The following is a 55,670-nucleotide window of genomic DNA, read 5'->3' on the forward strand; positions in this document are numbered from 1 at the left end:
ACCCCACCGACCAAATCCGACGGCCTTCCGACCTCGCTGCTACTGCTCGCCGGCGCCGTCGTCGGGCTCATCGTCGGACTTCTCGCCGCCTTCGCCCACCGCCGTCTCGACGGCCGCGTGTATCGGGTCGCAGAGTTGGAATCGTCTCTGTCGCACGATGTTCCCGTCGTCGCCGTCGGGGTACGAGGCGGAGATGCACAGGACGAATTCCGCAGGCTCGCCACACAAGTCGAGCACTTCACCGACTCGTCGGATCCGGCGGACACTTCGACAGCGGGGCAGGGACGGTCGGTCGCCCTCGTCGAGGTCCACAAGAGCGGCCTGTCAGGAACAATCGCTCGCGGCCTCGCGGACTCGTTGCGTGCGCGCGGATTCCGCGTGTCGGTGACCGGGGCTCCGGGTACCACCGACGCTGGTACCAGCGGCGAGGTGAATCCGCCGGCAGACACGTCCGCGACCAACACGCCGGTGGACCATGCCGTGCCGGACGATGCCGTTCCGGAGGATCCCACGGATGCCGTCACCGCGGACGAAACCAAGGCTGCGGACGACGACACCGCGGACGTCGACACCTCAGACGCCTCTGCGGACGACACGCCGCAGGACGATCACGACGAGATCCCGGACACCCCAGCCGATTCCGATGACGCAGGGACTCCGGTCAGCTCCGCCGTGGCAGAGTTGAGTGTGGCGGCCTTCCGAGAGGAGCTGACGGGGCTGGCAGCGGAGAACGACTTCGTCCTGATCGACGGCGGTGTCCATGACACCGATTTCGCCGACATCGCGGCGGGTGTAGTGCAGTCGGTGGTGCTCGTGGTGGCACCGGGTGAGCGTAAGCGTCGTATCGCCGAAGCGGCGCGCGTGATCGAATTGGCCGGTGGCTCACCGGCATTCTCGGTGCTGTGTACATCGGGTGAGGGCTGAGTCATGACTCGCATCCTGTCGGTGGTGACCCTGGTGACGCCGAGCGGTGACTACGGAGGCCCGGTCCGGGTCGCCGTCAATCAGGCCAAGGCGCTCATCGACCGTGGCCATGACGTGCAGATCGTCGGCGGGTACTCGGGCTACGCATCGCCGCCGGTCGCCATCGACGGGGTGCCGTGCCGATTGTTCCCGGTACGTCGGGTCATCCCCGGCGCCAGTTTCTCCGGACTCATTGCGCCGGCACTGATTGGGTGGCTGATCGGCAACGTGGCGGGGTTCGACGCCGTCCACGTCCACGTGGCCCGCGACCTGATCACCCTGCCCGCCGCCGCGATCGCCGAGGCCCGCGGGGTTCGGTGTTTCCTGCAGTCGCACGGCATGATCGACGCATCGCAGCGGCGTTCGGCCGCGGTCCTCGACGCGGCGATGACCCGGCGTGTTCTTCGGCGGGCCCGCACCGTGTTTCACCTCACCGAGCGTGAACGCCGCGATCTGCTCGGCGTCGAGCCACGCTTGACGACGCTGACCGAACTCCCCAACGGTGTGCCCGTCGCCGACCGGCGCCCCGCGCAGTCATCGGAACCGAAGCGGACCGAAGTGCTCTACCTGGCCCGGCTCGCCCCCCGTAAACGACCGATGCTGTTCGTCGAGGCGGCGCAGGAACTGAGTGACGAATTCCCGGATGCCGCTTTCACTCTCGTGGGTCCCGACGAAGGGGAGGGGGAGGCGATCACCGAGACACTGCGGACAAGCGTGCACCGCGATCGCATCACCTGGGAGGGGCCGCTGTCGCCGGAGGAGACGATCTCCCGGATGCGCGACGCCGACATCTATGTGTTGCCGTCGGTGAACGAGCCCTACCCGATGTCGGTGTTGGAGGCGATGTCGGTGGGACTGCCGGTCGTGGTGACCGACTCGTGCGGGCTGGCGGACTTCGTGGCCGCCAACGGTGCCGGTGTGGTCGTCGACGAGACCGCCGAGGCGCTGCGCGCAGCGGTCAGGGGGCTCCTCGACGACCCGGCGGCCGCGCGCGACATGGGGTCGCGGGCCATGGCGGCCGTGCGATCCGAGCGCAGCATGGATGCCGTCGCGGAGTTGCTCGAGAACCACTACACGACGATTGGGATCTGAGCTGATGAACGGTACAGAGCGGGTCGAGCCGACGTCATCGGGACGTGCCGGTGGGCTGTGGGGACAGTGGAAATCGCTGGTCTCGAGGATCGCTGCGCAGCCGCTGTTGATCACCCAGATGCTCTACAGCGCCGCAGGTGCCCTGCCGGTGCTGTTCGCCGCGGCAGCGATGACACCCGCCCACTTCACGCGGTTCTCGTTCCTGATCCTGTTGGTGCAGGTCGTCTCCGGCGCCGTCGTCACCTGCATCTTCCGCGCGGCGATGCTGCACTACCGCACCGACCGCACCGCCCATATCCGGTTGCGTATCACCGTCTCGGTGACCGTCATCTGCTGTGCGGTCTTCGCCGGCGGTGCATTCGCCCTCGACGTCCACGATTGGCGACCACTGCTGGTCGTCTCGCTGGCCAGCGGGATACCGATCTTCACCGAGTGGCTGCGGCATCGGGCGATGACCCTCGATCATCGGTGGGAGGTCGTCCGCGCCGACGTCCTGCGCCTGGTGGTCACCATGCTGATCTCGTTGAGCCTGTTCATCTCCGACAATCCCGAGGTCTATTACACGTTGTACTGCCTCGCGTGGTTTCCCTCGATCGTCCTGCTGGCGGTCCGGGTGGCACGACCTGAGGTCTTCTGTCCGATGTCGCGGTATCGCCACCTGGTGGCGCATTTGCTCGTCGATTTCGTGGTCGGTCAATTCATGGTGATCTTGCCGCTCATGGTGCTCGGTGGTCTCGGCAACTCGACGTATCTGGGCGGCATTCGTCTGGCACAGACGCTGCTCGGTCCGCTCAACACCGTATTCGCGGCCCTCACAACGAATCTCTTCGTCGATGGCGTCACGAGCAAGTCTGCGATGGCCAATGAACAGGTCATCCGTTCCGGCCGTCGACTGGCCACCCAACTCGCGGTGATCTCGATGGTGTTCGTGCCGGCCGTGCTCGTGGCGATCTGGGTGACCGGGCTGTCGCTGCGCGGCGTCGGCAACGCCGAGTTGATCGTCGGCATCGCACTCGTCGGCATCCTCGCCATTCTCTACAACACCTCGGCCGTCGACGCCGTGGTGTTGCGCATCGTCGGACACAACCGGGTGGCCACCGTCGGTCGCACGGTGCTCGCGATCTCCTCGGTGGCGGGATTCACCATCGGGTATCTCGTTGCCGGAGTCGACGGAAGTCTGGTGATCGGGTTCCTCGCTTCTGCGATCGCGAATCCGCTGTGCTTCGTCGTTCCGGCGACATTCGTCTATCGCTCCATCAGAGCAGAGGCGACACCGGATCCGATTCCGACGGCAGCCGACGATGGTGTGAGGTGAGGATGCAGGGAAGTCAGAAGTATCGGGTGGGCGGGCTCGATATCGCCTACAGCGGTCGTTGGGTCATCGCGTTCGTCGGCCCCGTCGATCATGGTGGACCCGAGCGGGTGCGCCGCGCGTTGGTCGACTACGCCCGAGGTAACGGGCCGGCCGGGCGTATCGGGCTCATCCCAGATCCGGAGTCGTCGATGTGGGAGTTCCGGCCGGAGGAATTCGATGACTGTGTGGTCGAGATCGACCCGGTGGAGCCCGCGCAGTTCGCGTCGACACTGACAGCGTTGGCCCGCAGTGCCGAACCACGGCCACCCGTGTGGATCGCGCTGAGCGGTCCGCACGCGTTCTGCTACCTCGACCACGGCATCGGGGACGGCCTGACCGCCTTCCGACTGCTGGCTTTGGTCGCGAGGTCGTCGATGTCGGAGCATCGTCGCGCGAACGATGATCCTGTGCCGCTTCGGTTCCCGGCTGCTGCCGCGGTTGCCGCGGCCACCCGCAAGCACCCGATGCGGGTGGCCGGGACATTGCTGCGCAACGCCGCAGCCGAGTTGTCGTCCGGGCACAAACGCAAGGCCTGCGCCGACACCGCCTTGACTGCGGAGGTCGTCGGGGACCCGCAGCCACGCAGCGCGTTCTCGATGGGTACCGAGAAGGCGTTCGATGAGTTGGAGAGGTTCAAGAACGAGCACTTCCCGCACGCGTCGTCGGTGGCGATGCGAGTGGCGATCGCGGCGTGCGCGCTCGGCCGGGCCGGCCTGCATCCCGCCGAGCCGTTCTATCTGGTGTTCGACGCGCGTCGGTATCTGCGCCGGACCACGGTGACCACGGGCAATTTCGCGGTCGGACTCGATCTCTCCGGCGACCTGCGATGCCCGACCGACATCACCGCCTCGATCCGCGACCACGCCGCCTCCGGTCTCCCGGCCCTCGCCGTCGCTCTGCACTCGGCCAAGTCCCGGCTGCGGGTGGCGCTCGGCAAGCCTCGTAAATCTCCTGCACCGCAGACCATCAACGCGGATCCGTGGGTGACCGTCAGCGACCTGTCCGGTGGACCCGCCGGTCTGATCGACTCGTTCGCGTGGCTCGCGCCCGCCGAGGACCGCAACATCGGAGCGTTCAGCGCCCCCGCGGGACGCGATGCGATCACCCTCACCTATGGGCTGCTCGGTCGGCGTGTCTCCCTGACCGCCTCGTTCGACGAGGGCGTGTTCGATCCCGCACTCGTGGCGAGTGCGGTCGCGAGTGCGGTCGAGGACCCGGTGGGATTGCTCGGTGGTCGGCGATGACCCCGCCGTGCGGCATCGGGAATGATCGATGTGCGGTTCGAGATGTTCCCGGTGGAACACGCGGGTACATTTTCAATTCAGCATATCTATTTGTCCGTGACCTGAGGTTGTGAGAACGCCGAATGGCAAAACAAGTTCCGAATGAGCAACCCGTCAGCGGTTTCCCGGGAGAATCCGACGACCGCGAGAACGGGATCGCCCCAGGCATGCATCGTCGCATCCGGTTACCCGTTCCCCGTAACCGCACCGACCTCCGGTTGCTGGCCCTCGACGTCGTCGCGCTTGCGGTTTTCGGACTCATCGTCCTCGGAAACCGCCACCGCGACAGCCTCCTGGAAGGGGCCGCAGCGCTGGTCGGCGCGGTGATCGTGGTGTTCTTCCTCGAGGTGGCCGGACTGTACCGCAACCGGTTGTCGCTCTCGGCCCTCGACGACCTACCGAGGATCGCGGCATGGACCGTCGTCGGGTTCGCTCTGGCCTGCTCGGTCATCGAACCGTACGGCGATGTCGGTCGAGCCGCGATCGGAGTCCTGATCGTCATCGCGATGCTGTTCACATTGCGTGCCATCTATTACGCCGTTGTGCGCGACATTCGCCGTCGTTTCCCGCCGGCACGCACGCGGACCGCCGTCGTCGGCGGTGGCCGCATCGGTGCCGAACTGATCAAGATCACCCGGGCCCGGCCCGAGTACGGCCTTGACGTGGTGGTGGCGATCACCGACGATCCGTTGCAGGAGTTGGTCGACACGGGTATCGAGATCGAGGCCGGCGTCGGGGACACCCGAAAACACGTCGAGCATCATCGGGTGGGTGCGGTGTTGGTGGCGTTCAGTTCGTCGCCGGACTCGTCGATGGTCGGCCCATTGCGTGATTGCGACGAACTCGACTGCGAGATCTTCATCGTGCCAAGACTTTTCGAGTTCGTCCCGCTGACCAAGGATATGGATCGGTTACACACCATCCCGATCATCCGGATGCGACGCGATGCCCTGCGTACGTGGTACTGGAAGGCCAAGCGCATCTTCGATCTGGTGACGGTGTCGGTGGCATTGCTGCTCTTCAGTCCAGTCCTCGCCGCGGTGGCGACCGCGGTGTTCCTCTCGGATCCCCGCGCTCCGATCATTTTCCGTCAGACGCGCATCGGTCGTCGGGGGGAATCATTCGAGGTGCTCAAGTTCCGCTCGATGCGACCCGTGGCATCGACGACCTCCGACAGCGAATGGCAACCGTCCCAGCGCGACCGCATCGGTCCCGTCGGCCGATTCATCCGAAAGACCTCTCTCGATGAGCTACCTCAGCTGTGGAATGTGTTCCGCGGAGACATGTCGATCGTCGGGCCGCGGCCGGAACGACCCCACTTCGTCGAACAGTTCGAGTCGTCGGTGCCGAGTTACCGCGATCGGCACCGCGTGCCCGCGGGTCTCACGGGTTGGGCGGCGATCAATGGTCTGCGCGGCGACACCTCGATCACCGATCGGGCGATCTACGACAACTTCTACATCGAGAACTGGAGTGTGTGGCTCGACATCAAGATCATCGTGCGCACTGTTGGTGCGGTGTTGCGCGGGACGGGTGGGTAGCTCCGCGGATCGCGTCTCCGGCGGAGCGGATTGCGGCGCAGAGGCAAGCCACGTCGAACATCTGAGGGACAGTTGCCCCGGTTCGCGACCGGGTGACACCCCGGCCCGTAGGGTGGACCCATGACGGCTGACCGTTCGGGGGACGGGCCAGGGGATCGTGGTGATGACGTGTGACCGGGTTCGGGGTGGTAGTGGCGATTTCGGCGGACCCGTATCACCGGGTCGCGGTGGCATATGGCCGCGAGCGATCGGTGGATATCGCCGAGGCGTTTGTCGAGGGAGTGCTGGCTCGGACCGGTACGACCGCCGAGATCATTCGCCGCTCCGACCTCGAGTGGCTTGCCTATTTCGACGAAACCGATGACGCTGCTGTGGAGTTGCTGTATCAGCCGTGGAGTTACGGTTCGCATGTGGTGGATGTTGACGGCTCCGTGCATTTCCTCGAGGTCGCCATGGGTATCGTGCGTGCGGCGGACTTCCCTGCGAGCGTCACCGACGAGGAGATCGTCTCCGCCGCGGACGCGGCACTGTCTCGGGCGTTGGTCGACGGCCTCAGTGCGGTGATCGCCAATCCTTTTCTGGCGCAATCACTTCGGCGTGAGATCTCCATGGCGAACGCGCTCATCACGGCCGACGACGATGACTTCCCGGTGTATTACCAGCCGATCGTTCGGCTCTCCGACGATGTCACGGTGGGCTGGGAGTCGTTGCTGCGCTGGACGACTGCGGGCTCGGTGCGCAGTCCGGACGCCTTCATGCCGGTCGCCGAGGCGACCTCGCTGATCATCCCGATCGGTCGGCGTGCGATCCGCGCGGTCTTCGCCGATCTCGCCGGGCGAATCGGTCGCACGGAGGGCGATGAGGCCTTCGTCTCGATCAACTTGTCCGCCAAGCAGTTGTGGGACGAGTCGCTTCCCGCGTACTTCGCCGAACTCGGCGCCGAGTACGATGTGGAGCCGAGCCGCGTGTGGATCGAGGTCAGTGAGATCGACGTCATCCGGCCTGCGGGAGCCGCTGCGCGCACGCTGTTCGCGCTCCACGGTCTCGGATGCACGATTTGTGTGGACGATCTCGGCTCGGGATTCTCGGCATTGCGATATGTCCGGGACCTTCCGGTAGAGGTTCTCAAGGTGGATCGGACCTTGGTGACCCCGTTGCCGGACAGCACTGCCGACCGTGCTGTGGTGGATGCGATCTGCACGATGGCGAAAGCGACCGGATTACGCGTGGTCGCCGAGGGAATCGAAACCGAGGACGAGCTCGACGAGGTGAACAAGCTCTGTTTCGACCTCGGCCAGGGATATCTGCTCGGCCGTCCCGCGGCAGCCGCCGACCTCTTCGGTCCGGCGCGCTGACGCGCCCAGACCGCCTCCGACCGCCATCTTCAGTGAAGCTAACAGTTCTCTGATTGCGGCCGTGCCCGTATTCTGACCGAATGGCGCCCTCACAGACGCCTCTTGTGAAACACGGGGAATTCACGGGATGCACAACAAGATCTGTGATGGTCCATTTTCCGTTCGTCGTCCCCGAACGGGAATTGTATTCACGATATTCAATCACGTCGTTTAGCCGAAGCGCCGTGGTCGACCCTCTCGGAAAGAAGCACGCCTCATGAACGCAGCTCTGCGCACCATCGCCACCCGTCACGACTCCGCGATCCGCGGGATGGTGACGCCGAACTACACCCTGCGGGCAGCCACTCCGGCGATGCATCCGGCCCTGTGGCGGGAGTACCTGCGGGGTGCGGAGAACGCCTATACCCGGTACGGCTGTGCGGCCGCACTGGACTACGAGCGGGTGGTCGGGGGCGAGGAGACGGTGATGTTCTTCGTCGTCCTCGACAACTCGCAGCAGGTGGTCGGCGGCCTGCGGGTGCAGCCACGGTTCGCCGCGGCGGCGCAGACGCATGCGCTCGAAGAGTGGGCGGGTCAGCCCGGTCAGGTCCACCTGGTCAACGCCATCGAGGAACGCATGGACGGCGGCATCGTCGAGGTCAAGACGGCCTGGACCGATGAGCGGTCACCCATCGCCAAGGAGGTCGTCGGACAGCTCTCGCGACTGGGGTTGCCGATCATGGAGATGTGTGGCGTCGACCACATGATGGCCACGGCCGCCGACCACGTCCTCAAGCGCTGGACCTCCGGCGGCGGGCGGGTCGACCCGAGCGTGCCCGCCACCCCGTTCCCGGACGAGCGGTACCGCACCCAGCTGATGTGGTGGGAGCGGGCCACGCTGGAGTCGGCGACCACCCCGGAGGTCTGGGGCCGGATGCGCGACGAGGCCGACCGGCTGGCCGCGATCTACCCGAACTCGCAGGCATGGGGCGCCCGCCCGCCGGTGCGTCACCACGACCGTTCGGCGTCAGCTCGTTCCAGTGCTCTCGCCCATGGCCTGCGCCGCTGAGGCGAATTCGGCCCGACCGAGCTCGTTCCATCCCTCGTGCGTCCCCGCGTCGGACCCGAGAAGGATCTCCTCGATGCCGAACCGATAGCGGCCGGACCGGACGGGCCGACCACAGACGATGTTGCGTGCCGCCGTTGCCACGAGTGCCCCGGCCATCGCGGCGGTCGAGCCGAGTTGCGGCCACGAGGTGACGCTGCGGCCGAGTTGGCTCGCGGAGAACGCCATCCGAGGCGTGACCTCGTCACCGACGATGGCCAGTGCCATCCGGAGTCGTTGAGCGGGGTCGGCGGCGTCGCCGGCCGAGAAGCCCTCACCGCGGCCGTGGAAGATCGGATAGTCCGGTTCGAGGTCATAGCGCTCGATGTCGAGGACGACGTCCTCGCCCATATCCGTGGCACTGAGTACCGGCACCCCGGCCGCACGGGCGCGTCGCCGCATGTCGATCTTCATCGCGACGTCGTCGATCTCCTCGATGATCACCGAGGCCGGTAGCTCCTCGGTGGAACCCGCGAAGGCCGCCGAGCCCAGGAACGCCTCGGCCAGGTCGGGACGATAACCATCGGGAAACGTCGTGACCTGCGTATACGGGTCACCCTCGAGGATGCGCCTGCGCGCGAGCTCGACCTTGCTGACACCGAGATCGGTCACCGACCCGACGATGCGATTGAGGTTGGTGGGCGCGAGCTCGTCGGAGTCGGCGATGCGGAATCGGCGTGCCCCGGTCAGCGCGGCGGCGGTCAGGGCCGATGAGCCCACACTGAGGCCGGCGACAGCGATCACCGCGCCACCCCAGATCTGCTGCTCACGCCCGGTCAACAGGTGTCGGTTGCGGGCGGTCTTGAGCCGATGGTAGAGCTCGGCGTCGGGGAGACGTACCAGCGTCGAGCGCCACGGGAACAGGACATAGCGGCTGCGGCGCTCGACGAGCTCCTCGTCGGTGACGTCGACGGGCTCGGGCGCCGACGTCTCCGGATCCACGTGAACGAGTCGGTCGAGTACCGCGAGCTCGGGACCTGCTTGCATCCAGGCGTCGACGAACGAGATGGCCGGCGAAGCGCGCAACTCTGCGATGCGTTGCCGGTCATCGGTCGGATCGAGTATCTCCACCACGGGCACCTTCGGGATCGGCCGGGGTCGGATCCCCCGGACAGGGTCATGCGGATATGGACGGAATTGTCGGCTGCTCGACGGTCAGTGGCCGTCGTCCTGCTCGTCCGTTGGCGACGAGCGCAGGTGTCGCCAGTAGGAGGGCGCAACCGTCGCGGTTTCGGCACGGTTGCGGCCCATTCCCTTGGCGGCGTAGAGCAGTTGGTCGGCTTGGGCCGAGAGACGATCCATCAGCTCGGACAGGGTCGGATGGTCCGAGTGGTAGGTCGCTTCGATGATCTCCGCGCACACCCCGCCCACGCTGACCGTGGCATCGGTGGAGGAAGACACCGTCAGCCGAATGTCGTCGGCCAGCCGTGACAACCCGACGGCGTCGTCGGTGACGGTCAGGATCGCGAATTCCTCACCGCCCGAGCGAGCAACCAGAGAACTCGGGGGAACCGCGTTCTGGATGGCGTTGGTGATCTCCACCAGAATCGCGTCACCGGCCGAATGGCCGTGGGTGTCGTTGTACTTCTTGAAGTAGTCGACGTCGACCACCAGGAAGGCGACGTGCTTGCCGGCGGTGGCCGCGGTGCGGAACAGGTGGATCGCGCCGTCGAGCAGTCCGCGGCGGTTGAGAGCAAGGGTCAGAGGGTCGGTCACGCTCAGTTGTGCCTGCTGATGTAGCAACGCCGTCAGTCGTCGGCGCAGGCTGGTGACCAGATAGGTCGGTACCGCGATGGCCATCAGCGCCGCGCCGCCGCCCACGATCAGCGCGGTCGTCGAGGTTGCCCGGATGGAGACGACCACACACACCAGGACGGCGGCGGTGAGTACGAAACCCATGACCACCGGTAACGACGAGTCCATCGCCGACAGCGCGGGGATCGCCGCAAGCAGGACGAGGACCGCCAACGCCGCTCCATTGTCGGCGATCACGATCGACGATCCGGCGACGCCGAGCATGCCGCCGAAACTCAGAAGGGCGAATCCGCGGTCGGACAATCGTCGGGCGTAGACGGTGATCGCAACCGATACCAAGGTGTAGACGCCGATGACCACGAGCACCCATTGGCAATGGGGTTTGAGAAACGTCGAGGAGAGGAGTCCGAGGAGGATCAATGGGATCGCACCGGTCTCGCTGACCAGCACGCCGATGGAGCGCTGGTCGAAGCTTCGGGCGAACGAGGGGCCGTCGACCCCCTTGGTGGCCGGGACCAGCTCGGACGAGCGGAATCCGGGGTTCGAATTGTCGGGAGGCTGAAGTCTCATCGGGGAGTGGGGTCGACCAGTCGTTGTGGAGCGGGCGGACGGGGTTACGTGCATCGCAACGTGACCGGACGGTGACGAGGGGTTAACGCACCGACGAGCCGCAAAGTCACTCCACTCCACTTCGTCTGGTCGAGCTCGATCGAGATCCGCCGCAGTGGATTCGATCTTTCGCTAGGCGAACTCTCGACGCTGTGTGCAACCCCCGTACGAGAAAGATACCAGATGCCGTATTGGGCGATTCTGAGAAATCGGTCTGAACGGAACGGTCGGAATTCGGGCTCGCGGAAACAATTCGATGGTGGTGTTGACCTATTCGAATAGTCGTATTCGTGAACCCGTCTCGGCAACCGCATATTTCCTATTTCATGGACCGGTGAGGCCGGTCACGATCGGTAACGTAGTGAGGTGTCGTGGAGGTTACGTGCGCAGCCAAAGCGCCTCCCGGCTATGTCCAGCGTCTATGATCCGATCATCCGGAACACCGGGTCGTACGCAAACCGAAGCAAGGGTGGGCTGGTAGTGCCGGGACATGGACACATGGTTGTCCAAGCGGATCCGTTCCGGCGACTGACCGGGGCATTCGGACGGGAGCTGGCCGGAGCGGTGGCCGCTCGGTTTGTCGACGGTTTGATGGCTCGCGTCGGACCCGCGGTGGCGATGATGCGCGTGGCCGACCTCGACTACGAACTGGTTCCGACCGCATCCAGCGAGGAGGAACTCGACATCCTCATCGGCGAACTCCGTGGCGGCGCCCACATCGTCGAGTGGGGCGGTGAGCGGTATTTCCTGGACACCCGAACCGGAGTGGCCTCGCCCCGTTATCTGTCCCGCGATCTGCGTAACGGCGTGGGTAAATGGTGCGCGGAATGCGCGTTCACGGCGGCGATTGAGCGGCGGACGCCACTGGAGGTGTGCGATGACGAGATGCTCGCCACCGTCGACCGGCTTCGTACGACCGTGCTACGGCTTTCGCGGGCCAAGGTTGCCGACTTCGCACCGCATTATCAGCCGATTGTGCATCTGCCTTCCCACGAGGTGGCCGGGTACGAGTCGCTGATGCGCTGGCATGACGGCAAGGAGGCCGGACCGAGCGAGTTCCTCCCGATCCTGGAGGGCACCGCCTTGCTGGGGCCGATCAGCGCCTCGACGATCGCGACGGCGGTTGCCGAACTACCACATGGGATCACCACAGTGGCCGGGTCGGAGTCCTTCGTGTCGATCAACTTCTCCCAGCGCCAACTGCTCAACCCGGCCATCGTCGACTCGACCATCGAGCAGGTCCGCACGAGCGGAGCAGATCCGGCGAGGTTCTGGATCGAGCTGCGTGAGGACGAGGTGATCCGCATCGCCAGCGATGCCGCGCATGCCGTCGGTGCACTGAGCGAGGCGGGGTGCACGATCGTCATCGACGATCTCGGGTCGGGATACTCGGCGCTGAGCTACCTGCGTGATCTGCCGGTCGACGTCCTCAAGGTCGACGGGGACCTGGTGAACTCCCTCGACAGTGACTGCGACGAGGAGAGCGAGACCACGGAGGCGGTGGTCCGTGCGATCTGCGACGTCGCCCGCGCGACGGGATCGAAAACGGTCGCCGAAGGTGTCGAGGACGCCGCTGTCGTCCCGTTGCTCGTCGACCTGGGATTCGACTACGCGCAGGGATACCACTTCGGGCGGCCCGCGTCGTCGTCGGCGCTGTTCGGTTGAGCCTCGTCTCTGGACTACTTGTCGCAGCCGAGAACCGCGGCCTTCGCGAGACCGCCGAACTGATAGGCGAACTGGAAGCTCCAGTACCGCAGCGACGACGGATACGACCGCGGTACCGGGCGCATGACGACGTCGCCGTCGAAGCACTGGCCGAAGATGTAGCGGGCGCGGACCATGTGGAACCGCCAGCTGATGACGATGACGCTGTGCCAGTGGCGTTGGCGGGCCAGTCGTTGGGTCTCCATCGCCTCGCCCCGTGTCGTCGACGGATCGGGGTCGAAACAGATCACCTCCATGGTGGCGGTGCTCGACGAACACACCCGCTGCATCAGCTGGGCGCCGGTGCGGTGGTAGTGGTCGTTCATGTACGGGTTGGAGATGAGGACCGTGGAGGCGTACCCCTCACGGGCGAGCTGTAGTCCGTAATCCTCACGGCCGTCGTGCTCCCCGCCGAGCACGACGATGGCGTCGACTTTGCGCAGCGGGTCGGAATGGTCGCGGTAGAACAGCTGATACCCCAACCCGTAGAACGCCGTTCCCGCGAGCACGGCGACGATCACCACGGCGATCACCACGCGGCGCAGCAGTCGGCGTCGACGGACCGGTCGCTCGGCTGAGGGGGACTGTCGAGAGGCTGTGAGATCGGGATCGGTCGCCGACGAGGACACGATGGGCTCGGGTGTCCTCGGGTTCACTCGACCCATTGTGGCCGCGGATCGGTGATCGTGCACCGTGGCGCAGCAGTGATCTGTGCCGCTGTCGGTGGGATCGGTGTGACCAGCCGGTGGTGATTCAGTAGTAATACGGAAAAGCGTCCCATTCCGGAGAGCGCTTCTGCAGGAAGGCATCCCGGCCCTCGACGGCCTCGTCGGTCATGTAGGCCAGGCGGGTGGCCTCGCCGGCGAAGACCTGTTGGCCCATGAGCCCGTCGTCGGTGAGATTGAAGGCGAACTTCAGCATGCGTTGTGCGGTGGGCGATTTGCCGTTGATGGTGCGACCCCACTCGATGGCGGTGCGTTCGAGGTCGGCGTGGTCGGCCACCCGGTTCACCGCGCCCATCCGGTGCATCGTCTCCGCGTCGTACACCTCGCCGAGGAAGAAGATCTCGCGGGCGAACTTCTGGCCGACCTGCTTGGCGAGATACGCGCTGCCGTAGCCGGCGTCGAAGGAGCCGACGTCGGCGTCGGTCTGCTTGAACCGGGCGTGCTCGCGCGAGGCGAGGGTGAGGTCGCACACCACGTGCAGCGAGTGACCGCCGCCGGCGGCCCAGCCGTTGACGACGGCGATCACGACCTTGGGCATGGTGCGGATGAGGCGCTGGACCTCCAGGATGTGCAGGCGGCCACCCTCCGCCTTCACGCGTGTCTCGTCGACGCCCTCGGCGCCGGCCGCGGCGACGTCGGCGTCATGGCTGGTCGCGTACTGATACCCGGACCGACCGCGGATGCGCTGATCGCCGCCACTGCAGAACGCCCACCCCCCGTCCTTGGGGCTCGGTCCGTTGCCGGTGAGCAGCACCGTGCCGATGTCGGGGGTGCGTCGCGCGTGGTCGAGGGCGCGGTAGAGCTCGTCGACGGTGTGCGGCCGAAACGCGTTGCGGACCTCGGGGCGGTCGAAGGCGATGCGCACGATGCCATCGGCCCGGGTGGTGCCGACGTGCCGGTGGTAGGTGATGTCGGTGAGTTCGCCGAGGTCGATCACCGGACGCCACTGGGTCGGATCGAAGGGGGGTGGCGTGGCGGAGGCGGCGTCGGTGCTCATGGCGTTCAGGTTAGGACACCGATCCCGAGCCGCCGGCGAACACCCGGCCGGGGCGGTGCCGGGCTGCCCCGAGCGCCGGTTTCTTAGAATTTGGCGGGATTATTCCCGATGAGTGGCCACCCACCAGCGCCTTTTGGCATATTGGCGACGTGGGTGTGTGGGAGATCGTGCTGATCGTCGTCGCCGTGTGGGTGGCGCTGTCGGTCGTGCTCGCCCTGCTGATCGGCGCGATCATCAAGCTCCGGGACCGTCGGGAGGCGCCCACCCAGTCCACCCACGTGGATCTGCATGCGGTCGGCAGCACCCGTCACCACCACCGGTAGCTCGCGTTAGGCTGCGCCGACTGCGACGCCGATGACCGGCGCCGATACGGTGTCGGGCATGACTTCTTCGCCAGAATCGGGCTGGGCCGTGCCCGCCGACGCGGACTCGCCGCACGAGGGCGGATTCCGCGCTCGCATCGACATCACCACCGACCGCGGCGGCCCGCGCTACGGCGAACTCAGCGAGGAGATCCGGCGGCTGATGGATCTCGCGCGCTACGCGTGCCCGACCCCGGAGATCACCGACGAACTCATCGACCAGGTCCGCGCGCTCAACAAGCGCCTCGAGGACGTGCAGATCGACGAGTGGCGTTCGCCCGCGGGCACCCGAATCGATCTGCCTGCGCGGGGCAACATCACGCTGCCGCCGTACGAGATCAGCGAGGGCGGACCCGACGGCGTTGTTGCCTCGGTGACCTTCCGTCCGTTCCACCTCGGCGGCAACGACGCCGCGCACGGTGGCCACGTCGCGGTGGCCTTCGACGACCTGGGCGGTATGGCGTCGGCACTGGCCGTGCAGGGCATCACCCGCACCGCCTATCTGACCGTCAGCTACCGATCGTTGACCCCGTTGCGCACCCCGCTGCGCATGCACACCTGGGTCGAGAACCTGGACGGCCGAAAGGCTTTCGTCAAGGGCACGCTGCACGACGGGGACCGGCTGTGCGCCGAACTCGACGCGCTGTTCATCGCGCTCAAGCCGGGGCAGCCGTAGGCGTCTCGGCTACGTCAACTCGCGGACGTCGAAGCTCGCTCCCGCGGCCCGCAGACGGTCGGCGAGCGCATCGCCCATCGCGGCGGCCGGGGTGAGGACGCCGCTGCGGGCCGGGAGTTCGCCACGGTCGAGGGCCAGGGTGAGCGCACTCTCGCCGAGCATCACCGCGGTGGCCTTGTATCCCGGGTCGCCCGACAGCTTCATCTGCGAGCGGTACCGACGGTCGGTGCTGGTGCGGGTGTAGGTCTCGGTGACGAAAAAGCCTTTCTCCCTGGTCTTTTCGCTCGGACCGCTACCCGGCTTGGGCAGCACGCGATCGAGGAGCCGGCGCGTCGGACCGAAACTCATCGCCCCCAGGAACGCTCCGGTGCCGACGCTGACACTGCCGGCGATCAACGCCGACAGGACCGGGATACCGCCGACGTTCATGGTCTCCGCATAGTGGAAATCGGGGCCATAGGCGTTGTCCAGCAACGCGTTCGAGCGTCGCACGACGCGCGTGTTGTACGACGACATGAAGAATGGCGCGAGTGTCCCCGACAACGACGGGTCGACCGTGCGGGCGCGCACGACCGCGATGTCACTGGGCTCCGAGGACATGCTGACCTTCGGGGTGTCGCCCGGATCACCGGACAGCGCTTGCGGATTGAGCAGCAGCCGCCGCTTCTGCGGGTCCTTGGCCTCCTCGGCGATCACCCGCATCGAATCGATGGTGCCGCCGGAGACGCCGCCGCGCATCGACTTGACCACCATCGTGGTGTCGGTGAGCGTGCCCGCCTCGTCGTCGGCGACCTTGCGGTACAGCAGATAGGTACCGAGATCGGAAGGGACCGAATCGAATCCGCAGGAGTGGACGACGCGGGCACCGGTGGCCTGTGCGGTCTCGTGGGCCTTGTCGATGGAGAAATGGACGAAGGGCACCTCGCCGGTGAGGTCGACGTAGTCGGTGCCCGCGGTGGCGGCCGCGACGACGAGCGACTCGCCGTACCGCAGGTAGGGGCCGACCGTCGTGCAGACCACCCGTGTGCGGGCGACCATCGCGTCGAGCGAACTCGGCGACGAGGCGTCGGCGACGATCAGCGGCCAGCTCGACGCCGCGGCGGGCAGGCGTCGACGGACCTCGGCGAGTTTGGTTTCGGTGCGGCCGGCCAGCGCGACCTTGGTGCCGGCGGGTGCATGCTCGGCGAGGTAGCGGGCGGTCAGCTCGCCGACGAAGCCGGTGGCGCCGAAGACGACGACGTCGAACTCGCGGGCGGGCGTGGTGGTTGTCGGTTCAGGTGTGCCGGACTCGGACGGATTCTCCCCACTCATGGCGTCGAGGGTAATCGTCGTGCGAGATCGGTCACAGCGCGGCTGGTCCGGGGCGCCGTCGGGCGGCCCAGCGCGCGGCGAAGGGTGCCACGAACAGCATCAACAGCACACGCAGGATCTGCGCGGCCACCACGAAGGCGACATTGCCGCCGGCCGCGGTGGCCGCGGCGAGCACCGCATAGATGCCGCCGGGGGTGGTCGCCAGATAGCAGTCGAACATCGATTCGCCGGTCCACCACGACAACAGGACGCCGAGCAGCCCGCAGCCGACGCCGATCGCGAGAATCAGACCGATCGCCGCTGGCAGGATGCGCCCGATTGCCTTGAGTCGCTCCATCGTGAACCCCAGCCCGGCCTGCCAGCCGATCAACGCGTAGGCGATCGCGAGCAGGATCGGCGAGATCGCGGCGTCGCCGGCCAGTCCGGTCAGCTCGGCGGCCGTCGACAACGCCATCGGACCGAGCAGGCCGGCCGCCGGGAGGTGGATGAGCCGGCCGACGGGCACGCTGACCCCCGCGCACACCGCGAGCAGCACCAGCCCCCAACCCTGATCGGACCAGCTCGGTGACGCCTGGGCGACACCGTTGGCCGATGCGCCGAACACCACCGACGCGACCAGCGGGATGGTGAGGGTCACCAGGGCCACGCGCACGTACTGGACGACGGCGACGACCCGCTCGTCGCCACCGAGTTCACGCGTCAGCGCCACCAGTCCGGACGCGCCGCCGGCGACCAAGGCGAGTGCGCCGGTGAGGGTATCGACTTGGCGGTGCAGTCCGAGCAGGGCTCCGCCGGCCACCGACAGGGCCAGGGTGCCCAGCCCGACGACGAGCACCGGTAACCACGCCGACCCCAGTCCCGACAGGGTGCTCGGGTCGGCCATGGTGCCGATGTAGACACCGAGCACCCCCTGTCCGGCCAGGAACAGAGGTCGGGGGACGACCGGGGCGTCCGGGTCGTCGGAGTGTGTGCGTGGGGCGAGTCCGGCGATGGCGAGGACCGCGGCGACCACCAGGCCGGCGAACAAGGCGGCGGCGTCGACGTCGAGGAGTTCGAGAAGAAGTGCGGCGATCGCGGTGACGAGAGCCAATCCGATCCAACGACGCACTGGCCCCAGCGTAGGCGGGCCCGGCTCAGCGGGTGCGGGCGCCTCCCAGGCTCAGCGCGCCGAAGGTCTTGGGGGTGCCGCGTTGGTAGAAGCGGTCGAGGTCGGTGATCTCGAATCCGGCGTCGGTGAGGGCGGCGGGGATGTCGCGGGTGAGGTGACAGCCACCGGCGACCCGACGCTGGACGGGCTCGAGGCGGCGCTGCCACCGCTGGACCCGGGGATCGGGTGCGTCACCGTGTTCCAGGAAGCGCAGGGAGGCAGCAGGTTTGAGGACCCGGCGAAGTTCGGCGAGGGCCGCGGGCAGGTCGGCGATGGTGCACATCGTGAACGTCGACAAGGCGCCGTCGAAGGTGTTGTCGGGGAAGGGCAGCGACTGTCCGTCGAGCCCTGCGCGGTCGATCGGGACCGGCGACGCCGCGATGCGGTCGGCACCGAGAAGCCACCCGTCATCGGAGGGTTCGATGGCGCTGACCCGGGTCACCGCGGGCGGGTAGGCCTCGATGTTGTGGCCCGAGCCGAACCCGACCTCGACGATGTGGCCGGTCAGCGGTGCGCAGACGCGTCCGCGCAGCGGGACCATCACCGACGACCCGCAGGTCAGGTTGATCAGTCGCGGAAGGAGGTGGCGGTCGTAGAAACCGGAGCCCATGAGGCGAGAATAGGTCCGCCGGCCCGCGTGCTCGCCTGTTTTCAGTCATCTGCCGGGTATGCAGGGCGCGCTGACCTGGGCTTTTGGTGAATCTCTACTTCGGAAATGACTGAAAACAGGCGAGATGGAGCCAGAACGGGCCCCGCTGCGTCCAAACCTCGTGGACAAGACCGTCGAACTGGGTGTGAAGAGCCGTACGGAGTTGATCGCGGGCGGGCTGACCGACAACGACCTGCGGCGGATGGTGCGCCGAGGAGAACTCGCCGTCGAACGACGAGGGTGGTACTCGACCCCGGGCGCCGACTCCGACGCACTGCTGGCGGCACGGGGATACGGCGCACTGTCGGGTCCGACCGCGCTGGACAAACACGGGATCTGGGTTCCACCGGGCTACGAGGAGGTGCACATCCGCGCGGGCAAGGATGCGATGAGGCGGGGCACGGCCTGCTGTCGACCGCCGGGGCCGCCGCTACCGGTGCACTCGATCCTCGACCCGGTCCCCCTGGCCCTGTGCAGTGCGGTCGGGTGCATGAGTCCCGATGACTGGATCGTCGTCGCCGATTCGGTGCTGAACAGTCAGGGTCTCGATGTGGAGTTGCTGCTGGTGATGCTGCCGCGAGCCAACGCCACCATCGAGATGCTGTTGGCCGAATGCGATCCCCGATCCCAGTCGGGCACGGAGACCATGGTGCGCACCCGATTACGACGACGAGGACATGACGTCGTGGTCCAACCGAATCTCATCGGGTTGGGCTGGTTCGACCTGCGGGTGGGCCGACTTCTGATCGAATGCGACAGCAAGCTTCATCACACCAGTCTGGAGAACTACCGCAAGGACCGTCGCCGCGACCGCAAATCGCTGGCCAGGGGCTACTCGACGATGCGCCTGACCTACGACGACGTTCTCTACGGCTGGGACGACACACTGGCCGACATCACCCGCACCCTCGACGACGATCGGCACCGGTTGCCGCCTCCCGACGACGAATGATCGTGCCGTTCGCCTGTTTTCAGTCATTTGCCGAGTACACCGCACCCGCCGACCTGGGCTTTTGTCGAATTTCTACTTCCGGAATGACTGAAAACAGGCGAGCAGGGGTGCCACGGGGCATCCATCGGCGGAGATCGTTGCGGAAAAGCGGCATCGTAGTGTGGAAACCATGAGTTCTTCCCCGGAATCCGCGCCGCCGAACCCGTCCACCCTGCAGGCGCGGGTCATCGTCGACGAGTTGGTCCGCGGCGGGGTCCGCGAGGCGGTACTGTGCCCGGGATCACGCAATGCGCCACTGGCATTCGCGCTCCATGCCGCCGACGCCGCGGGCGCGCTGCGGCTACACGTCCGGATCGACGAACGGTCGGCGGGATTTCTGGCCCTGGGGTTGGCGGCGTCGTCGGGGCGGCCGGTGCCGATCGTGATGACCAGCGGGACCGCTGTGGCCAACATGAGCCCGGCGGTCTTCGAGGCCAACTATGCCCGGGTGCCGCTGGTGGTGGTCAGCGCGAACCGGCCGTACGAGTTGCTCGGGTCGGGGGCCAATCAGACCGTCGAGCAGTTCGGGATCTTCGGCACGCAGGTACGTGCGGCGATCAGTCTGGGCCTGGCCGAGGCCGACCTCGACACCAACAGCCAGTGGCGCTCGGCGGTCGGTCGCGTGCTGGCGGCGGCGCGGGGTGCGCGGACCGGCAACGCCGGACCGGTGCAGTTCGACATCCCGTTGCGCGAGCCGCTCGTCCCCGGGCCGCAGACCGGCCCCGAGTCCGACCTCGGCGTCTTCGCCGGACGCCCCGGTGGGCTGCCGTGGACACAGGCTCCGGTCGGCAAACTCGACATCCCACTGCCCATCGACCTGTCCCTCGACACGGTCGTCGTCGCAGGTCATGGAGCTGGTCGGTATCCGGAGCTGGACGGGATCCCGACGGTCGCCGAGCCGACCGCACCGCATGCGGTGACCCCGCTGCATCCGCTGGCGCTCGACGCGCTCGCCCCGAAGCAGGCCATCATCTGCGGTCGGCCCACCTTGCACCGCGGGGTGGCGCGACTGCTCGCCGACCCCGAGGTCCGCGTCTACGCGGTGACCACCGGACCGCGGTGGCCGGACGTGTCGGGCAATGTGTTCGCGACCGGCACCCGGGTCGAGGCGACCGGCGAGGCGGCCGAGGACTGGCTCAAACAGTGCGCCGAGGTTCATCAGCGCGTCCTCGGGGCGGTCGACGCCGAACTCGATGCGGGCGGTCCGGCGACCGGCCTGCACGTCGCGCGTACGGTCAGCGCGGCCATGGTGCCCGGCGAGCAACTGGTCGTCGGCGCGAGCAACCCGATCCGCGACGTCGCATTGGCCGGGCGCGTCTCGCCGGGCGTGCGGGTGCTCTCCAACCGTGGCGTGGCCGGTATCGACGGGACGAATTCGACCGCGATCGGCGCGGCATTGGCCCACGACGTCGACCATCCGGGGTCGCGGACCGTCGCGTTGATGGGAGACCTGACCTTCATCCACGACGCCACCGGACTGATTCTGGGGCCGTCGGAGCCACGGCCGCGGCATCTGCGGATCGTCGTCGCCAACGACGACGGCGGCGGCATCTTCGGGCTGCTCGAGCAGGGCGATCCGCGATTCAACTCCGGCCCGTACGCCGGTGCCTATGAGCGGGTGTTCGGCACGCCGCATCGCACCGACCTGGCCTCGTTGTGTGCGGGATTCCATCTGCCGCACCGCCGCGTCGAGCAATCCGACCTGGCTGCGGTGCTGGCCGAGCCGGGCGCCGGCGGGGTGGAAGTCGTCGAGGTGGTCACCGACCGTGAGCGCCTGCGTTCGGTGCACGCGGGGATCGTGGGCCGCCTGCGGTAGTGGGCCCGTATTCTGAGGTGCATGAATCCGGTCATCCTGCGGCGCGTGCAAAAGACGCTGCTGGTGATCGGGCTGATCGTCACCGTGATGGCCGGCGCGATGGTCGTGGCCGCCTTCCGCAACGACGCGGCGATCAACCGCGACAAGGGCACCGTGATGGCCGACATCGTCTCGGCCGACCGCCTGCACGCCGTCGCGTACTTCCAGACGCCCGACGGGCAGATCTACAGCCCGCGGCTGGGGCTGCTGTATCCGACAGAACTCGGTACCGGACAACGCATCAGCGTCGAATACGACCAGAGCAACCCCGACCTGGCCAAGCCCGCTGGGAGAGGGGCGTCGCTGGCGATCATCCCGGCGCTGTCGGTGGCCGCGCTGACGTGGCTGATCGTTCTCGCCGTGATGGTGCTGATCGCCGAGGCCAATCGCCGCCTGCTGCGCCGGGCCGCGCGTCGCGCCGACGAGGACGACTCCGGCCCCGACGACGGTGACGGCGGCGATCACCCCGACGACGACCCGTCACCGCGTCCCGCCGACGACCGGGCAACCGTCGATGCGTGAGGATGCTGCGGCGACCAGAGGTTCGCGCGGAGTTCGCGCGTAGGTCACATGCGGTCGTCGCCGAGGTCATCGAAGTCAACGACCATTGGCGCCATGCGCGTGGCTATCGTCGCCGAGAGTTTTCTTCCGCAGGTCAACGGGGTGGTCAACTCTGTTCTACGAGTCGTCGAGCATCTCGAGGACGCCGGGCATGGTGCGGTGGTGATCGCACCGGATTCCGAGCGAGACGGTCAGCGGGCACCGCGGCTGGTGGGTCGGCACACCCCTGTGCACACGGTGCCCTCGATGCGATTTCCGGGCGTGACGTCGCTGCCCGTCGGGGTGCCGATGCCGAGCATGTACCGAGCCCTGCGCGACGTGCGCCCCGACGTGGTGCATCTCGCCTCGCCGTTCGTGGTCGGTGGGGCAGGCGCGTTGGCGGCCAAGCGGTTGGGCGTTCCGACGGTGGCCGTGTTCCAGACCGACGTCGCCGGATTCGCCGAGGCATACCGCCTTCAGGTGGCCGGGCGCGCGGCGTGGCGATACACGCGGATGGTGCACCTGGCCTGCGACCGCACCCTCGCGCCGTCCACGGCGACGATGGAAGCGCTTGCCGCCCGCGGGATTCCGCGACTGCATCGATGGGCGCGCGGCGTCGACACCGCCCAGTTCTCGCCGGCCAGACGCGATGACGACCTGCGCGCACAGTGGGGTGCGGACCGGTTGATCGTCGGATTCGTGGGCCGGCTTGCGCCGGAAAAGCATGTCGAGCGGCTCGCCCCGCTGGACCGCGACCCGTCGGTGCGGCTGGTGATCGTCGGTGACGGCCCCGAACGTGCTCGCCTGCAACGACTCTGCCCGAACGCGGTGTTCACCGGCGAACTGCGCGGCGAACAACTGGCGCGCGCCTATGCCAGCCTGGACGTCTTCGCCCATCCCGGTGAGCACGAGACCTTCTGCCAGGCCATCCAGGAGGCGATGGCCAGCGGGATACCGGTGATCGGCCCGGATGCGGGTGGACCACGAGACCTGGTGACCCCGTTGTCGACGGGATTCCTCCTCGATCCGGCGACCTACGCCGATCGCATCGCCGAAACGGTCGCCGCGTTGCGGGAGCCCGCCCGACGCGCGGCGATGGGCCGGGCCGGGCTGGCCGCGGTGCGCGCGCGGACGTGGCCGGCGCTGTGCGAGGAACTGCTCGGGCACTACGGCGAGGTCATCGCCGAACGCGGAGGCGATGCGCGGATCGCGATGGGGCGGCAACGGCTCGCCGGGTGAGTGGATCGGCTGCTGCCGGCTGGGGTCGGAACGGTGGTTTGACCCACGCGTGATCGGGGAATGCCGCGTGAGCACGTGTTTCGCCCGCTCATCGGCCCCGGAAGGCGCACATGACCCTCAGCTTCGAGCAGATCAGTCCCGAACCGTCGTACGCCGGTGGCGTGTACCAGCCACAAGAGGATTCGCTGCTGTTGGCCGACTGCCTGCGTCTGCTGCCGCAGATCATCGGCGGTCGGGTACTGGATCTGTGCACCGGCAGCGGCGTGTTGGCGCGGACGGCTGCGCATTCGGGAGCCGCATCGGTCACGGCCGTGGACGCCTCGGAACTCGCGGTGCATCACGCGCGGCGACTCTGCATCGACGCCCCGTGTCCGGTTCGGGTGCACCACGGGCGGTTTGAGGACCACATCGGTCGCGACAGGTTCGACGTGGTGACCTGTAATCCGCCGTACGTGCCGGCTCCTGGCATCGACGACGGCGTGGCGATCAGTCCCGGCCCGCGACATGCGTGGGACGCCGGCCCGACCGGCCGCGACGTCCTGGACCCGTTGTGCGCACACGCATCTGAATTCCTCGAGCCCGGCGGGACCCTGCTGCTGGTGCAGTCGGAGTTCGCCGACATCGACGCTACGGTGAATGCGTTGCGCGCCAACGGTCTCGACGCTCACGTGATGGCGGTGCGGTGGGTGCCGTTCGGGCCGGTGATGACCGCGCGCGCCGAGTGGCTCGAAGGTCTTGGGCTGCTCGAGAAGGGCCGCCGGACAGAGGAACTCGCCGTGGTGCGAGCGATCAGGAAAGGTGCGGCATGAGTGACGCGACCCCCATCCGGGTGACACGAGGTGGTCCGATGCTGGTGCCCGGGCCCGTCGACATCGAACTCCCCGACGGCACCCACGTGCGCTCGGATCGGTTCATGGTCGCGGTGTGTGCCTGTGGGCGCAGCCGCACATATCCGTTGTGCGACACCAGCCATCGGCGCCGTCGGCGGGAGTAGCGCGCTCTGGGTGGGCGGGTCCTGGGTGGGCGGGGCAGGCCGGCGCGTCAGACCGGCACAGATGCGACCCCGGCCAACACCGGCCCGGTCTCCCATGCGGCGGTCAGCCCCGCCTCGAATGCGTCCTCGACGAACAGGAATCCGCGGATGCCCAGGATCACATCGGCTTCGAGTTCGGGCTCCTCGGCGAGTAGTGATCCCACCACGTCGCGGCGCAGGACCTGCTCATGGACGGCGTCGGCCTCGACATGTTCGCGATAGAACAGCCGGCACGGCTTGGGGGCGTCGAGCCGTTCGAGCCCGCTCAGCAGCCGAGACGATCCGGGTGACGACGTGATCTCGGTGGCGGCCAGGTGCCCGACGGTCGCGCCGCGCAGAGATCGATGTAAACCGAAGCAGGACATCAGATTCACCGGGGCGAGCGCCCATGCCGGAGCGCGGTCGAGGTAGGCCAGGTAGGCGGGGTCGAGGTCGGCGGCCGCCAGGAGATCGGCGAACAGCTCTTGATGGACGGATTCGCCGCGGCCACCACCGAATTCGTCGAATTCCACCGCGACGAACGCCGCCTTGGCGGTGCGCCGCAGTCGTGGGATGGCCCAGGCGTGTGGATCGGCCTCTTTGAGGTGATACAGCGACCGCAGAGCGAACAGGTCGCGGTACTGCTGCCAGGTTCCGTTGTCGCGCAACCGGAACGAGAGGCCGACGCCATGGACGGGCTCGACGCTCAACTCGTCCATCAACGCTTCGGCTGTCGTCGGCGCGGTATCGAGGCCGGCGCGCACCGCGTCGAGGAAGAGTCGTTCGAGTGCGGTGCGCAGGGCGATGATGCCGGGATCCCACTCCCGATCGCCGACGACGTCGGTGAAGCCCGCGTAGTGCAACTCGTAGGCGACGTAGAGGGCGAGCTGGACGTCGTCGCCGAAGGGGTCGGCGTCGGCGACGAGGTCGGGAGCGACGTCGGTGCCGTCACGCAGCGCGGTGAGGAGACGTTCCGAGAGCGGACCGCGGGGTGCGGGCAGCGCGCGGCTGACGGTCGCGGTGGGAATGCGCGTGTGCATAGGACCGGTGTACCCGTTCGTTGAGCTGGGTAAACCGCTAATCGGCGGACTCGGCGTCGCGGGCAGCCCGTGACTCGTCGGTGTGGTCGTCACCGACGAGTTCGGGCGTCACCTCGCGGGTGGCCATGCCGCCGGACCCGTCGTTGTCGGTGGGGCCCGGATGCAGCTTGTCGTCGTCGGTGGTGGGGTTCTCGTCTCGTTCGGCCATGGTTCTCTCCTGTCGTTGGAGGTCGTGTTCCCGCGTGAGGCGTCGCCGAAACCTGTTGCGGAGAGACGCACGCCGTCCGCCCCCGGGGTGGTGGGGCGAACGGCGCTGTGGTGCCGGCGGCGAGGGTTACTCGACGCCGACCACATCCTTGGCGATCTCGGCGATGCGCGCCTCGGCGGCGTTGACGACGCGCTGCCGGTTCTTGTGGGCTTCCTCGAAGTGCAACGTCACGCGGATGTCGGCGGGCTCGTCGAGCTCCTTGATTGCGGCGACGGCGTCGGTGATGTTGAGGTCGGCGTAGTCGGGGATGGGCAGGTCGTCGGGGTCGACGGTGCCTGTCGCCTCGCGGACCGAGGCCACGGTGTCGGCAACGCCGGTGGCGCCGTTGATCCGGGCGTTGTCCTCGATGGCCTCGAGTGCGGCGTCACGGGCGGCGGTCGCTGTGCGCAGGGTCGCCGTTCCTGCCTCAACGAGGCTCTGCCCGGCCTGTTCTGCGGCTTCGGTGGCGTCGTCGACGGTGTTGCCGATGCGGCTGCGCAGACCGGAGACGGCGTCGGGGACCTGACGCAGTGCGTGTGCGACACGGTCGGCGCCGCGCGATGCGGCGATTGCCGGCAGCGTCACCGCGCGGGCGGCGAGGCCGCTGGCCCACTGGGTGGGACTGCGGCGCAGTGCGGCCGGCCCGCCGAGGGCTTCTTCGGCCAGCACCGTGCTGATCCAGCCGACGGTCTCGGTATGGGCGTCGACGAGTCGTTCGGCCAGCGCGAGGAGGTCGGCGTCGTCGGCGCCGGTGGCCAGAGCCTTGAGATATGTTGCGCGGCCGAGTAATTGCTGCTCGAGTGCGAGGTCGCCGAGGAGTGCCTCATCGAGTGGTTGGGCTTGTTCGGCGAGGGTTTTGACCGATGCGGCGACGCGGCCGAGGGCCGGGCGAAGGACATCGGCGAAGCCGTCGCGCTCGCGTAGCGCCTTCTCGATGGCGGCAGCGCGGTCGCGGCCCTTGCGTGCGTTGCCGGCCAGTTCGGCGCGAACCGCTTCGGTGCGGGCCTGTGCCTGCCGGGTCTCGGCGATCTGGATCTCGGTGTGGGTGAGCGCGAGGATCGCGCGCAGTTGCTGATGGATGGTGGTGGTGGAGACGGTCATGTTCCCTCCAGATGTTGGGGACGAGCTCTCGTGTCCACGGTGTTCCCCGGTTGGTGAGGAAGAAACCCCGTCGTGGCGAACGGTCGGTGAATGTGCCGCGATGACCGGGTGTCACCTGCGGCTTTGCCGAGATGTGAGTTGGGCCATCGAGCTCGTCGGACGCTCGGTCGGGCGGCGGTGACGGGCAGGTAGCGTTATCGCCATGGCTACCACCGAACGTGCGAGTCTGGACAAGGACCCGGCCGAGGTCGCGGCGATGTTCGACGGCGTCGCCAAGCGCTACGACATCACCAACACCGTGCTGTCGTTCGCGCAGGATCGGCGGTGGCGTAAGGCGACCCGCAAGGCACTCGCGCTCACTCGCAACGACGTGGTGCTCGACCTGGCCGCCGGCACCGCCGTCTCCACCGTCGAGTTGGCGACGTCGGGGGCCACGTGCGTTGCCGCCGACTTCTCCCTCGGAATGCTCAAGGCCGGCGCCGAGCGGAACGTACCGAAGGTCGCGGCAGACGCCATGGCTCTGCCCTTCGCCGACGGATCATTCGACGCGGCGACCATCTCGTTCGGTCTGCGCAACGTCCACGATGTGCCGACCGCCCTGGCCGAGCTGCATCGGGTGCTCAAACCCGGTGGCCGCCTGGTCATTTGCGAATTCTCCACACCGACATTGCGGCCATTCCGCACCGTCTACATGGAGTACCTGATGAAAGCGCTGCCCGCGGTGGCGACCAAGGTGTCGAGCAACCCTGCCGCGTACGTGTATCTCGCCGAATCGATTCGAGCCTGGCCCGACCAATTCGGCCTCGGCGACCTCATTCGCGACGCCGGGTTCACCGACGTCCGCTGGCAGAACCTCACCGGCGGCATCGCGGCAATACACTCCGGTATTCGCGTCTGACTCGTCACCTGGGCGGGCACGGATGGCGATTGCCCGGTGGTCGAGGTGACTACCGGCTCGGATCGATTACTTCGGTGGTCGAGGTGCCGAGGAGCGACGAGCGGCGACATCGCATTCGGTTTCGAACGTGGTCCGCCAGATCGGTGGTCGAGGTGCCGAGGAGCGATAGCGACGAGCCTCGAGACCGGCCGCATTGGTGCTGGTCAGGGTGGCATTTTGTTGATTGTTGCTTTGGTGAAGGCGATGGCTTTGGCGCAGATTTGGTCTCTTGGCGGAGGGTTTATGAACAGAATGGCAGTAGTCGTGACTATGGCGCTGCCAGATTGAACCGCAGTTGTGCATGCGTCCTGGTGTCTGGGATACCCAACTGCGACTGACCTTCCTTGGATGCTGGTGTCATATTGCCATTCGATCGCAGTTGAGTACTTGTTCTTGTAATCCTCGAGTGGAAGATCGTTCCCGACGCCTTGTGAAAGGATTGCTGTGTTCGAATCCCGGTATCTCCAGTCGCATCCTCGGGACGTCTGCATGTTGGCATTGGCGCCGTCTGTCGCTGATTGCTGGTTCAAGCCCAATGCCTCTAGTTCCTCGCCAGAGAGTGCTGTGCAAGGTTCATATGACGAGCCGTCGTTCAGGTTGCTCCACCGATCTGGAAATACGGTATTGAAGGGTAGTCTTTTGCCGTTCGCATCCACTTGTCTGATGCTGGCGGGAGTACTTGGGTGCGACGCCGAGGCTGATGTTCGATCTCGTGGCGGTCCGCCTGAATTAGTCGTGCAGCCGACTATCCCAGAGAGAGTGACGGACATCGTCAACATTATCTTGGCTATTTTCAGTCGAATGTTATGCATTGATTGATTCGAAAACTAGACCGATCTTGCTATCTGTCGCAGTCAGCTCGGCGTGTGCCTGGTCGCACAGCGCTTCCAGTGCGTCTAGGAGCTCGATATTTTCCTTCAGTCCTGCTGCGAAACAATTGACGAACTCTGCGGCACGCTCAGACATATTGGTACCTTCCGGTACGTTGCCGTAGTGATTGCCGTTGTTGACGCGGACCAGCTCCGCAACAACCCCAGCCAACTCCGCCGCCAGATCCCGCGCCACCCCGGCTCGTCGCTTCCACTCAGCGTCGATTACCTGCACGACTCCGCCGTCGCCGAGTTCGGGATTGCCGCGCGGAACGGAGGTGTCGGGTGGGGAGGTGGACTCACCGCCGAGTGGCACACGTGTGCCCGGTTGTACGAAATACTCCGTCATCCCTCCCCCTTCTGGCCCCGGCCAGATCTACGGCGTGAAAGGCATTGTAGCCAGGATCGTCGGGTTTGGGAGGATTGGCGTCAAGGTTGTGGATGAAGGGTCAGCCGGCGTGGCGGACGGGACATCCAGGGGCGAAGGTGCCCAGCTCATCGACCTCATAGCCGCGCGGATAGCAGCGGATCTGCGGCATGTCCCGGCCGTATTGGGGGACGGTACGTGGGCCGGCGAAGAACCGGATGGCCAGACCGCGGGCCTTCAGGCCGTTGCGGGCGACGACACGCTCGACGGCGGTGGGCTTGGGGTAGCCGAAGGCGTCGAGCAAGCGGTCGTCCATGAGGGCGAACGACAGGCGCCGGACGAGCCACGCCGGGAGAAGGCGGAACGGCATGAAGGTGGTGAGCAGATCCAGGGTGGCGTCGGCGACCTTGCGTGATCCGGGGGAGTAGGCGAAATGTTCGCGCTCGTAGTCTTCGAGGAAGTGCTCGAAGTCCTCGTACGTGCCGGGAATGTCTTTGAGCGCCATGTGTTTGCCGAGTTTGCGGTAGTACTCGGTGAGACCGTCGATCTCGTTGCGGCCCAGCGGGCGCCACTCGTAGTCGGCCACCCAGCGGACCGGACAAACCACGAACGTGGCCAGTACGTAGAGCATGTCGTCGTTGGAGATGTCGTACATCGCGTGCATCTGGTTGATCCGCCGGACCGCATTGCGGGCGCGTGGATCGACGAAGCCGTGTTCGACGGGAGCGTCGAGGAGCAGCACGGTGTCGTCGTAACGCTTCTGGGTGCGTTCGGTGAATTCTCCGGTCTCATACAGCAACTCGCCGATCGACGGTACGGCGTACGTGCGGAAGAGGGCGAAGCTCAGCGCCATCGTGATGCCCCACGGGTATTCCAGGGTGCCGAGGCTGCGTGCGTACCGTTCGGGATCGGCCGCAGGGTCGACACGGGCAAGGTCGTCACGCAGCCGGTAGCGCTCCGCGCGGCGGGTACTGATGCGATGTGAGACCGACGAGGCGACGGACGAAACGGACGGCATGACGCTCCTGAGGTGGCCGTTATATCAGATATTTGAAACATACCATCGGTTTTGTCCCAATCAAATCTGGACGAGCGGCACGCAGAGCGCCGTCGGCAACAAGCAGGGCGCTGGCGCGAAGCGTCAGCTGAACGGCGGCCGTTCGTCGATGCGGGTCGACAGATGGCCGACGCCGCGCCAGGCGCGGGCGACGAGGTCGGCGTCGTCGGGGGTGATGAGATTGCCCATCACCCGGACCACCAGAGACATCAGCCGGGCCGACCGGATTCCGGGGCGGCCGAGGGCGGGGACGGTCTGCGGCATCGTCAACAGGCCGGCGAGCCGACGGGCAGCGGAGAAGGCCAGCCCGTAATGGTCGACGAGCAGGGCGCGCCAGGCGTGCGTGTGGTCGTCGCCGGACAGGAGGTCAACCGCCAGCCGGGCGGTCTCCAGTGCGTAGTCGATGCCCTCCCCGTTGAGGGGATTCACGCACGCCGCGGCGTCGCCGATGAGCATCCAGTTACGGCCGGCGACATTGCTGACCGCACCGCCCATCGGCAGCAGCGCCGAGGCGATGCGCACAGGCTCGCCGGTGATCTGCCACTCGTCGGCGACCATGTGCGAGTAGTGCTCGAGGATCGGCCGAAGTGCCATGTGTGCCGGTCGTTTTGATGTGGCCAGAGCACCGACGCCGACGTTGAGCAACCCCTCGCCGAGTGGGAACACCCAACCGTATCCGGGCAGCAGTTCACCGTCGGGTCCGCGGAGTTCGAGGTGCGATCCCATCACGGTGGCGTCGGCGCGCGGGGACGGGACATAGGCGCGCGCGGCCACGCCGTACGCGGTGTCGCGGTGCCACTGTCGGCCGAGGATCTTGCCGAGGCCCGAGCGCACCCCGTCGGCGACGATGACCTGCCCGACGCGGATCGTCCGCCGACCATCGGCGGTGTCGGCGACCACTGCGCTGATGCGGTCCCCGGCGCGCTCGACGTCGACGGCTTTGGCGCCCGACACCATTCGTGCTCCACGCTCGAGGGCGAATTCGCGGATCGCGTCGTCGAGTTCGAGGCGCGCGACGGCGCTGCCGTAGCCGGGGAACCGGCCCGACGGCCACGGAACGAACACGCTGCGGCCCCAGCCGTTGAGCTGCAGACCGTCCAGACGCGGCCGTGTGTCGAGGAGATGTCCCAGACCGAGGCGATCGAGTTCGGCGACGGCGCGCGGGGTGAGCCCGTCGCCACAGGTCTTGTCACGCGGGAACACCGCCGCATCGACGAGAACCACCTGGTGACCGGCCGATGCGGCGTAGGCGGCGGCCGCCGACCCGGCCGGCCCGGCGCCGACGACCAGGACGTCGGCGGCGTCGGGGACCTCGACGGGGGGCACTTGGCTGCTCACCCGACCAGTATGTCGGCGCACCGTCGGGCGATGCTGCTCGGGCAGCGTCGGTGCCAGACGCTAGGCTGCACAGAGGTAGTGCCCTGGGGTATGGCGCCCGATGCGTCACGCCGATGGCCTTGGCCTTCTCGAAACGGACCTTCTCGAAACGGAGCGGCGCAAACACGTGAAGTCGACATTCACCGGAGTAGACCTCGGGACCGATGAGTTCGCGGAGACCGTGCGGTCCTCGCTGGCCCGTGTCGAGGACCTGCTGCTCACGGAGCTGGCTTCGGGCGACGACGTCATGACCGAGGCCGCGACACATCTCGCGCGTGCCGGGGGCAAGCGATTCCGGCCGATGTTCGCGATCCTCGCATCGCAGTTCGGGCGTAACCCCGACGCCGACGAGGTGATCACGTCGGCGACCGTCGTCGAGATGATCCACCTCGCGACGCTCTATCACGACGACGTCATGGACGAGGCGCCGATGCGCCGCGGCGCGCAGAGCGCCAACGCCCGGTGGACCAACAGCATCGCGATCCTCTCCGGCGACTTCCTGTTCGCCCGGGCCTCCCGGCTGGTCTCGACGCTGGGCCCCGACGCCGTGCGCATCATCGCCGAGACCTTCGCCGAACTCGTCACCGGCCAGATGCGTGAGACCGTCGGTGCCACGCAGGGCGCCGACCCGATCGACCACTACCTGAAGGTGGTGTGGGAGAAGACCGGGTCGTTGATCGCCGCCGCGGGCCGATTCGGCGCGATGGCTTCCGGCGCGACCGCCGACGACACCGAGCGGCTCTCCAGGATCGGCGACATCGTCGGCACCGCCTTCCAGGTATCCGACGACATCATCGACATCAGTTCTGTCACAGGCGATTCCGGCAAGACGCCGGGTACCGACCTGCGTGAGGGTGTGCACACCTTGCCGGTGCTGTACGCGCTGCGCGAGGACGACGCGTCGTCGGATCGACTCCGCACACTGCTGCTCGCCGACGACGGATCGGCGCGGCCGCTGACCGACGGCGCCGAGGTCGCCGAGGCGCTCGATCTGCTCAACGCCTCGGGCGGCATGGTGCAGGCCAAGGACAAGCTGGCCGAATTCGCCGAGCAGGCTCGTGCCGAACTCGCCCAGTTGCCGACCGGGCCTGCGCACGGGGCATTGAGCTCGCTGGTCAGCTACACCATCGACCGAACCGGATAGCCGAGCGGTCGGATGGCTCACACCCCGCCCGGAAACCGAAACGGGGTCTGGATCGTTTGAGAAACTACAGGGCGTCCCCCGCCCGGCAGCCTGCCGGAGCGCACACCGACGCCGTGACTCGAACGAGGACCTGATGCATTTCAACGGATTGAAGACCGCGCTCCTGCTCGGCGTGATGTCGGCGATCATCGTCGGCATCGGCGCGATGTTCCGCAGCCCCGTCATCCTGTGGGGGTCGGTCATCCTCGCCGTGGCGGTCAACGCCTACGTCTACTTCAACAGCGCCAAGATGTCGCTCAAGGCGATGCACGCGCAGCCGGTGACCGAGGTCGAGGCGCCGGTGCTCTACCGCATCGTCCGCGAGCTGGCCACCTCGGCGCATCAGCCGATGCCCGCGCTCTACATCAGCCCGACGGAGTCGCCGAATGCGTTTGCCACCGGCCGCAATCCGAAGAACGCGGCGGTGTGCTGCACCGCCGGGATACTGCGGCTGCTCGACGAGCGGGAGTTGCGTGCGGTCCTCGGCCACGAACTGTCGCACGTGTACAACCGCGACATCCTGATCAGTTCGATCGCCGGCGCCATGGCCGCGATCATCAGCGGCCTGGCGAACTTCGCGCTGTTCTTCGGCGGCAACCGCAACAACGCCAACCCGCTGTTGATGCTCCTCGTTGCGTTCGTGGCGCCGATCGCGTCGACCCTGATCAAGCTGGCCGTGTCACGCTCGCGCGAATATCAGGCCGACGCCTCGGGTGCCGAATTGACCAGGGACCCGCTGGCGTTGGCGTCGGCGCTGGCCAAGATCTCCGGCGGCATCCAGGCCGCGCCGCTGCCGCCGCAGCCCGACATCGCCGCGCAGAGTCACGCGATGATCGAGAATCCGTTCCGTGCCACCGACCGGATGGCCAAGCTCTTCTCGACGCACCCGCCGACCGAGGAGCGCATCGCCCGACTGCAGGAGATGGCGCGGCGCGGGATCAGCTGAGCCGCCGCCGTCACCCAAGCCGCTACCGGTAGTTGACGAACTGCAGCGCGATCCCGAAGTCCTCGCCCTTGAGCAGCGAGATGACGGCCTGCAGGTCGTCGCGCTTCTTGCTGGAGACGCGTAACTCGTCGCCCTGGATCTGCGCCTTGACGCCCTTGGGCCCCTCGTCGCGGATCTTCTTGGAGATCTTCTTCGCGTGCTCGGAGTCGATGCCCTGCACGAGCGTTCCGGTGATCTTGAACTGCTTGCCCGACGCGGCGGGCTCCCCGGCGTCGAATGCCTTGAGGGAGATGTCGCGACGGATCAGCTTCTCCTTGAACACCTCGAGGCCGGCGACGGCGCGCTCCTCGGCGTCGGAGGTGATGACGATCGCCTCCTCGCCGGACCACGCGATACCGGTGTTGGTGCCGCGGAAGTCGTAGCGCTGGGACAGTTCCTTGGCGGCCTGGTTGAGGGCGTTGTCGACCTCCTGGCGGTCGACCTTGCTCACGACGTCGAACGATGAATCAGCCATGGGATACAGCCTAGTGGGCGCGCTCACGGGTGAGACGGGCGCTCTCGACGTGTGGGGGAGCGCCATCGGCGAGGAGACGGGCGCGCTCGGCGGTGCGACGAGCGCCGTCGGCGAGGAGGGGACCGCGTTCGGCGGGGCGGCTCTGACCAGCGGGTTTGCGTGAACGGGCGGTAGTCGTTGTATTCTTCACGGCGTTGTTCACGCGGTCGGAAACGGCCGAGAGAATGGCACGGCAGGTTGCCCGAGCGGCCAAAGGGAGCGGACTGTAAATCCGTCGCGCAAGCTACATAGGTTCGAATCCTATACCTGCCACAAACGAGGAAAATCGTCGTTCGCGACGCGCCGTCAAACCGCTGTAACAGGCGATTTGGTGCGCCGCCGAGTCGGTGTGTAATCTCGTTAAGGCTCTCGAGCAGCCCGGACACGCGACCGGGCAGCACGGGTGAACGCCCCCTTAGCTCAGTCGGCAGAGCGTTTCCATGGTAAGGAAAAGGTCGACGGTTCGATTCCGTCAGGGGGCTCGGGAGGACTTGATCGCCCCCGCGGGTGCTCAGGCCGCCAAGGCGGTGTAGCTCAGCTGGTTAGAGCGCACGACTCATAATCGTGAGGTCGAGGGATCGAGCCCCTCCACCGCTACACAACACGCAGCGCCCGCGGCGGCCCGGGACACGGGGGCGCGAGCGCCGAGAACACGCAAACCCCCGTGAAAGAAGGATTACAGTGGCTTCCTCAACTGATGTGCGGCCCAAGATCACCTTGGCCTGCGAGGTGTGCAAGCACCGCAACTACATCACCAAGAAGAACCGTCGCAACGATCCCGATCGCCTCGAGATCAAGAAGTTCTGCCCGAACTGCGGCAAGCATCAGGCGCACAAAGAGTCTCGCTGACGCAGTCGTCGGCGATCGGCGACATACAGACATACCTGCGGACCGCCTCGACGAGGCGGTCCGCAGTGGTATGTGCGCGGCACGGATGAGACCTTCCTCGCGCGTCGCGGCAGCAGCCGTCGGAAGTCATGGATCGACGCCACCGGGACGTGGCACAGGTAAGGAGCGAACCGCATGTCGTCACAGATCAGCGACGCCGAGATCAAGCAGCGGACCTCGGAGCTGAAGGCCGCCGGCGAGAAGCTCACCCCCGAGGAGATCGCCGAGCACACCAAGTCGCTCGTCGGCTTCAACTACACCGTCGACGATTACTACGAGATCGGCCGCGAAGAGGTCCGCAAACACGCCCTGGCCGTGCAGGACCCGCACCCGACGCACTGGGACGAGTCCGCAGCGCGCCGACTTGGCCATGACACCCTGATCGCCGCCCCAACCTACGTGTCGGTGCTCGGCATCGTCGCCCAGCGCAAACTGTTCGAGGACGTCATCACCGGATACGACCTGTGGCAGATCATGCAGACCGACCAGCGGCTGATCTACCACCAGCCGATGAAGGTAGGCGATCAGCTGGTGTGCGACGTGTCGCTCGACTCGTTCCGGCACGTCACCAGCCCGGAGACGATCGATCTGATGGTCACCAAGAACGTCATCTGGAATCAGCGCAACGAGCCGGTGATGACCACCTACACCTCGCTGGCCGCGCGGCCGGGCATGGAGATCGATCCCGAACTCGCCGAGTCGCTCGACCACGTGATGATGAAGGTCGACCGCACCGGCACCGTCGGACGCACCGTCGAGCCCGAGCCCGGACGCTACGACCGCCCCGACCCCACCGAGCGTCCGGGAGCCTACGGCGCGGTGGACTTCGATTCGCTGACCGTGGGCCAGGAACTACCCGCCAAGCGTTTTCTGCTGACCCGCGGCAACCTCACCAACTACGCCGGTGTGGCCGGGGATCCCAACCCGATCCACTTCTCCGACCACCTCGTCAAGGCCTCGGGCATGGACGACGTCGTGGCGCACGGCATGCAGACGATGGGCCTCGGCGCGACCTTCATCTCCGAGCACATCGGCGACCCGGCGGCGTTCTGCGAGTACAACGTTCGCTTCACCAGCCCGGTCTACGTGCCCGCCGACGACAGCGCCGCCGTCGACTTCACCGGCAAGATCAAATCCCTCGACCCCGACACGCGCCGCGGCACGATCGCGATCGTCGCCAAGCAGGGTGACCGCAAGATCTTCGGGCGCGCACAGGCCGTCATCCAGTTCAACTGAGGGTCGTCTCCCGGACTGTCCCCAATCACCCTGCGCCGGATCCCTCTGCGCCGGAGGCATGTACGCGGATGAGCGGCACCGCCGCGGTCTCGACGACGTCGTCGATCGCCTCGGCCGACAGTGAGCCCTCCATCAGGAAGCGGTAGCGCACGAGGTCGAACGCCAGCGTGGCGGCCGTCGCGGGCACCGGTCCCGCGCCGATCTCCCCACGGTCGCGTGCCCGTCGGATGATCACCCCCGACAGATCCTCGGCCTTGGTGCGCAGCACCGTCATCGCAGCGGGATTGGGCTCCGACGCGGCGCCGGCCATGATGCCGAGCGCGACCTCACGGCCCTGTGCGGCCAGCCGATCGAGCAACTCGTGGATCGTTCCCCGCAGATCGCCGGCCAGGGTGCCGGTGTCGGGGGGCGTGATGTCGGCCAGGCGCGTGTTGGCCAGGGCGGTGATCACCATCTCCAGTTTGGTCGACCACCGTCGATACAGCACCGCCTTGCTCGTCCCCGCGCGACGCGCGACCCCTTCGACGGTGAGGTCGGCGAATCCGACGTCGCGCAGTTCGGTGAGCACCGCGTCGAAGATCGCCGCATCGAGTTCTGCCCCGCGGCGTCGGGTCGCTGCCATCTCCTGCCACCTTCCGACAGTCGGCCGATCAAGCCGGCCGGATAGGAAACGTTGCGTTTCTTGTTGGTTCAGACTAGACATCGCAGGCAATAAGAAACGCCACGTATCTTAAGGGGAATGTGATGATGAAGTCCGACGAAGGCAAGGCCCTCGCGTTGGTGCTGGGGCTGACCGCGGTGGTGTCGATCCTGTTGTTGGCGTTCGCGCTCCCCGGGGTGCACTCCAAGCCCAACGACATCCCACTGGCGGTGGTCGCGCCGGCCGCGGCCACCGAGCAGATCTCCCGTGCGCTCGAGGAGCGACAGCCCGGCGGCTTCGAGGTCACCGCCGTCGGCGACGAGGCGCAGGCGCGACGCCAGATCCTCGATCGCCGGGTTGAGGGAGCAGTTGTCGTGCAACGGGATTCGACGCGAGTCCTGGTGACGACCGCGGGCAGTCCGGCAGTGGCCACGCTCATCGAGACCATCGGGCAACAGATGGGCACGCAGATGCACTCGCCGGTCACCGTTGTCGACGTCCGCGGGTTCGGCACCGGCGACCCGAAGGGCGTCGGGCTGGCCGCCGGAGCATTGCCGCTCGCCCTGGGCGGCTGGATCGGTGGTGTGGCACTGATGATGATGATCCGACGGCCTCGCAACCTCGTGCTGGCGACACTGGGCTTCGCCGTGCTGGCCGGGCTCGCGATCAACCTCCTGATGCGTTACGTGCTGGGTACTTTCGACACCGCCTTCTGGTATCTGGTGCTGAGTGGAATCCTGGGTATCGCCGCCACCGCGTTCGGGGTGATCGGACTGCGTCGACTGCTTGGCGGAGCGGGCCTCGGGATCGCCGCGATTCTGCTTGTGGTGCTGGGCAATCCGCTGTCCGGGCTGAGCAGCTCGCCGGACCTGTTGCCCTCTCCGTGGGGCGCGATCGGTCAGCTGCTACCGCCCGGGGCCACCGGAACACTGTTGCGCAACGTCGGATTCTTCAATGGCCACAACATCATTCATCCGATCGTGGTGCTCACGGTGTGGCTGGTGGCCGGGCTGGGTCTCTACGCGATCGCACTGTGGCGTCAGACCGACGTCAGTGAGGACGACGAACTCATCGACGAGGTCATCGGCATCGACGGCGCTGCACACGCCGTCGCTGCACACGACGAACCGGCGTCGGGGGAGGACTCGGCCCCGCACGGGCGCCACGAAATCGGTCACGTCGTCGAGATGTCGGCGCACTCGTCGGCTGGGCACTCGTTTTCGGGGCACTCACGCTGACGCGGGGTCGGCGCAACGCGGGAGCGCACAGTGAAAGCGGCACAGGCGATCACCGCGCACCCGCCGACGACGAGCGGCACGGTGAGATGCTCGCCGAGCATCACGACGGCCCAGTAGACACTGAGGACCGGCTGCACCAGTTGGATCTGACTGACCGTGGTCATCGGCCCGATCGCGAGACCGCGATACCAGGCGAAGAATCCGAGGAACATGCTGACGCCGGCCAGGTAGGCGAACGCCGACCACTGGCCGGCGCCGGCGTGTGGTGGGTGGGTGACCACGCTGACCGCCGACACCGCCACCATCACCGGCGCCGCGAGAACCAGTGCCCAGCAGATGGTCTGCCACGAACCGAGTTCCCGCGACATCAGCCCGCCCTGCGCATATCCGATCGCTCCGAGCACCACCGCCGCGGCGAGCAGGGCGTCGGCGACCCCCGGTCCGCTGCCGACGGACCCGCCGTGGGCGAGCAGGCTGAACACGACGGTGGCTCCCACCCCGAGGGCCGCGCCGAGCCAGAAACGCGACGACGGTCGCTCGCCGGTCAGCAGCACCGCGACCACCGCTGTCGCCGCGGGCAGTAGGCCGATCACCACCGCGGCATGCCCGGCGGTGGTGCGCTGCATGGCCAGTGAGGTCAGTATCGGGAAGCCGGCCACCACGCCCGCCGACACCGGGACGAGCCGAAACCACTGCCGGCGGGTCGGCAGCGGAGCGTCGAACGCGATCAGTGCCACCGCGGCGAGAGCTGCCGCGACGACGGCCCGCCCGCAGCCCACGAATAGCGGGTCGAGTCCCGCGCCGCCGGTGCCCCCGACCGCGATTCTGGTGAACGGGACGGTGAACGAGAAGGCGATCACGCCGACGAGCCCCCAGGCCAGTCCGTGGGCGGTCGTCGGGCCCTGCGCTGATAGCGGACGCGAGAGAGATTCGATAGCGCTACTATTGTTTCTCATGTCCGACGATAGCAGTGAGCAGATCGCGCGTCACCTCCGTTCGCTGACCGCAACCGCGAGCCCGGGATCGAAGCTGCCGTCCACCCGCGACCTCGCGGCGCGGTTCGGCGCCGGACCGGTGACCGTGCAGCGGGCGCTTGCAATGGTGGTGGCCGACGGCCTCGTCGAAACACGGCCCGGCCGTGGCACTTTCGTCCGCGCACGTCCGACGCAACGTCGTGGCGCGGAGGTGGCGTGGCAGACGGCAGCGCTCGGACCCCGACGCGACGGTGCGTCCCCGGTGGGTTCGACCCTGCGGCAGGTGCCGCACGACACGATCGCCATGCATTCGGGCTACCCCGACGAGTCCCTGCTACCCGTCCGTGAGGTCAGTGCGGCTCTCGGTCGCGTGGCGCGGCGGCCGGAGTGCTATCGCCGACCGCCGATCGCGGGGATTCCGGAGTTGCGGCGCTGGTTCGCCGACGAGCTCTCCCATACCGACTCTTCTGGGTCTGCGCCCGCCGAGTCCTGGCACTCCGCCGATGTGATGGTCGCCTCGGGTGGGCAGGCGGCGCTGGCCGCGGCGTTCCGCGCGCTCGCCGCCCCCGGCGAAGCGATCGTCATGGAGTCGCCGACCTACTGGGGTGCGATCGGCGCCGCCCGGCAGGCCGGTCTGGTGATCGTGCCGGTGCCCCGATCCGACGGCGCACCCCGGGCCGACGACCTCGACGCGGCGCTGACGTCGTCGGGCGCACGCGTCTTCTACGCCCAGCCCAACCACGCCAACCCCACCGGCGACCGCTGGGATGCCGGGCAGCGGTCGGCGATCCTCGATGTGATCACCGCACACCGCGCGTTCCTCGTCGAGGACGACTGGGCGCACGACCTCGGGATCGACGAGCCGGTGCGGCCGCTCGCCGTCGCCGACCGCGACGGGCACGTCGTCTACGTCAGGTCGCTGACCAAGAGCATGTCGCCGTCGATGCGGGTGGCCGGGATTCTCGCGCGCGGACCGGCACGGGTGCGCATCGAGCAGGCGCTGGCGCATTCGGATCTCTTCGTCTCGCCGATCCTGCAGTGGGCCGCCCTCGACGTGGTGAGCAGACCGGCGTGGCGCACCCACCGAAAGACACTTGCCCGCGCGTTGGGGGACCGGCGCGACGCCCTGCTTGCCGCGCTGCGTGGTGCCGGCTTCGATCCGCGCCGGCCGGCCGGTGGACTGCATCTCTGGGTAGACCTGGGCGTCGGCAGGGCCGGCGACGCGCTGCCCGACGCCGACACCGTCGTCGCGCGGGCGCTGACCAAGGGTCTCGCGATCTCGCCGGGTGCCGAGTGGTTTCCCGCGGAGCCGACCGGCCTGTTCGTCCGGCTCACCTATTCTGCGGTCACCCCGGATCGATACGATGACGCCGTCCGGATTCTCTCGGAGAGCCTCTGACGCCGACCGGGTGTTCCCGGGGCGTTTTGGGTTCGGCAGGGCCCATGTTCTACACTGAAGTGTCTCGGTTGACTTAGACTTGCGCGCTACCCATGGGGTGGCGCGTTGGTTTTGTCGGACGGTTGATTCTGTCGAACGGCGGAATGTCGGTAGCCGAAGGCCACGCGGCCGGACGGTGTCGACACACCAGTCCGTAGGGTGGATCGAGATGGTGGCCCGAGTGGCCCGGCGGGATTTCTCGCCGGGACATGACAGCCGCAAAGGGGCGTAGCTCAACTGGCAGAGCAGCGGTCTCCAAAACCGCAGGTTGCAGGTTCAAGTCCTGTCGCCCCTGCCCTGGTGAGGGCACACGTTGACGAGAGGACCTCGAAGTTGAGCAAGCGAGATCGAGCAGCCCGCGCCAAAGATGCCGCGGGGGACACCGCCGCGTCGGCGGCCGATGAGCTCGAGGTCTCCGATGCCACCGACGATTCCGACGGCGAGAGCACGACGTCACTGACGAAGTCGGCCGACACCGAGCTCCGTCCGTCCGGTAAGCGTTCGGGTCGGGGTCGCCGTTCGGCGTCTGCCGCCGGCACCTCCGACGACGACTCGGATTCCGCAGGCGGAACCGCGGTCGCCGTCAAGGAACGCAAGAAGAAGGCGTCGCCTGCGGAGAGCCACAATCCGTTCGTACGGATCTGGCTGTTCCTGCAGCAGGTCGTCGCCGAGCTGAGGAAGGTCATCTGGCCGAGCCGCCGCGACCTGGTCGTCTACACGGCCGTCGTGCTGGTGTTCGTGGTCATCATGACCGCCTTCATCTTCGGCATCGACCTCGGCTTCGCCAAGGGCGTCCTCTGGCTGTTCGGTTAGCGGTTCACCTCGAGTGAGCGCACCGACCATCTCGGGGCGCCCGACGAACCGGTCGTCGGCGCACGGCGGACGGCACGGTCGAGTGACGACCGGGCGAACGACGTGAGACCTGACCGAAACTGTGAGAAAGAGGAGCGTGGGCTGCAGTGAGCACCCCGGAGAACACCGAAGCGGCTGACGTCGAAGGCGTCGTGACCGACGAGGCCGTCACCGACGAGACCCTCGTGGACGAGACCGACGATCCCGGTGTCGAGGCGCAGGCCGAGGCTGCCGAGGACGAGGCCGCTGCCGTCGAGGGCGGCGAGGCCGCGGTCGAGGCCGACGAGGCAGCCACCGATGAGGTGGCGACCGACGAGGTGGCCGGCGAGGCCGACGCTCCTGCCGAGCCCGAGGAGACCGACCCCGTCGAGGAGCTGCGCAAGCAACTGCGTCGCGCGCCCGGCGAGTGGTACGTCATCCACAGCTACGCCGGGTACGAGAACAAGGTGAAGGCCAACCTCGAGACCCGTGTGCAGAACCTCGACGTCGGCGACTACATCTTCCAGGTCGAGGTGCCGACCGAAGAGGTCACCGAGATCAAGAACGGCCAGCCCAAGAAGGTCAACCGCAAGGTGCTGCCCGGCTACATCCTGGTGCGCATGGATCTCAACGACGAGTCGTGGGGCGCGGTGCGCAACACCCCGGGTGTCACCGGCTTCGTCGGAATGACCTCCAAGCCGTCGCCGTTGAGCCTCAACGAGGTGCTGCAGTTCTTGATGCCGCGCACCGAGGCCAAGAAGTCCGCAGCCAAGGCCGCCTCGGGCGGCGAGAGCGTCGAGGCTGCCGCAGCCGCGGTCACCTCGACCATCGAGGTCGATTTCGAGGTCGGCGAGTCGGTCACCGTCATGGACGGACCGTTCGCGACGCTGCCCGCCTCGATCTCCGAGGTCAACGCCGAGCAGCGCAAGGTCAAGGTGCTCGTGTCGATCTTCGGTCGCGAGACGCCCGTCGAACTCGGCTTCAATCAGGTCGAAAAGATCTGATTCGCCCGTCAGCCGGTGACCGGCTGACAACAAGACTTCCACGCCTCCAGCGGACGTGGATCAGCAAGAAGAACAACCAAGGAACTAGAGATGCCTCCCAAGAAGAAGAAGCTTGCCGGGATCATCAAGCTCCAGATCCAGGCAGGCGCGGCCAACCCGGCCCCGCCCGTGGGTCCGGCGCTTGGTCAGCACGGCGTGAACATCATGGAATTCTGCAAGGCGTACAACGCCGCGACCGAGTCGCAGCGTGGCAACGTCATTCCGGTGGAGATCTTCGTGTACGAAGATCGGTCGTTCGACTTCAAGTTGAAGACCCCGCCGGCGGCGAAGCTGCTGCTCAAGGCTGCCGGTCTGCAGAAGGGCTCCGGCGAGCCGCACGCCAAGAAGGTCGGCAAGGTCTCGATGGACCAGGTCCGCGAGATCGCCAAGACCAAGCAGGAAGACCTCAACGCCAACGACATCGATCAGGCCGCGAAGATCATCGCCGGTACTGCTCGGTCGATGGGCATCACCGTCGAGTGAGCTCGCGATCTCGCGAGAATCACCGTCGAGTGAGCTCGCGATCTCGCGAGGTCACCGAAGGCTGAGAGTCTTCAGATGTAGTGGGAGGGCCGGCTCGGCCCGCACCACCAACCCGAATCGTTTCACGGAGAAAGAACAGAGCAATGAGCAAGAAGAGCAAGGCCTACGCGGCCGCGGCCGAGAAGGTCGACAAGAGCAAGCTCTACAGCCCGCTGGAGGCTGCCGAGCTGGCCAAGGACACGTCGTCGAAGAACACCGACGCGACCGTCGAGGTTGCGATCCGGCTGGGCGTCGACCCCCGCAAGGCGGACCAGATGGTTCGAGGCACCGTCAATCTGCCCCACGGGACCGGTAAGACCGCCCGCGTGATCGTGTTCGCCACCGGCGACAAGGCCGCCGAGGCCGTGGCCGCCGGTGCCGACGAGGTCGGCGCCGAGGATCTCATCGAGAAGATCCAGGGCGGCTGGCTGGACTTCGACGCCGCGATCGCCACCCCCGATCAGATGGCCAAGGTCGGCCGTATCGCGCGCGTCCTGGGCCCGCGTGGTCTGATGCCGAACCCGAAGACCGGCACCGTCACCCCCGACGTGACCAAGGCCATCAACGACATCAAGGGCGGCAAGATCAACTTCCGCGTCGACAAGGCAGCGAACCTGCACTTCGTCATCGGCAAGGCCTCGTTCGACGCCACCAAGCTGGCCGAGAACTACGGTGCCGCCTACGACGAGATCATGCGCGCCAAGCCGTCGGCTGCCAAGGGCCGCTACATCAAGAAGGTCACCGTCTCCACCACCACGGGCCCGGGCATCCCGGTCGACCCGGCGGTGACCCGTAACTTCGCCGAGCCTGCGCAGGCCTGAGCGAATTCGACTCCTCGACACCCCCGATTGCCCTGGTGCGGTCGGGGGTGTCGTCGTTGTGCGGCCCGGCGATCGTTGTGCGGCCCGACGACGGTGAGAGCATGAGCGGGTGAACCGTAGCGTGATGTCGGCCCGCGAGGACGAGAACCGGCGGCTGTTGCGTGCGCGGGATGCGATCGACCGGCATCACGCGCGACGGCTCGACGTCGACGAACTCGCCCGGATCGCGGTGATGTCGTCCGCGCACTTCAGTCGCCGATTCTCTGCGCTGTTCGGCGAGACCCCACACCGCTACCTGCAGCGGCGCAGGATCGAACGGGCTTGTGCCGCACTGAGGTCGGGTCGGACGGTCACCGACACGGCGTTCGCGGTCGGCTATGACAGCGTGGGGACGTTCTCCCGGACGTTCACCGCCATCGTCGGATGTACGCCGACGGCCTATCGCCGTGCCGCGGCCCCGATCCCTGTGCCGGGCTGCGTGGTCCGGGACTGGACGCGACCGGCAACCGGACTGCGCAGTTTCGGAGAAGCGCTCACCGGCGTGGAGCCCGTAGCGTCGTCATCATGATCACCTCGGTTGCCATTCATTCCATCTTCGTCCTCGATCATCAAGAGGCGCTCGATTTCTATGTCGGCGCACTCGGTTTCGAGGTGAGCAGTGACGTGGACATGGGATTCATGCGCTGGCTCACCATCGCCCCGCCCGCCCAACCCGACCGCGAGATCCTGCTGACGGTGCCCGGCCCGCCGGCCACCACACCGCAAGCGGCAGAGGCGATTCGCGATCTGCTCACCCAGGGTGCGCTGGGCACGGCGGCGATCCTCGGTACCGACGACTGCCGGGCCACCTACGCCGACCTCGTGGCCAAGGGCGTCGAGTTCACCCAGGAGCCGCAGGAGCAGCCGTACGGGATCGATTGCGCGCTGCGGGATCCGTTCGGCAACCACATCCGGATCACCGAGCGCACCGACGAGCGTCCGGTCGACGATCGCGACATCAGGCGATGGCCGGCGTCCTAGGTCGTGCCTCGTCGAGTACCTGTGTGACGGCGGCGGCCCGGGCGGTCGGTTCGTCGTCGAACGGGATGAGGTACACGGTCCCGACGCCGGCCGCGGTGAAACGGTCGAGTTGTGCGGCCATCGACGCCGAATCGCCGACGAGTGCCGTCATCTCGATGAGTTCATCCGGAACGCGCTGTGCCGCGACGTCTTTGGCGCCGCTCAGGAAGTGCTTCTGGATCTCCGCGGCGGCCGAGTCGAAGCCGTACGCACACGCCACACGGTAGTAGAAGTTGCGTTCGGGAGCCCCCCCGATGTAGAGGGCGTAGTGCCGCTTGATGGCCTCATAGCCGGGTGATCCCGGACCGTCCGCGGCCAGCGGCACCTGTGCGTGGATGTCCAGTGGGCCAAGGTGTTCGGGGCGGGAGTCACCGCCCCGGTCGAGGGGCTCGCCCCAGATGTCGCGGAATCGCTCGGGCGCGAAGAACATCGGCTGCCACCGTCGGCGATCTCGGCGGTCAACTCGACGTTCTTCGGCCCGAGCGCGGCAACGAGGATCGGGATGTCGGGGCGGATCGGGGTGGAGATCAACGCCAGCGGCTTACCCAGGCCGGTGCCACGATCGGCGGGCAGCGGCAGCGGATGGTGTCGTCCGGAATGGGTCACCTTGGCGCCGGTCCAGACCGTGCGACAGATCTCGATCACCTCACGGGTACGCCCGAGCGGCGCGTGATAGGGCACCCCGTGCAAGCCCTCGATCACCTGCGGGCCCGACGTGCCCAGGCCCAGCGAGAACCGACCGTCGGTGAGGTAGTCGAGAGTGGCCGCGGTCATCCCGATCAACGCCGGGGTGCGCGAGTAGATCGGGATGACCGACGTCGTCAGCGACACCGACGGAATCCGGCCGGCGAGATAGCCCAGCTGGCTCGGCGCGTCGAACGCATAGGCTTCGGGAACCGCCAGCAGTTCAACACCTTTGGCCGCGAAGACCTCCGCTTCGCCGGCGGCGGTGCGGAAGTCGGTCGAATAGTTGATCAGCAGTCCGATACGCACGACGGACCTCCTCTGGAGTGGATGGATCGTCAGTCTCGGTAGGTCGGCGTACGGCGATCCCGTGCCGCGGCTAGGGATTCGGCGAGGTCCGCGGAGAGCAGGGTGGCGGCATTCCACAGTGCCACCTGCTCGAGGCCGTCGCCGATCGGGTGGTCGCGCGCGAAATTGAGTGCGCGTTTGGTGCCGCGGACCGCCAGCGGTGACCGCGCGGCGATGGTGGCAGCCAGCTCGCGTGCGGAGGCCAGGACGCCGTCGCGATCGTCGGAGACCCCCGTGACCAACCCGATGGCACGGGCCTCCTGCGCGTCGACGGTGCGTGCGGTCAGGGCGAGTTCGCGGGCGAGGCCCTCGCCGATGATCCGCGGCAGACGTTGCAGCACACCGACGTCGGCGGTCACTCCGAGGTCGACCTCCTTGAGGCAGAAACGGGCGTCTGCGGCCGCGAGGCGCACGTCGCAGGCGGCGGCGATGTCGAGTCCCGCGCCGATACAGGCACCGGAGATCGCGGCGATCACCGGTGTACGGCACCCCTCGATGGCACTGACCGCGCGTTGCAGTTCGATGATCCTGTCCAGCAACGCTTCCGAACCCCGTCCGGCACACGGGTCGTCGGCGACGGTGGAGAAGTCGTCGAGCATCTGCAGGTCGATGCCCGCGCAGAAGTGGCGCCCGGCCCCGGAGAGCACGACGACGCGTACCGACGGATCGGTGTCGATCTCGGCGAACGCTGACGCCAGGGACCACCACAGCCCGGCGTCGAGTGCGTTGGCTGCGGCGGGACGATTCAGCTGCACCGACGCGATTCCCTCGCACCGGTCGATCACCAACGAGGGATTCTCGGACGTGGACGGACGCGTTGATGCCGTCATGGGAGCTCTCCTTCTCCACGATGTGCGTGGCTCGGATGCAGGAGAAGCTAACACGGACGCCGAGCGGGATGGCAAGCCTCGGATCGTCGGTGCGGAGGCCGGCAAACTCCATCGAACATATCGCGAAATCGCCGTTCATCTGCGTCGTTACGGCTTCGAGGCGATGTGGGTCGAGCCGATCGAGGGGGGAGACGTTACCCCCAATGGGGTAGTAAGACACCACCGGTGGGGCGGCGGTGGAGCGGATGGCGCGCTCGGGCACTGCGAATCAGGTCGAGTCGCGGCGGTTGCGCGGTTGATCGTCGTAGTAGGCCAGCCAGATGATCCGTGACAACGATGTCACCAACTGCTCGTCGCTCACCGCGGCGTCGCCGGTGGGCCGCAGCACATGCTGGCTGATGGTGCGCTCCACCATCCACACGAGACCTGTTGTCGCGCCATAGGGATCGACCTGCGACCCGATGGCGCCGGCCTTCTGCCAGCCGTCGACGATGCCGCCCATCATCGAGATGTACTCGTTGATGCGGCCGATCCAGAACTCGGCAATCTCCGGATCGTAGGACGACAATTCGTCGAGCGCGCGCATGACCGTCCAGTGGCTACGGTATTCGCGCAGCATGGTCCCGATGGCTTGCTCGACGCCGACCACGCCCCGCGAGGGGGACTCCGGGTCGTTGAACCAGCTCAGCGGTGCCGAGAAGAAGGTCTCCGAGGCCAGTGCCGCCACGTGGATCAACAGCTGACTCTTGTTGGGGAAGTACTGATAGAAGGTCGACCGCGGGATGCCGGACTCCGCCGCGATCCGCCCGACAGGGAGTTCGGTGAATCGCTCGCCGTCCTCAAGCATCGACTCGACGGCGGCCAGCACACGTTCGATGGCTTCCGCCCGCCGTCTGCGGGCGGCTGCCACATGTGATTTGGTCACCGACGCCACGACCCGAACTCTACTACGGGCCGTGACCGGTTCCGGGTCGATGGGTGGGCATTCGCCGTGGCGGACTGGGACGTACTGCCGCAGAAGTGATGTGAACGCTGCGCCCGGCTCGCAGCGGGTGGGTGGTGCGGGATCGTCTGTGTCGACTGAGTCAATCGTCTGTGGCGGCCGAGTCATTAGAAGCGCTGATGTGGGGTCGGTTGACGGATGGGCCGCCTGTGATTACCGTTACCTCCGACATAGTGCCGACACCCTGTCAGGAGTGTGATGACAACCACAGTTGAGACTGTTGACGCGATCGTTGTGGGAACGCGATGCGCCGGGAACGCAGCGTCCATAGCATTGTCCGAGCGAGGGCTGAAGGTCATTGGTATCGATGCCGCAGCCTTCCCGTCCGACACCTTGTCCACCCATCTTCTCTGGCCCAGCACCATGGCCGAGATCCATGCCATCGGTGCACTGCCACGAGTCGAGGCCATCGGCGCGCCGCGGATGCCGATCGCGCAAGCCGATCTCGAGGGCATTACCTGGCAGGTCGGATACACGCCCTACGACGGGATCGACTTCGCGATGTGCGTCCGGCGCAAGCATCTCGACGAGGCGTTTCGCCAGACCGCGCTCGCCGTGGGGGCGGATCTGCGTCAAGAATGTCGTGCGACTGCGCTGCTCCGCGAGAACGGTCGCGTCGTCGGGATCACCTATATCGACGACGCGGGGAGCGAGCACGAACTGCGCGCACCGTTGGTGATCGGGGCGGACGGTCGCAAGAGTTTCGTCGCCGAGCAGGTCGGCGCGACCAGTCCCTATCGTTCCAAGCCGAGCGGGCGCGCCTGCTTCTTCGCCTACTGGAGTGACCCGCGTCCGGAGCTGCGCCACATCGCGGCGCAGTGGCGGGTCGGCGGACTGCTGGGTACGGCATTCCCCTGTGACGACGGTGATCTGCTGTGCCTGCTGCAGCCGCCGGTGGGAATGGCCGAGAACTTCCGTGGACGTAAGGCACAGGAGGCCTACCTGAAGGGGATCGAGGCACTGCCGGGACTCGCCAAGCGCCTCGCCGGATCCGAGCTCAAGGGCCGCGTCCGCTCCTGCACCGACATCGAGTCGTACTTCCGGACCTCTGCGGGCCCGGGCTGGGCACTGGCCGGCGACGCCGGGCACTTCAAGGATCCGGTGACGGCACAGGGCATTCGGGATTCGTTGCGGTACGGTCGGCTACTCGGTGAGGCGGTTGCGCCGGTGCTCGGAGCCGACGGACCCGTCGATCTGGCCGCACTCGACACCGCGGTGCGTCACTGGGCGCGACGTCGTGAGCTGGACTGCATGGAGATCTACCAGTGGACCAACTTCCTTGCCGCCGGGCAACCGCCGACGCCGATCGAGTACGAGGTCTACCACCGTGCCGCCGCGGACCCGCAGTACGCCAACATCTTCACCGACGTGTTCTCGCGCAGCGCGCGTCCGGCCGAGATGACGCGCACGCCTGCGGTGCTGGAGATGACCGCGCATGCCCTGCGGCGTCAGGGCAACGATCGGCGCGAGGTCTTCGACGACGTGGTGTCGCAGGGTCGCCGGATGCTCACCGACTGGGTTGAGCGGCAGCGTGTCTCGCGAACCAAGTCCCCGGTCGCGTGACCGCAACCGCGGCGCGCACCCGGGAACTCGGCGTCGACCTGCGGGTGCTGCGCGTCGACGTCGAGACCCCCGATGCGATCTCGATCACGTTCGACGTCACCCCGCGGTCGCATCCGGCCTTCGCGTTCACGGCCGGTCAGTTCCTCACCCTGCGCATCCCGAGCGATCGGACGGGCTCGGTGGCCCGGTGCTACTCGCTGGCGAGTGCACCGGCACTTGACGAACACCTCAAGGTCGCGGTCAAACGCACCGCCGATGGCTATGCGTCGAACTGGTTGTGCGACAACGCGGCCACGGGCATGACCCTGCGGGTGTTGCCGCCGGCCGGTCTGTTCACCCCACGAAGCTTGAGTGAGGACCTGCTCCTCTACGCCGGTGGCAGCGGGATCACGCCGATGATGTCGATCATCAAGACGGCCCTGACGACCACCGAGCGTCGGGTGGCCTTGTTCTACGCCAATCGGGACCACGATTCGGTGATATTCGCCGGCGAACTCGAGGCGTTGGTGTCCGCGTATCCCGATCGGCTCCATGTGCAGCACTGGATCGAGACCGACGAGGGGCTCCCCACAGCGCACTCCGTTGTCCGGTTCCCCACGGTCTGTGGCGAAGCCGCCGAGGCGCTCGTGTGTGGACCGGCTCCCTTCATGGATTTGGTGCGGACAGTGTTGGGTGAGGATGCGCGCTACCGGGTGCGCTGTGAAGAATTCATGTCCATCGACGGCGACCCCTTCGTTCTCGAGATCACCGACAACGCCGACGACGACGCCACGCCGCTGACCGTCGTGCTCGACGGCGCCGAGACCAGTCTGGCCTGGCCAGCGGACGCCAAGTTGCTCGATGTTCTGCTGGCCGAGGGGATCGATGCCCCCTATTCGTGCCGGGCGGGTGACTGCGGATCGTGTATGTGCTTGCTGCGGGAAGGCAACGTCGAGATGGATGTCACCGACGCCCTTGCCGAGGAGGACATCGCAGACGGATTCATCCTGGCCTGCCAGGCGCGCCACCCCGAGGGACCGATACGCGTCGATTTCGACGCCTGATGCACTGAACCCCACAACGACTGGAGACATCCGAGATGACCACCCTGGAAAGTCACGACCCGGCGACCGATGCGCTCGTCACGGTCGTCGACGAGATGACCGCAGAAGAGATCCGCGCCGCTGTCGGACGCGCGCGCGAAGCCGGAAGCTGGTGGACGGAACAGGGTTTCGGTGGGCGACGCCGGCGACTGCTCGCCTGGCGGCGATATATCTCCACTCACGTGGAGGAGATCGTCGACCTCATCCATCGGGAGAACGGTAAACCCCGCCCGGACGCCGCGCTCGAGGTGATGCTCAGTCTCGAACACATCACCTGGACGGCGAAGAACGCCGCGAAGATTCTCGGCGAGCAACGTCGCCGGCCGGGACTGCTGACCGCCAACTTCGCTGCCAGAGTCGAGCATGTCCCCTTCGGGGTGGTCGGGGTGATCGGACCGTGGAACTATCCACTCTACACCCCCAACGGGTCGATCGCGACGGCACTGGCCGCAGGCAATGTCGTCGTGTTCAAGCCCAGCGAGTACACCCCGGCTGTTGCGCAGTGGTATGCGAATGCATTTGTGTCGGCCAACCCGGATGCGCCGCAATGCATCCTGTCGGTGGTCACTGGTTCCGGACCGGCCGGCGAGGCACTGTGCCATGCCGGTGTCGACAAGCTCGCCTTCACCGGCTCGGCCCGCACCGGAGCGAAGGTGATGGCCTCATGCGCCCAGTCGATGGTCCCCGTGGTCATGGAACTAGGCGGAAAGGACGCCGCGATCGTGGCCGCCGACGCGGACATCGATGCGGCGGCGGAGTCGATCGCGTTCGGGGCCATGGGAAATGCCGGTCAGACCTGTGTCGGGATCGAGCGGGTGTACGTCGAGCGGGCGGTGCGTGATCGATTCCTGGCGGCCCTGCAGCGCGAGTTGCGTGATATCCGTCCCGGGGAGAAGGACGGGTCGGCCTACGGGCCGATGACCATGCCCGCGCAGATCGACGTGGTGCGCCGCCACGTCGCCGATGCGCTCGAACTCGGTGCGACGCCGTTGATCGGTGGCATCGAGAGTATCGGCGAGCGGTTCATCGAACCGGTTGTGCTGCTCGATCCGCCCCACGAGGCGGCGGTGATTCAGGAGGAGACCTTCGGCCCGACGGTCACCGTCACCACCGTTGATTCGATCGACGAGGCCGTCAAACAGGCGAACGGAATCGCTTATGGCCTTGCCGGAGCGGTGTTCTCGCGTCGGCACGGTGCCGAGATCGCCCGTCGCCTCGATACCGGGCAGGTGTCGGTGAACTCCGTCCTGGGGTTTGCGGCAATTGCGAGTCTGCCGCTCGGTGGCCGGGGCCACAGCGGATTCGGCCGCATCCACGGACCAGAGGGCCTGCGCGAATTCACCCGACCGCGGGCGCTGGCCATCCAACGATTCGCGCTGCCGGTCAATCTGCTCAGCTTGCGCCGTCCCCGGTGGGTCGATCGTGCGTTGCCCCGCATCATTTCCGCCCTGTACTCGCACTGAGGCTTCGCTCCGGGGCTCTGCCTCGAATCCGGCACAACATCAACTCCTCGAAAGGAACACTCATGTCCGGTCTGGCCGCGTCACGTAGCGACACCTGGTCGACACAGATCGCTCGCCACGCCCACAACCGTCCTGATCATGTTGCCATCCGGTTCCGGGGTACGACGCTGACGTGGCGCGAGTTGGATGAGCACGTGCAGAATCTGGCTGGCTGGCTGGTGCGGCGGCAAATCGGGAAGGGCGACCGGGTCGGACTCGTGATGGGAAACCGGCCCGAGTTCCTCGAGGTGGTCTATGCGTGTGCGCGTGTCGGCGCGATCGTCGTGCCGATCAATTTCCGGCTTACCGCGCCCGAAATCGAGTACATCCTCACCGATTCCGGGGCGTCGCTGGTCGTCACCGAGTCGGCATTCCTCGAGCCGGTGCGCGCGGCAGCGTCGGCTCGGCCCACCGAAATCCTCGGCGTCACCGACGACTCGCCGGACGAGTATCGTATGATCGTCGAGAAGCCTTGTGCGCCAGTGGAATTCGCGGACGTGGCGGTCACCGATCCAGCTGCGATCATGTACACCTCGGGCACTACCGGCCACCCGAAGGGTGCCGTGCTGACGCACGAGAACTTCGCCGCCACCGCCGATGTCATCATCGATGCCTGGCGACTGGACGCGACATCGGACACCGTTCTCGCGGCAACTCCGCTGTTCCACATCGGGGGCTTCGGGACCACCACCGGCCCGGCACGCCTCGGATTGCCGCTGGTGATCCACCCGAGCACCACCTTCGATCCGTCCGAACTGCTCGACGTCATTCAGTCCGAGAAGGTGACGGCCACATTCATGGTGCCGGCGCAGTGGCAGGCCATCTGTATGGTCCCCGACGCCGGCGAACGAGGCCGGTCGCTGCGTGCCGTGGGATGGGGAGCGGCCCCGGCGCCGCTCTGGCTGCTGGAGCGACTCGGGGAACTCTTCCCGGAGGCGTCGGTGGTGGCGATCTTCGGGCAGACCGAGATGTCGCCGGTGACGTGTGTTCTGCACGGCGACGAGGCAGTCACCAAGCGGGGATCGGTCGGACGGCCGGTGTTCACCGTGTCGGTGCGGGTCGTCGACGAGGACATGAACGACGTCGGAGCCGACGAGATCGGTGAGATCGTCTACCGCGGAAAAGGTTTGATGCACGGGTACTGGAACAAACCGGAAGCCACCGAGGAGGCGTTCGCCGGTGGATGGTTCCACTCCGGTGACATGGTGCGCCGGGACGCCGACGGCTACATCTATGTGGTCGACCGCAAGAAGGACATGATCATCTCCGGCGGGGAGAACATCTACTCCGCGGAAGTGGAGATGGCGCTCAGTTCCCACCCGGCGGTGCGGGATGTCGCGGTAATCGGCCGGCGCGACGATCGGCTCGGCGAGGCGGTGGTGGCGGTGATCGAACCCATGGACATCACCGATCCGCCTTCCTTGGAATCGCTTGTCGCACATTGTCGCGACCGGCTGGCGTCGTACAAGAAGCCCCGCGATCTGGTGGTGGTGGGCCAATTGCCACGTAACGCGACCGGCAAGATCATCAAGGGTGAACTGCGGACGTCGATTCCGATACCCACTACCTGATCGCTTCCGTCCCTCACTCGATAGCGGTTCCGCACCCGTTCGGAGGCCACGGCAGTGGTGGCGTCATCGCCTATTGCTCTGATGCCAGAGCGCGGTGGCCTCGGAACGGTTGCGGGACTGCGTCTTTCGGAGAACATTCTTCACGTGGTCCTTGACGGTGCTGACCGAGATCACCAACTCCGCGGCAATGTCGTCGTTGGTCATCCCGGCGGCGAGCAGGGCCAGCACCTCCTGCTCACGGGCGGTCAGCCGCGCGGCGGCCAGTGGATCGGCGCGTCTGCGGTGGCCTGAGGCGCCGGCGAGCCCCGTACTCCGGCGCGTGGATCCGACTGCGCCGGAACAGCCCATCGGGCTCGACGGGCCGGCATCGTCGAGTCCGTCGATCAGCCCGAGAAGTCCCTGGCGCGCCGAGGACAGTTGCTCGCTCATCCGAGCTCGGCTCAGCGCGATCTGCAGGATTTGGGTGAATGCGCCGAGTAGATGGCAGTCCTCGCCGTCGAGGTCGATACCGGTCCGGAATCGATCGGCATGGACGAATCCACGGACCCGGCCGCCCGCGGCGATGGGTGTGGCGACATAGGAATGGCATTCGGCGGCTTCGATGATAGGCCGGTTGACCCGCGGATCCTCCTGCGCCTCGGTGACGAGCAGCCCGACTCGTCGCCGTACGATCTCGGTCTCGTGCAGCCCGGAATCGAGGTGCTGTGGATGGCTGCGACCGACGCCTTCGATGGTGCGTGACCATTCCGGCTCGTCGGGAATGTACGCGCACTCCGATGTCCACACGCCATCATCGACGCGTGAGATCACCGCGCGGTCGAAGCCCAGTTCGCAGACCAGGCGTGGTGCCATCGTGATGAGGGTGTCGACGTCGCAGGGTAATGCCTCGAGTTGCGCGACCACCGGTGCCAGGCGTGCGCCGGTGGTGTCGATCCGGCGCAGCAACTGCTGATCGAGGACACGTAATCGCATGAGGGCCCGCGACAACTCCTCCGATGGTTCTGACACCTGGGCTCCCAGAGCCGCCGCCAGTTCATCCCACGCGCCGTCGAGCAGGGTGGCCATCGAGCGTGGGGCGCTGCCCGAGCTGCCGGACCGCTCCCGAAGCAGCTCGAGGATCCCAGAAGTCGACGCCTGCGCCTGATCGACCGCGCCGGTGTGAAGGCGAATGGTCTGACGCATGAGGGGAATTCTAACGGTCCGCCTGTCGGGCCGGTGAATTTCGGCAAGGCCGGAATATCCCTCGAAGGAGGGGGGAATCCCCCCCCAATGGGGCAGGACTTCTTATCGCGGCGCCAATAACTTGTAAGGGCGGTGTGAGGCAGTCCACAGTCCCCATCCGCAGAGGCATAAGTCATGCAGTGTCGGCGGTCCAAGCCGCCGACGTATCGCGAAGCTGAGTCCGAGTCGAGTCATCAGAGGGTGGTGTTCGGTGGTCGTTGCGCAACCGGAGCGGAGTTCCTGGATTCAAGGGGTATCCAGGGCTGCGCCTGTCGTCCCTCGGGCCGTCGGCCAGTTCTATGCGACCAGCCTCGACGCATTCCGCTACCTGTTCACCTCGCGATTTCAATGGCGCGAGTTCGTTCAGCAGTTCTGGTTCATTGCGTCCATCTCGATCGTTCCGGCGCTGGCCATGTCGATCCCGTTCTGCATGATGTTCGTGTACGAGATCAACATCCTGCTGTTCGAGGTCGGGGCGGTGGACCTCAGCGGTGCCGGTGCCGGTGTGGCGATCATCCGTGAGATCGGACCGATCATCACCGTGCTCGTCGTCGCCGGCGCCGGTTCCACCGCGATCTGCGCCGACCTGGGCTCGCGCACCATCCGCGAGGAGATCGACGCCATGCGGGTGCTGGGCATCGACCCCATCCAACGATTGTGTGTCCCGCGGATCGTGGCGTCGACGGCGGTGGCGGTCTTCCTCAACGGTCTGGTGTCGGCGGTGGGCATCATCGGTGGCTTCGTCGCCACCGTCTACCTGCAGGGTGCTTCCCCCGGCCAGTACGTGACCAGTATCCCGATCATCACCGGGCTGCCCGACTTCTTCGTCAGCGAGATCAAGGCCGGAGTTTTCGGCCTGCTCGCGGGCCTGGTGGCCTGCCATCTCGGACTCAACGCCAAGGGCGGCCCGAAGGGTGTCGGCGACGCGGTCAATCAAACCGTGGTCTATGCCTTCTTGCTCCTGTTCCTGGCCAACTCCGTGATCACCACCATCGCCCTGCACTGAGGCACCGGCGTCCGCCCTGATCCGGCCACGCCGCCGGTCCAGTCCGCTCTGCGCACGAATCTTTCGGCTCTGCAAAGGAATCCAATCCATGATTGTGAAGGAACCGACCGTCAAGGAACCATCGGCCGGCGTCGGTTCGGCCGGCGTCCTGCGCGCGTCGCGTCAGGCGGTCGACGCCCCCGCCAACCTGCTGTCCGAACTCGGCAAGCAGGTCTCGTTCTACGGCCAGACGGTCGCGACCGTGCCCCG

The 55,670-nt window shown here is 66.9% G+C and carries 57 protein-coding genes and 4 tRNA genes (2 of these 61 cut by a window edge); 40 read left to right on the top strand and 21 right to left on the bottom strand.

Annotated elements, in window-relative coordinates:
- The 7 genes from P3L18_RS20605 to P3L18_RS20635 all read left to right on the top strand — a co-directional run.
- Positions 1–924 carry the 3' portion of a hypothetical protein gene (locus P3L18_RS20605; protein ID WP_276115092.1) on the top strand. It extends 489 nt beyond the left edge of the window, so 924 of the gene's 1,413 nt are visible here — the last part of the coding sequence; the start codon falls outside the window, past its left edge; the stop codon is at positions 922–924.
- Positions 925–927: 3 nt separating this feature from the next.
- Positions 928–2,055 carry a glycosyltransferase gene (locus P3L18_RS20610; protein ID WP_276115093.1) on the top strand — a complete coding sequence of 376 codons (1,128 nt, stop codon included), beginning with the start codon at positions 928–930 and terminating at the stop codon, positions 2,053–2,055.
- A 4-nt stretch (positions 2,056–2,059) separates the two neighbouring features.
- Positions 2,060–3,370, top strand: coding sequence for a hypothetical protein (locus P3L18_RS20615; RefSeq protein ID WP_276115094.1), 1,311 nt, complete (start codon positions 2,060–2,062; stop codon positions 3,368–3,370).
- Between the two features lie 2 nt (positions 3,371–3,372).
- Complete coding sequence (locus P3L18_RS20620) at positions 3,373–4,653, top strand: hypothetical protein (RefSeq protein ID WP_276115095.1); 1,281 nt, start codon at positions 3,373–3,375, stop codon at positions 4,651–4,653.
- Between the two features lie 122 nt (positions 4,654–4,775).
- Positions 4,776–6,233 carry a sugar transferase gene (locus P3L18_RS20625; protein ID WP_276115096.1) on the top strand — a complete coding sequence of 486 codons (1,458 nt, stop codon included), beginning with the start codon at positions 4,776–4,778 and terminating at the stop codon, positions 6,231–6,233.
- Between the two features lie 170 nt (positions 6,234–6,403).
- Positions 6,404–7,588 (top strand): EAL domain-containing protein, encoded by a 1,185-nt coding sequence (locus P3L18_RS20630; RefSeq protein WP_276115097.1) that lies wholly within the window; start codon positions 6,404–6,406, stop codon positions 7,586–7,588.
- Between the two features lie 256 nt (positions 7,589–7,844).
- The gene (locus tag P3L18_RS20635) at positions 7,845–8,636 is read left to right on the top strand and encodes a hypothetical protein (protein WP_276115098.1); all 792 of its coding nucleotides are present in this window, start codon (positions 7,845–7,847) and stop codon (positions 8,634–8,636) included.
- On the opposite strand, the gene P3L18_RS20640 is transcribed toward P3L18_RS20635, so the two are convergent.
- Both P3L18_RS20640 and P3L18_RS20645 read right to left on the bottom strand, forming a co-directional pair.
- Positions 8,595–9,746, bottom strand: coding sequence for a ThiF family adenylyltransferase (locus P3L18_RS20640; RefSeq protein ID WP_276115099.1), 1,152 nt, complete (start codon positions 9,744–9,746; stop codon positions 8,595–8,597). The two genes, P3L18_RS20635 and P3L18_RS20640, sit on opposite strands and share 42 nt — an antisense overlap.
- 81 nt (positions 9,747–9,827) lie before the next feature.
- Positions 9,828–10,997 (bottom strand): GGDEF domain-containing protein, encoded by a 1,170-nt coding sequence (locus tag P3L18_RS20645; protein ID WP_276115100.1) that lies wholly within the window; start codon positions 10,995–10,997, stop codon positions 9,828–9,830.
- Positions 10,998–11,534: 537 nt separating this feature from the next.
- Here P3L18_RS20645 and P3L18_RS20650 point away from each other — a divergent pair.
- The gene (locus P3L18_RS20650; RefSeq protein WP_253193874.1) at positions 11,535–12,701 is read left to right on the top strand and encodes an EAL domain-containing protein; all 1,167 of its coding nucleotides are present in this window, start codon (positions 11,535–11,537) and stop codon (positions 12,699–12,701) included.
- 14 nt (positions 12,702–12,715) lie between these two features.
- Here the strand turns inward: P3L18_RS20650 and P3L18_RS20655 are convergent, their stop codons facing one another.
- Both P3L18_RS20655 and P3L18_RS20660 read right to left on the bottom strand, forming a co-directional pair.
- Entirely contained in the window at positions 12,716–13,369 is a 654-nt protein-coding gene (locus tag P3L18_RS20655; protein WP_276115125.1) for a YdcF family protein, read from the bottom strand.
- A gap of 124 nt (positions 13,370–13,493) precedes the next feature.
- Positions 13,494–14,462 (bottom strand): 1,4-dihydroxy-2-naphthoyl-CoA synthase, encoded by a 969-nt coding sequence (locus P3L18_RS20660; RefSeq protein WP_276115101.1) that lies wholly within the window; start codon positions 14,460–14,462, stop codon positions 13,494–13,496.
- A gap of 149 nt (positions 14,463–14,611) precedes the next feature.
- Between P3L18_RS20660 and P3L18_RS20665 the strand changes: the two genes are divergently transcribed.
- Complete coding sequence (locus P3L18_RS20665) at positions 14,612–14,785, top strand: hypothetical protein (RefSeq protein ID WP_006370772.1); 174 nt, start codon at positions 14,612–14,614, stop codon at positions 14,783–14,785.
- Positions 14,786–14,843: 58 nt separating this feature from the next.
- Positions 14,844–15,500, top strand: coding sequence for a PaaI family thioesterase (locus tag P3L18_RS20670; RefSeq protein WP_014359121.1), 657 nt, complete (start codon positions 14,844–14,846; stop codon positions 15,498–15,500).
- Positions 15,501–15,509: 9 nt separating this feature from the next.
- Here P3L18_RS20670 and P3L18_RS20675 read toward each other — a convergent pair whose 3' ends face one another.
- From P3L18_RS20675 to P3L18_RS20685, 3 genes are read right to left on the bottom strand one after another with little or no spacing between them, the layout of a single operon-like run.
- Entirely contained in the window at positions 15,510–16,811 is a 1,302-nt protein-coding gene (locus tag P3L18_RS20675; RefSeq protein WP_276115102.1) for a saccharopine dehydrogenase NADP-binding domain-containing protein, read from the bottom strand.
- A gap of 31 nt (positions 16,812–16,842) precedes the next feature.
- Positions 16,843–17,919, bottom strand: coding sequence for an AbrB family transcriptional regulator (locus P3L18_RS20680; protein ID WP_276115103.1), 1,077 nt, complete (start codon positions 17,917–17,919; stop codon positions 16,843–16,845).
- Positions 17,920–17,944: 25 nt separating this feature from the next.
- Entirely contained in the window at positions 17,945–18,568 is a 624-nt protein-coding gene (locus P3L18_RS20685; protein ID WP_094602365.1) for a class I SAM-dependent methyltransferase, read from the bottom strand.
- A 124-nt stretch (positions 18,569–18,692) separates the two neighbouring features.
- Between P3L18_RS20685 and P3L18_RS20690 the strand changes: the two genes are divergently transcribed.
- From P3L18_RS20690 to P3L18_RS20715, 6 genes are all read left to right on the top strand, one after another.
- Positions 18,693–19,559 carry a hypothetical protein gene (locus P3L18_RS20690; RefSeq protein ID WP_006370777.1) on the top strand — a complete coding sequence of 289 codons (867 nt, stop codon included), beginning with the start codon at positions 18,693–18,695 and terminating at the stop codon, positions 19,557–19,559.
- 169 nt (positions 19,560–19,728) lie between these two features.
- Positions 19,729–21,414 carry a 2-succinyl-5-enolpyruvyl-6-hydroxy-3-cyclohexene-1-carboxylic-acid synthase gene (menD, locus tag P3L18_RS20695; RefSeq protein WP_276115104.1) on the top strand — a complete coding sequence of 562 codons (1,686 nt, stop codon included), beginning with the start codon at positions 19,729–19,731 and terminating at the stop codon, positions 21,412–21,414.
- 21 nt (positions 21,415–21,435) lie between these two features.
- Entirely contained in the window at positions 21,436–21,975 is a 540-nt protein-coding gene (locus P3L18_RS20700) for a DUF3592 domain-containing protein (RefSeq protein ID WP_079928912.1), read from the top strand.
- A 93-nt stretch (positions 21,976–22,068) separates the two neighbouring features.
- Positions 22,069–23,232: a glycosyltransferase family 1 protein gene (locus P3L18_RS20705; RefSeq protein ID WP_006370780.1), complete on the top strand. Its 1,164-nt coding sequence runs from the start codon at positions 22,069–22,071 to the stop codon at positions 23,230–23,232.
- Positions 23,233–23,342: 110 nt separating this feature from the next.
- Positions 23,343–24,041 (top strand): HemK2/MTQ2 family protein methyltransferase, encoded by a 699-nt coding sequence (locus tag P3L18_RS20710; RefSeq protein ID WP_276115105.1) that lies wholly within the window; start codon positions 23,343–23,345, stop codon positions 24,039–24,041.
- Complete coding sequence (locus P3L18_RS20715) at positions 24,038–24,226, top strand: CDGSH iron-sulfur domain-containing protein (RefSeq protein WP_006370782.1); 189 nt, start codon at positions 24,038–24,040, stop codon at positions 24,224–24,226. The genes P3L18_RS20710 and P3L18_RS20715 overlap by 4 nt, the downstream gene beginning before the upstream one ends.
- A gap of 47 nt (positions 24,227–24,273) precedes the next feature.
- Here P3L18_RS20715 and P3L18_RS20720 read toward each other — a convergent pair whose 3' ends face one another.
- The 3 genes from P3L18_RS20720 to P3L18_RS20730 form a co-directional block, all read right to left on the bottom strand.
- Positions 24,274–25,284 (bottom strand): iron-containing redox enzyme family protein, encoded by a 1,011-nt coding sequence (locus P3L18_RS20720; protein ID WP_276115106.1) that lies wholly within the window; start codon positions 25,282–25,284, stop codon positions 24,274–24,276.
- 37 nt (positions 25,285–25,321) lie between these two features.
- Positions 25,322–25,492, bottom strand: coding sequence for a hypothetical protein (locus P3L18_RS20725; protein WP_276115107.1), 171 nt, complete (start codon positions 25,490–25,492; stop codon positions 25,322–25,324).
- Between the two features lie 126 nt (positions 25,493–25,618).
- Positions 25,619–26,632: a ferritin-like domain-containing protein gene (locus tag P3L18_RS20730; protein WP_276115108.1), complete on the bottom strand. Its 1,014-nt coding sequence runs from the start codon at positions 26,630–26,632 to the stop codon at positions 25,619–25,621.
- A 202-nt stretch (positions 26,633–26,834) separates the two neighbouring features.
- Here P3L18_RS20730 and P3L18_RS20735 point away from each other — a divergent pair, with 202 nt between their 5' ends.
- Positions 26,835–27,530, top strand: coding sequence for a demethylmenaquinone methyltransferase (locus P3L18_RS20735; RefSeq protein WP_014359131.1), 696 nt, complete (start codon positions 26,835–26,837; stop codon positions 27,528–27,530).
- Between the two features lie 843 nt (positions 27,531–28,373).
- Here P3L18_RS20735 and P3L18_RS20740 read toward each other — a convergent pair.
- The 3 genes from P3L18_RS20740 to P3L18_RS20750 form a co-directional block, all read right to left on the bottom strand.
- Positions 28,374–28,787: a hypothetical protein gene (locus P3L18_RS20740; RefSeq protein WP_276115109.1), complete on the bottom strand. Its 414-nt coding sequence runs from the start codon at positions 28,785–28,787 to the stop codon at positions 28,374–28,376.
- Positions 28,788–28,887: 100 nt separating this feature from the next.
- A complete protein-coding gene (locus P3L18_RS20745; protein ID WP_276115110.1) occupies positions 28,888–29,823 on the bottom strand; it encodes an oxygenase MpaB family protein in 936 nt (311 codons plus the stop codon).
- A 123-nt stretch (positions 29,824–29,946) separates the two neighbouring features.
- Complete coding sequence (locus P3L18_RS20750; protein WP_253193875.1) at positions 29,947–31,200, bottom strand: geranylgeranyl reductase family protein; 1,254 nt, start codon at positions 31,198–31,200, stop codon at positions 29,947–29,949.
- A gap of 166 nt (positions 31,201–31,366) precedes the next feature.
- Between P3L18_RS20750 and P3L18_RS20755 the strand changes: the two genes are divergently transcribed.
- Both P3L18_RS20755 and htpX read left to right on the top strand, forming a co-directional pair.
- A complete protein-coding gene (locus tag P3L18_RS20755) occupies positions 31,367–32,383 on the top strand; it encodes a polyprenyl synthetase family protein (RefSeq protein WP_079928923.1) in 1,017 nt (338 codons plus the stop codon).
- Positions 32,384–32,516: 133 nt separating this feature from the next.
- Positions 32,517–33,368, top strand: a complete 852-nt coding sequence (gene htpX / locus P3L18_RS20760; RefSeq protein WP_079928924.1) for a zinc metalloprotease HtpX — start codon at positions 32,517–32,519, stop codon at positions 33,366–33,368.
- A 22-nt stretch (positions 33,369–33,390) separates the two neighbouring features.
- Here htpX and P3L18_RS20765 read toward each other — a convergent pair whose 3' ends face one another.
- Positions 33,391–33,882 carry a YajQ family cyclic di-GMP-binding protein gene (locus P3L18_RS20765; protein WP_006370796.1) on the bottom strand — a complete coding sequence of 164 codons (492 nt, stop codon included), beginning with the start codon at positions 33,880–33,882 and terminating at the stop codon, positions 33,391–33,393.
- On the opposite strand from P3L18_RS20765, the gene P3L18_RS20770 reads away from it, so the two are divergent.
- The 6 genes from P3L18_RS20770 (at position 33,881) to P3L18_RS20795 (ending at position 36,045) form a co-directional block, all read left to right on the top strand.
- The gene (locus tag P3L18_RS20770; RefSeq protein WP_172398745.1) at positions 33,881–34,045 is read left to right on the top strand and encodes a hypothetical protein; all 165 of its coding nucleotides are present in this window, start codon (positions 33,881–33,883) and stop codon (positions 34,043–34,045) included. The two genes, P3L18_RS20765 and P3L18_RS20770, sit on opposite strands and share 2 nt — an antisense overlap.
- 68 nt (positions 34,046–34,113) lie before the next feature.
- Positions 34,114–34,194 (top strand) — tRNA-Tyr (locus tag P3L18_RS20775).
- 136 nt (positions 34,195–34,330) lie between these two features.
- A tRNA-Thr gene (locus P3L18_RS20780) sits at positions 34,331–34,403 on the top strand.
- Between the two features lie 41 nt (positions 34,404–34,444).
- Positions 34,445–34,518 (top strand) — tRNA-Met (locus P3L18_RS20785).
- An 84-nt stretch (positions 34,519–34,602) separates the two neighbouring features.
- Complete coding sequence (gene rpmG / locus P3L18_RS20790; protein WP_003929651.1) at positions 34,603–34,770, top strand: 50S ribosomal protein L33; 168 nt, start codon at positions 34,603–34,605, stop codon at positions 34,768–34,770.
- Positions 34,771–34,944: 174 nt separating this feature from the next.
- On the top strand, positions 34,945–36,045 hold the full coding sequence (locus P3L18_RS20795) for a fused (3R)-hydroxyacyl-ACP dehydratase subunits HadA/HadB (protein ID WP_014359134.1): 1,101 nt from the start codon (positions 34,945–34,947) through the stop codon (positions 36,043–36,045).
- Between the two features lie 25 nt (positions 36,046–36,070).
- Here the strand turns inward: P3L18_RS20795 and P3L18_RS20800 are convergent, their stop codons facing one another.
- Complete coding sequence (locus P3L18_RS20800; RefSeq protein WP_094602375.1) at positions 36,071–36,667, bottom strand: TetR/AcrR family transcriptional regulator; 597 nt, start codon at positions 36,665–36,667, stop codon at positions 36,071–36,073.
- 122 nt (positions 36,668–36,789) lie between these two features.
- On the opposite strand from P3L18_RS20800, the gene P3L18_RS20805 reads away from it, so the two are divergent.
- Positions 36,790–37,923 carry an ABC transporter permease gene (locus P3L18_RS20805; protein ID WP_276115111.1) on the top strand — a complete coding sequence of 378 codons (1,134 nt, stop codon included), beginning with the start codon at positions 36,790–36,792 and terminating at the stop codon, positions 37,921–37,923.
- Here the strand turns inward: P3L18_RS20805 and P3L18_RS20810 are convergent.
- Positions 37,860–38,879 carry a DMT family transporter gene (locus P3L18_RS20810; RefSeq protein ID WP_276115112.1) on the bottom strand — a complete coding sequence of 340 codons (1,020 nt, stop codon included), beginning with the start codon at positions 38,877–38,879 and terminating at the stop codon, positions 37,860–37,862. The genes P3L18_RS20805 and P3L18_RS20810 overlap by 64 nt on opposite strands.
- Between P3L18_RS20810 and P3L18_RS20815 the strand changes: the two genes are divergently transcribed.
- The 8 genes from P3L18_RS20815 (at position 38,878) to P3L18_RS20850 (ending at position 44,572) form a co-directional block, all read left to right on the top strand.
- Positions 38,878–40,296: a PLP-dependent aminotransferase family protein gene (locus P3L18_RS20815; RefSeq protein WP_276115113.1), complete on the top strand. Its 1,419-nt coding sequence runs from the start codon at positions 38,878–38,880 to the stop codon at positions 40,294–40,296. The genes P3L18_RS20810 and P3L18_RS20815 overlap by 2 nt on opposite strands.
- 261 nt (positions 40,297–40,557) lie before the next feature.
- Positions 40,558–40,630: transfer RNA gene (locus P3L18_RS20820), tRNA-Trp, on the top strand.
- 38 nt (positions 40,631–40,668) lie between these two features.
- Positions 40,669–41,148 carry a preprotein translocase subunit SecE gene (secE, locus tag P3L18_RS20825; protein WP_006370802.1) on the top strand — a complete coding sequence of 160 codons (480 nt, stop codon included), beginning with the start codon at positions 40,669–40,671 and terminating at the stop codon, positions 41,146–41,148.
- Between the two features lie 146 nt (positions 41,149–41,294).
- Positions 41,295–42,170, top strand: coding sequence for a transcription termination/antitermination protein NusG (nusG, locus tag P3L18_RS20830; RefSeq protein ID WP_276115114.1), 876 nt, complete (start codon positions 41,295–41,297; stop codon positions 42,168–42,170).
- 90 nt (positions 42,171–42,260) lie between these two features.
- Positions 42,261–42,692, top strand: a complete 432-nt coding sequence (rplK, locus tag P3L18_RS20835; protein WP_276115115.1) for a 50S ribosomal protein L11 — start codon at positions 42,261–42,263, stop codon at positions 42,690–42,692.
- A 143-nt stretch (positions 42,693–42,835) separates the two neighbouring features.
- Positions 42,836–43,552: a 50S ribosomal protein L1 gene (gene rplA, locus P3L18_RS20840; RefSeq protein ID WP_006370805.1), complete on the top strand. Its 717-nt coding sequence runs from the start codon at positions 42,836–42,838 to the stop codon at positions 43,550–43,552.
- 109 nt (positions 43,553–43,661) lie between these two features.
- Positions 43,662–44,120, top strand: a complete 459-nt coding sequence (locus P3L18_RS20845; RefSeq protein WP_094602379.1) for an AraC family transcriptional regulator — start codon at positions 43,662–43,664, stop codon at positions 44,118–44,120.
- Entirely contained in the window at positions 44,117–44,572 is a 456-nt protein-coding gene (locus P3L18_RS20850; protein ID WP_079928932.1) for a VOC family protein, read from the top strand. The genes P3L18_RS20845 and P3L18_RS20850 overlap by 4 nt, the downstream gene beginning before the upstream one ends.
- Here P3L18_RS20850 and P3L18_RS20855 read toward each other — a convergent pair.
- The 4 genes from P3L18_RS20855 to P3L18_RS20870 all read right to left on the bottom strand — a co-directional run bounded on the left by P3L18_RS20855 (position 44,550) and on the right by P3L18_RS20870 (position 47,407).
- Positions 44,550–44,891, bottom strand: coding sequence for a hypothetical protein (locus P3L18_RS20855; RefSeq protein ID WP_346348444.1), 342 nt, complete (start codon positions 44,889–44,891; stop codon positions 44,550–44,552). The genes P3L18_RS20850 and P3L18_RS20855 overlap by 23 nt on opposite strands.
- Complete coding sequence (locus tag P3L18_RS28465) at positions 44,774–45,604, bottom strand: LLM class flavin-dependent oxidoreductase (protein ID WP_346348443.1); 831 nt, start codon at positions 45,602–45,604, stop codon at positions 44,774–44,776. Before P3L18_RS28465 ends, P3L18_RS20855 begins: the two co-directional genes overlap by 118 nt.
- A 29-nt stretch (positions 45,605–45,633) precedes the next feature.
- Positions 45,634–46,473 carry a crotonase/enoyl-CoA hydratase family protein gene (locus P3L18_RS20865; protein ID WP_139765620.1) on the bottom strand — a complete coding sequence of 280 codons (840 nt, stop codon included), beginning with the start codon at positions 46,471–46,473 and terminating at the stop codon, positions 45,634–45,636.
- A gap of 268 nt (positions 46,474–46,741) precedes the next feature.
- Positions 46,742–47,407, bottom strand: a complete 666-nt coding sequence (locus P3L18_RS20870; RefSeq protein WP_276115117.1) for a TetR/AcrR family transcriptional regulator — start codon at positions 47,405–47,407, stop codon at positions 46,742–46,744.
- Between the two features lie 267 nt (positions 47,408–47,674).
- On the opposite strand from P3L18_RS20870, the gene P3L18_RS20875 reads away from it, so the two are divergent.
- The 4 genes from P3L18_RS20875 to P3L18_RS20890 all read left to right on the top strand — a co-directional run bounded on the left by P3L18_RS20875 (position 47,675) and on the right by P3L18_RS20890 (position 53,194).
- Positions 47,675–49,039, top strand: coding sequence for an NAD(P)/FAD-dependent oxidoreductase (locus P3L18_RS20875; RefSeq protein WP_079928934.1), 1,365 nt, complete (start codon positions 47,675–47,677; stop codon positions 49,037–49,039).
- Positions 49,036–50,082, top strand: coding sequence for a ferredoxin--NADP reductase (locus P3L18_RS20880; protein ID WP_276115118.1), 1,047 nt, complete (start codon positions 49,036–49,038; stop codon positions 50,080–50,082). The genes P3L18_RS20875 and P3L18_RS20880 overlap by 4 nt, the downstream gene beginning before the upstream one ends.
- 35 nt (positions 50,083–50,117) lie before the next feature.
- Positions 50,118–51,584 (top strand): aldehyde dehydrogenase family protein, encoded by a 1,467-nt coding sequence (locus P3L18_RS20885; RefSeq protein WP_079928936.1) that lies wholly within the window; start codon positions 50,118–50,120, stop codon positions 51,582–51,584.
- Positions 51,585–51,646: 62 nt separating this feature from the next.
- A complete protein-coding gene (locus P3L18_RS20890; RefSeq protein WP_276115119.1) occupies positions 51,647–53,194 on the top strand; it encodes a long-chain-fatty-acid--CoA ligase in 1,548 nt (515 codons plus the stop codon).
- A 63-nt stretch (positions 53,195–53,257) separates the two neighbouring features.
- Here the strand turns inward: P3L18_RS20890 and P3L18_RS20895 are convergent, their stop codons facing one another.
- A complete protein-coding gene (locus tag P3L18_RS20895; RefSeq protein WP_276115120.1) occupies positions 53,258–54,376 on the bottom strand; it encodes a LuxR C-terminal-related transcriptional regulator in 1,119 nt (372 codons plus the stop codon).
- 250 nt (positions 54,377–54,626) lie between these two features.
- On the opposite strand from P3L18_RS20895, the gene P3L18_RS20900 reads away from it, so the two are divergent.
- Together P3L18_RS20900 and P3L18_RS20905 are read left to right on the top strand one after the other, a co-directional pair.
- Complete coding sequence (locus P3L18_RS20900) at positions 54,627–55,421, top strand: ABC transporter permease (protein ID WP_079928939.1); 795 nt, start codon at positions 54,627–54,629, stop codon at positions 55,419–55,421.
- 88 nt (positions 55,422–55,509) lie between these two features.
- On the top strand, positions 55,510–55,670 hold the 5' portion of the coding sequence (locus tag P3L18_RS20905; protein ID WP_079928940.1) for an ABC transporter permease. Its footprint extends 730 nt past the window's final position; the window shows 161 of its 891 coding nt (coding positions 1–161); its start codon is at positions 55,510–55,512; its stop codon lies off the right edge, out of view.

The sequence above is a fragment of the Gordonia sp. N1V genome (assembly GCF_029269935.1).
Classification (GTDB): Bacteria; Actinomycetota; Actinomycetes; order Mycobacteriales; family Mycobacteriaceae; genus Gordonia; species Gordonia polyisoprenivorans.

What these genes read in the sequence shown, in the direction of transcription:
- P3L18_RS20895 (WP_276115120.1), bottom strand. Translation starts at nt 54,376, where the DNA reads ATGCGTCAGACCATTCGCCTTCACACCGGCGCGGTCGATCAGGCGCAG.
- rplA (WP_006370805.1), top strand. Translation starts at nt 42,836, where the DNA reads ATGAGCAAGAAGAGCAAGGCCTACGCGGCCGCGGCCGAGAAGGTCGAC.
- P3L18_RS20700 (WP_079928912.1), top strand. Translation starts at nt 21,436, where the DNA reads ATGAATCCGGTCATCCTGCGGCGCGTGCAAAAGACGCTGCTGGTGATC.
- P3L18_RS20810 (WP_276115112.1), bottom strand. Translation starts at nt 38,879, where the DNA reads ATGAGAAACAATAGTAGCGCTATCGAATCTCTCTCGCGTCCGCTATCA.
- rplK (WP_276115115.1), top strand. Translation starts at nt 42,261, where the DNA reads ATGCCTCCCAAGAAGAAGAAGCTTGCCGGGATCATCAAGCTCCAGATC.
- P3L18_RS20805 (WP_276115111.1), top strand. Translation starts at nt 36,790, where the DNA reads ATGATGAAGTCCGACGAAGGCAAGGCCCTCGCGTTGGTGCTGGGGCTG.
- P3L18_RS20675 (WP_276115102.1), bottom strand. Translation starts at nt 16,811, where the DNA reads ATGAGTGGGGAGAATCCGTCCGAGTCCGGCACACCTGAACCGACAACC.
- P3L18_RS20685 (WP_094602365.1), bottom strand. Translation starts at nt 18,568, where the DNA reads ATGGGCTCCGGTTTCTACGACCGCCACCTCCTTCCGCGACTGATCAAC.
- P3L18_RS20730 (WP_276115108.1), bottom strand. Translation starts at nt 26,632, where the DNA reads ATGACCGTCTCCACCACCACCATCCATCAGCAACTGCGCGCGATCCTC.
- P3L18_RS20800 (WP_094602375.1), bottom strand. Translation starts at nt 36,667, where the DNA reads ATGGCAGCGACCCGACGCCGCGGGGCAGAACTCGATGCGGCGATCTTC.
- P3L18_RS20615 (WP_276115094.1), top strand. Translation starts at nt 2,060, where the DNA reads ATGAACGGTACAGAGCGGGTCGAGCCGACGTCATCGGGACGTGCCGGT.
- P3L18_RS20770 (WP_172398745.1), top strand. Translation starts at nt 33,881, where the DNA reads ATGGGATACAGCCTAGTGGGCGCGCTCACGGGTGAGACGGGCGCTCTC.
- P3L18_RS20720 (WP_276115106.1), bottom strand. Translation starts at nt 25,284, where the DNA reads ATGCACACGCGCATTCCCACCGCGACCGTCAGCCGCGCGCTGCCCGCA.
- P3L18_RS20850 (WP_079928932.1), top strand. Translation starts at nt 44,117, where the DNA reads ATGATCACCTCGGTTGCCATTCATTCCATCTTCGTCCTCGATCATCAA.
- P3L18_RS20625 (WP_276115096.1), top strand. Translation starts at nt 4,776, where the DNA reads ATGGCAAAACAAGTTCCGAATGAGCAACCCGTCAGCGGTTTCCCGGGA.
- P3L18_RS20670 (WP_014359121.1), top strand. Translation starts at nt 14,844, where the DNA reads ATGACTTCTTCGCCAGAATCGGGCTGGGCCGTGCCCGCCGACGCGGAC.
- P3L18_RS20690 (WP_006370777.1), top strand. Translation starts at nt 18,693, where the DNA reads ATGGAGCCAGAACGGGCCCCGCTGCGTCCAAACCTCGTGGACAAGACC.
- P3L18_RS20885 (WP_079928936.1), top strand. Translation starts at nt 50,118, where the DNA reads ATGACCACCCTGGAAAGTCACGACCCGGCGACCGATGCGCTCGTCACG.
- P3L18_RS20660 (WP_276115101.1), bottom strand. Translation starts at nt 14,462, where the DNA reads ATGAGCACCGACGCCGCCTCCGCCACGCCACCCCCCTTCGATCCGACC.
- P3L18_RS20705 (WP_006370780.1), top strand. Translation starts at nt 22,069, where the DNA reads ATGCGCGTGGCTATCGTCGCCGAGAGTTTTCTTCCGCAGGTCAACGGG.
- P3L18_RS20645 (WP_276115100.1), bottom strand. Translation starts at nt 10,997, where the DNA reads ATGAGACTTCAGCCTCCCGACAATTCGAACCCCGGATTCCGCTCGTCC.
- P3L18_RS20635 (WP_276115098.1), top strand. Translation starts at nt 7,845, where the DNA reads ATGAACGCAGCTCTGCGCACCATCGCCACCCGTCACGACTCCGCGATC.
- P3L18_RS20715 (WP_006370782.1), top strand. Translation starts at nt 24,038, where the DNA reads ATGAGTGACGCGACCCCCATCCGGGTGACACGAGGTGGTCCGATGCTG.
- P3L18_RS20740 (WP_276115109.1), bottom strand. Translation starts at nt 28,787, where the DNA reads ATGACGGAGTATTTCGTACAACCGGGCACACGTGTGCCACTCGGCGGT.
- P3L18_RS20815 (WP_276115113.1), top strand. Translation starts at nt 38,878, where the DNA reads ATGTCCGACGATAGCAGTGAGCAGATCGCGCGTCACCTCCGTTCGCTG.
- P3L18_RS20765 (WP_006370796.1), bottom strand. Translation starts at nt 33,882, where the DNA reads ATGGCTGATTCATCGTTCGACGTCGTGAGCAAGGTCGACCGCCAGGAG.
- P3L18_RS20865 (WP_139765620.1), bottom strand. Translation starts at nt 46,473, where the DNA reads ATGACGGCATCAACGCGTCCGTCCACGTCCGAGAATCCCTCGTTGGTG.
- P3L18_RS20610 (WP_276115093.1), top strand. Translation starts at nt 928, where the DNA reads ATGACTCGCATCCTGTCGGTGGTGACCCTGGTGACGCCGAGCGGTGAC.
- P3L18_RS20875 (WP_079928934.1), top strand. Translation starts at nt 47,675, where the DNA reads ATGACAACCACAGTTGAGACTGTTGACGCGATCGTTGTGGGAACGCGA.
- P3L18_RS20735 (WP_014359131.1), top strand. Translation starts at nt 26,835, where the DNA reads ATGGCTACCACCGAACGTGCGAGTCTGGACAAGGACCCGGCCGAGGTC.
- P3L18_RS20650 (WP_253193874.1), top strand. Translation starts at nt 11,535, where the DNA reads ATGGTTGTCCAAGCGGATCCGTTCCGGCGACTGACCGGGGCATTCGGA.
- P3L18_RS20725 (WP_276115107.1), bottom strand. Translation starts at nt 25,492, where the DNA reads ATGGCCGAACGAGACGAGAACCCCACCACCGACGACGACAAGCTGCAT.
- htpX (WP_079928924.1), top strand. Translation starts at nt 32,517, where the DNA reads ATGCATTTCAACGGATTGAAGACCGCGCTCCTGCTCGGCGTGATGTCG.
- P3L18_RS20795 (WP_014359134.1), top strand. Translation starts at nt 34,945, where the DNA reads ATGTCGTCACAGATCAGCGACGCCGAGATCAAGCAGCGGACCTCGGAG.
- P3L18_RS20890 (WP_276115119.1), top strand. Translation starts at nt 51,647, where the DNA reads ATGTCCGGTCTGGCCGCGTCACGTAGCGACACCTGGTCGACACAGATC.
- P3L18_RS20710 (WP_276115105.1), top strand. Translation starts at nt 23,343, where the DNA reads ATGACCCTCAGCTTCGAGCAGATCAGTCCCGAACCGTCGTACGCCGGT.
- P3L18_RS20620 (WP_276115095.1), top strand. Translation starts at nt 3,373, where the DNA reads ATGCAGGGAAGTCAGAAGTATCGGGTGGGCGGGCTCGATATCGCCTAC.
- menD (WP_276115104.1), top strand. Translation starts at nt 19,729, where the DNA reads ATGAGTTCTTCCCCGGAATCCGCGCCGCCGAACCCGTCCACCCTGCAG.
- P3L18_RS20745 (WP_276115110.1), bottom strand. Translation starts at nt 29,823, where the DNA reads ATGCCGTCCGTTTCGTCCGTCGCCTCGTCGGTCTCACATCGCATCAGT.